This is a genomic window from Paenalicyclobacillus cellulosilyticus, from assembly GCF_014647315.1.
GTDB lineage: Bacteria > Bacillota > Bacilli > Alicyclobacillales > Alicyclobacillaceae > Alicyclobacillus_J > Alicyclobacillus_J cellulosilyticus.
This window is the reverse complement of record NZ_BMOY01000005.1, coordinates 1-57,671: the sequence shown is the minus strand read 5'-3', so window position 1 is coordinate 57,671 and position 57,671 is coordinate 1. Positions and strand designations below refer to the sequence as shown.

Sequence of the window (57,671 nt, the reverse complement as noted above, 5' to 3'; positions counted from 1 at the left end):
GATCGACCACCCACAAACGGGGGGCATCCGCCACCGCTTGCGCAGCGGCGAGCGACGCCTCCATGCCCGGGGCGGTCGATTCCTCACCGAGCACCTCGTCATCCGGAAAACACGCGTGGATGGTCGCGCGGATCCGCCGCTCGCACTCCGGATCGACGTCGGTCACGAGGTCGGAAGGCGATGACTTGGTCTTCACTTCGAGCTTTGTGTCCAAGCGGGATCGAAAGTAATCGCCGGCGGCGAGCGCCGCCCGCACGGCGACGACAGGCACCCATACGTCGCGATCGATGGATTGCAATGCCATCCTCCCTTTCCTCAGGTTTGCCCGCCCCCGTCCTCCGGCTGCACCGTCGGGGAGCACGCGCCCGGTTCGGCAGAAAAAGATGTCCCGTCCGGCTCAGGCAGGAGAAACACCGCCTCGCCCACGCGCAGGCGGCAGGCTGCCCAGTCGCCCAACGCCCGCAGCGTGTCGGGGAACAAGAGCACGATGCGGCCCCGTCCCACCGCCTTGATGGTCAATGTGCCCGTGGCCACCGCACCGGTCTTTGGCCATGCACACCCCACGGGGGGTACGGCGGTGTCGGCGAGAACCGACGGGCGAGGATGCGGGTCTGGACCTGCCCAGATCAAGAAGACATTGTTGTCAGCCGGCGCGCCGAACCGGACGGCGAACGGTTCGGGTGCGGATGCACCCTCCGTCCACTCCAACTCCACGGCGATGGCGCCCTGCAGCTGCTCGCTGTGCGCTTTGTACGCATCGGTCCATTCGGCGCGCACCACCCGCAAGCGCGCGCCGTGCCCTTCCAATTCATGCCACACCCCGGGCGGTACAGGCCGCGGCGTGCGGTGGGTCGGAATGTGGTGTTGGAACCAGCGGGCAATCCGCCGCAGCTCGTCCTCGCGGTGCCGCGGCTCTTCAATGCCGTGCCCTTCCCGCGGATAGTGGATGAACTCGACCGTCTTGCCGGCCTCGAGCAACGCGTTGTACATCTCTTTGGCGTTGGCGATGAAGGTGTTGTCGTCCGCGTCGCCATGGATGATGAGCACCGGCGTCACGATGCGGGCCACGTACCGCGCAGGCGAACGCTGCCAGTAGAGCGCCTCGTTCTCCCAATACCGCCCGAGGTACATCACCTCCCAGCCGCGGGTCGTCGAGCAGCCGAAATCGGTGAACAGATTCCAGATGCCAAACTCCGACACGGCGGCACGGAAGCGGCTGTCCTGGCTGATGATCCAGTTGGTCATGTAACCGCCGTAGCTGGCCCCGGTGATGCCGAGGCGGCCGGGATCGAAGCGGCCGGTCGCGAGCAGCGCGTCCAGTCCGGCCATGATGTCGCGGTAGTCACCTCCGCCCAGGTCGAACCGGCTGGCGGAGATAAACGCTTGGCCATAGCCCACACCGCCCCGGTAGTTGGGCGCGAACACAGCGTAGCCGAGCCCGGCCAGCCAGTGCCAGTTCAGGTACTGATGGAACGCTTTGGTCACGTGCCACGCCGGACCCCCGTGAATGTCGACGAGGAGCGGCAATGGCCCGCCTGCCTCGCCGGCATCGGGCGGCAACACGAGCACCCCTTCCAACGCAAGCCCGTCGCTCGCGCGCCAGCGGACGACTTCCACCTTGCCCCGGAGCTTGTCGCGCCACTCTTCCTGCAGGTGCGTGACCTGCTCCACCGCCTCTCCGTCCGCCCGCCAACAAAAGAGCTCGAACGGCGTGTACGCGTCCTCCGCGGCGAACACCGCGACCTTCCCCTCCCGGCTCACCGCCAACAGGCGGACAACCGCCTCGTCCGAGCCTGTGACGCGGATGGCGGCCGGTTGGGATGCCTGATATCCCTGGCGCAACCCGGTACAGAGGACGAGCGGTGCCGCGAGCCCAAGCTCCGCCTGCGCCAACACCGTGTCCGGGTCCAGCCAGGAGAACGTCGCAAAGTCGCCCGCAAACCCTGTGCCCGCCGAGGCGTTCCATGTTCGCGCTTTGCCCGTATCCGCACCGTTCGAAGGGATCTCGACCAGCCACAGGTCGCTCTGCGACAGTTCCGCCTGATGGAGGCGCGGCGCGATGTACGCGACCATGCGGCCGTCGGGCGAAAACCTGGGGTGTTGGCAGGCGCCCCGTCGTTCGACCAAGGGCCGGCACACCCATGACCGCGCTCGCTCCTCTTCCCGCTCCGGCTCCCCCGCGTCCTCCGGCGGCGCCTCCAGATACCACAAGTTCATCCGATCCCAGTCATTCGCGAAGCCGGTACGGTTGCTGGAGAACACAATGCGGCGCCCGTCCGGGGAGACGTCCAGTTCGCAGAGACCAAAGTCGCGCGCATAGACGGTCTCGATCCGCCCTTCGTCCCACCACACGCGGCAGATGCGGCGGGGCTTTTGTACCCGCTCTTCGTGCACCTCGTCGCGCTTTTGCTCCAACCGCGCCTTGTCCCACTGTTTTTCAAACTCGCTCCGCTCGGCGTCGGTGATGACGAAGATGCTCTCCCCGTCCGGCGCGAAAGCAAAATCGTACACCAATCCGAGCTTGTCGGACGCGGGACGCGCCTCCCCGCCGCCAAGCGGCAGGATGAACAGCCGCTGCGACGGCGCGTCTTCGTCTTCGTCTTCGCCGGAGCCGTCCAAGGGCCGGTCGCTCAGAAACGCAATCACCTTGCCGGTCGGCGCGAAGAGCGGATCCGTGTCGTTCCAAGGGCCAAACGTCAGTTGGACCGGTTCCGCATCCGGGACAAGGGGCAGGCGCCACAGCTTGGTCCGGTACTCCCCTTTGTCTTCATCCAGGGTCCGCAGCGCAAAGACGCACTCGCTGCCGTCCGGCGCCACGCTCACCCCGGTGGGCAGCTTGATCTTGAGCAGGTCTTGAATGGTCCAGCGCGATGGCATGGCGTCACCCCCCTGGCCCGTGTTCGACCCCATCGGTCCGTATTCGCCAACATCCCTTCCCACTGTAGCGCCGCCAGCGCCGGTGCGCAACCGATGCCGCATGGGTATGAGATGGTACGCGAAGGCTCATCATGATTTGGAAGACATCACCACACCCCGCACGTCGGGGCGGTCAAGAGGGGCGATGTGGAAGATGGAACGACCACAGCGGATTGTCCGGGATGCTTTGGGTGAGATCTCCATACCGGCGGACGCGTATTACGGGGCGCAGACCGCGCGCGCCCTGCATAACTTCCCCATCAGCCACCTGAGGTTGCCACGGTCGTTCATCCGCGCCCAAGGCATCGTCAAGTGGGCCGCGGCAGCCGCGCACAAAGAGCTCGGGGTGATGGAACCCGCCAAAGCGGACGCCATCTGCCGCGCGGCCGACGAGGTGATGGACGGGCGTCTCGACGATTGGTTTGTGGTCGACGTGTACCAAGCGGGCGCCGGGACGTCGCAGAACATGAACGCCAACGAGGTCATCGCGGCCCGGGCCGCGGAGTTGCTCGGCGGTGAGCGCGGTGACGTGCGGCTGGTCCATCCGAACGACGACGTCAACCGCTCGCAGTCGACCAACGACACGTTCCATATCGCCATGAACATCGCCGGATTGGAATTGCTTGCGCACGGGCTCGATCCCGCCTTGCGCCGCCTGGCGGCGGCGCTGCGCGGCAAAGCGGCCGAATTCTCCCATATCGTGAAGGCCGGGCGCACCCACCTGCAGGACGCCGTGCCGCTTCGGCTCGGCGACGAATTCGGAGCATGGGCGCACAATGTCGAACGCCACCGGGCCTGGATTGAACAGGCCGCCGCGAACCTGCTTTGGCTCGGCTTCGGTGGCAACGCGGTGGGGACGGGCATCAACGCACCGCCCGGGTTTGCGGAGGTGGCGGTCCGCAAGGTCGCGGAAAAGACCGGTTTTGCCTTCCGCCTGGCGGAGGACCCGTTCGCATTCAACCAAAATCCGGATGAAGTGGTTTATGTCAGCGGCGCGCTGCGCAACCTGGCCCTGGCGTTGCAGCGGATCGCGAACGATGTGCGGTTGCTCGCCTCCGGGCCGCGGACAGGGCTGGCGGAAATCGAGCTGCCGGCGGTGCAGCCTGGGTCATCCATCATGCCGGGGAAAGTGAACCCGGTGATGGCGGAGATGTTGAACATGGTCGCCTACCAAGTCCAGGGCTGCGACACCACCATCGCCTTGGCGGGCGGCGCGGGACAGCTGGAACTGAACGTGATGATGCCCGTGATGGCCGCGAACTTCCTGCACGAGATCACCATCCTCACCACCGCCGTGGACGCCTTCACCGAACGGTGCGTGCTGGGTATCCGCGCCGACGCGGCGCGCTGCCGGGCGTACGCGGAGCGCTCGTTGGCGCTTGCGACCGCGCTCAACACCACCATCGGTTACGACCAGGCCGCGCAGGTGGTCAAACGCGCGCTCGCCGACGGCACGAGCCTGCGCGACGCGTGTTTGGCGCTCGGCATCGATGCCGCCGTCGCCGACCGCGTGCTGGACGTCGACGCCCTCTCCAGGGTGGTGCCGCGAACCCTGGCGCCAAGCGTAGGCGCCGAACCGGCCGACTGAGTCGCACGTGAGTCGCACGGATGCTGCGCACGAGCGTCCCGTGCGGGCGGAGACGGCCGCTTTGCGCTGCATCGCAGCACCGTGTCCCCGTCACTTGAACTTGCGCCAGTCCAGGTTGGTGTTGGCCAACAAATCGGCGAACGAGGCTTCCTCATCGTCGTTCGGATCGAACAGCTCGGCGAAGGACGGCTCGTCGTCCGCCCCGGCCGCAGCGGGCCGGCCTTTTGCCGCTTGTTGCTCGGGCAGTCCGGCAGGCCGGTCCCGGTGCCTTGCCTGCGCGGGGCCGCGCGGCGTGGCCTCGGCTTCCATTTGCCGCCGCAGATCCTCCAGCTGCTTGGCGACCCTCTCGCCCACCAAGTCATGGAAGGTGATGCCCGCCGGGTTGTCCGCCTGCGCCCGCGACGCCACCCCGTCCGCCGCATAGGCGGGCTTGTCCAGACCGGCATCATCCCTCCGACGGGCAGGCCGCTTGCGCTTGCTCATGATCCCACCCCGCCTTGCGCCAGCCATGCGGCCAGATACGCCTTTTCTTCCGCCACGAGTTGCGGGCGGCGGTGCAGGTGAGTGCGCAGCTGCGCCTCTTCCCACGCCTCTGAACCCGGAGCTTCCGGGAGGTCTGGATAGAGGTCGGCAAGCTTGCGTTCGTAGAGCACCTCCCACTCCTCGGCCCCGTCCACCTGGCGCCGCTGCGACACCTGCATGTAGATGCCCGGATCCTCTCCGTCCGCCCGGGCATACATCACCATCTCGTAGTCGTCCCACTGGTGGACCCAATCGAGCGGATCCATCGCCATCGCCTCGCAAAGCCGCCGGTTTTATGCCCTGGCGGCAGGTTTGTTACAATAACAAACAGCACGTACATCCATCCGGCGGCGTCCGCGGGAGCGGTGCGGCCGCGCGATGCGGCCGCGGCCGCCGGCGAACGCTGTCCGCCGCACGGATGAGATGCGGATGAAAAGGAGGGCATTCGGTTTGAAGAAAGTCATGTGGGCCGTGTTCGTGATTGCGCTCATCATCGTGGCCATCGAGACGTTTCGGCCACAACCGCCGTTCCCCGCGGTGCCCGGGGCCCCGCAGGCAGCCGCAGCACTGACCGCATGGGTGGGCGGGCGGTGACGCCTTCGCCCGTGCGCGAACAGGTTACCGCCCCAACACCTGGCGGAACGCCTGGGTCAGACGCGGCACCACCTCGAACAGGTCGCCGACAATCCCATAGTCCGCAATCTGAAAGATGGGCGCCTCCGGGTCCTTGTTGATGGCGACAATCACCTTGCTGCCCGACATGCCCGCGATGTGCTGAATGGCGCCGGAGATGCCGCATGCGATGTACAGGTCGGGCGTCACCGTCTTTCCCGTCTGGCCAATCTGCAGCGCGTAGTCGCAGTACCCGGCGTCACAAGCACCGCGCGATGCGCCGACGGCGCCCCCGAGCACCTCGGCCAGCTCATAGAGCGGCTGAAACCCTTCCGCGCTCTGCACCCCGCGCCCGCCGGAGACGATGACCCTCGCTTCGGTCAGGTCGGCCCCGGCGCGCGTCTTTTGGACCACCTCCTGCACCAGGGTCACCAGGTCGTCCGGTTGCAGCGGCACCGCGAGCGGTACGATGCGGCCTGGTTTGCCGGCTCCCCCCGTGGACGCCGGCAGGTTGTTGGGCCGCACCGTCACCACCATCGGCCCGCGGATGAACACCACCTTCGTCAGCGCCTTGCCGGCGTAGATGGGCCGGGTGAACACCAGCCGGCCGTCCTCTGTGTCGATGCTCGTCACGTCCGACACCTGGCCGGCGCCGATGCGCACAGCGAACGCAGGCGCCAAGCTCTTACCGACGGCAGAATGAGCGAACAGCACCACGTCCGGAGTCTGGCGCGAAGCGGCCTCCGCCAGCACACGCAGATACGCCCGCGGAACGAACGACGCGAGCTGTGGCGCGTCGGCCACCCACACCTCGTCTGCACCGTGATCGCCAAGACCTGCCGCCAGTTCCGCCACGCCGTGGCCGATGAGCATGGCGGTGACGCGGCCGCCTTCCGCCATGCGCTGGGCCGCGCCCAGCATGTCAAAGGTCACCTGGCGCAACTTCTGCTGGCGGATGTCCGCCACCACCCACACGTTGCGCGCCATCGTCAGGTCCTCCTCTCCCGGCATTCTCTCAGGACACGACGCGTTCCACACGGCAGAGGGCGTCGACCAGCGCCGCGACCTGCTCGTCGAGCGTGCCCGACAAGATGCGGCCAGGTTGTTTGGCAGGCGGGGCGAACGTCGCGACGACCTCGGTGTACGGAGCCACATCCGTCGCCGCCAACCCCAGGTCGGACAGCCTGAGGCGGGCGATGGGCTTCTTCGCCGCCCGGCGAATGCCGAGGAGCGATGGATAGCGCGGTTCATTCAATCCTTGTTGCGCCGTGATGACGAGCGGCAGCGGCGCCGCCACCACCTCGATATCCCCTTCGGCGTCCCGATGGGCCGTGGCGCGGCCGTCCGCGACCATGAGCCGGATGACCGTCGCCACATACGGCCAACCGAGCAACTCCGCCAGGCGGATGGCCACCTGGCCGGACCCGTCGTCCACCGCGTAATTTCCCGCCAGGATGAGGTCGTACGGCTTTTGCCGCGCCACCGCCGCCAACACCGTGGCGACCGCCGCTTCGTCGGCGCGCGCGCGCGGGTCGTCGACGAGGATGGCCTCGTCCGCGCCCATCGCCAACGCCGTGCGCAGCGCCTCCTCCGCCCGCTCCGGGCCGACGGAAACCACCGTCACCTCGCCCCCGTGCGCTTCCTTGAGCCGGATGGCTTCTTCGATGGCGTACTCGTCGTATGGGTTGACGACGAACCGGACACCCTCTTCTTGGATGATGCCGTCTTCAATCACAATCCGCTCCTCTGTGTCGAACGTCTGTTTGACGCACACCAGGATGTTCACGCCACACGCCCCTTCCCGGCGCCGCGCCTGTGACATACTGGCAGCCGGTCGCACCGTAGATTATACTGATCATAACAGCGGGAAAAACATTCCCGCCATGACAGGCGCAACACTTCGCGCAGTCTGAGGCGAAAGTGCCTTGCGAAAGGATGGATTCCTCATGCACGTGATCCGATCCGATGAATGGAGCAACGCGCACCTGGCCGTCAACGACTGTCTGTCGAGGTTGTTGAACACGCTGCGTGACCTGGGTTACAACCCCAGCCTCCACATCTCCTATGACCAGGACGAACAGCATATCGTGGTCGATCCGGAACTCCGGCGCCGCCACCCGGAAGTCGAGGCAGCGTACCAGGAATACGTTTCTTACTGCCGCTTGCGCGACGCCGCGTTACGCCAGATTCAGGAGCTCCCGAAAGTGGATCTCGGGTTTCAGTAAAAAAGGCAGCCCGCGCCGGCCGGCTATCCGCCGGTTTGTCCGCGCGGGCTGTCGCCCTGCCGCTCACGAACCGCCCACTTCCTGTACCGCCACCTCGTCCATCATCACGTCCGCGAGGGAAATGGAGTCGAGCGCGCGCGTCACCGCTTGCATCACCCGCAACCACACGTTGCGCGTGTGGCACTTGCGAATACGGCCGCAGAACTCCTCTGCCGCCACCTCCTCCCGGATACAGCCGATGGGCGCAAGCGACCCTTCCAACACCCGCACCAGGTCGCCGACCGAGATGTCCGCCGCAGGGCGGCTCAGCATATAGCCGCCGTTGACCCCGCGCACGCTCTTGACGAAACCGGCGCGCCGCAGCTGCGCAACAATCTGGTCGAGAAACTGTTCCGGGATCCCTTCGGCTTCGGCGATGGCCCGCAGCGGCACCGGGTGGTCCGTCCCGGCCGCCGCCGCGATGGCCACCATCGCCCGCAGGCCGTATTCGGTCCGTTGCGACACCTTCATGGTCATCCCTCCACTCCGGCGCATGCGCCGGGGCCACGCGACCGGGACCATCCCGCTCTCCCGGCACCGGATGGCAGGCAAAACCGCCTGCGGACGGAACGGGTCAGCCGGCCGCGCATCAGACATCCAGGTAGATGTCCTCGCCGCGCACCTCGACAGCGTAGGTCGCAAGCGGGATCACGCATGGCAAAGCCACCGCTGCCCCGGTGCGGACGTCGAACTTGCCGCCGTGTTTCGGACACGCCACCACATGGCCGTCCAGACGGCCGGCCGTCAGCGACTCCCCGGCATGGGTGCACACGTCGGAGGTCGCGTACAAGCCGTCCGGAAGGCGGTAGATGGCGATCTCCTCGCCGTCCACCGTCACCCGTTTCATGCCGCCGACCGGAAGTTCGGCGAGCGCCGCCACGCGCACCCAGGCCATCAGCCGACCGACCCTTCCATCTCGAACTTGATGAGGCGGTTCATCTCCACCGCGTATTCCATCGGCAGCTCACGGGTGAACGGCTCGATGAACCCCATGACAATCATCCGCGTCGCTTCCTCTTCGGGAATGCCGCGGCTCATCAGGTAGAACAGCTGCTCCTCGCTGACCTTCGACACCGACGCCTCGTGCTCCAGCGTCACGTCGTCGTTCATGATCTCGTTGTACGGAATGGTGTCCGACGTCGAGTTCTCGTCGAGGATGAGCGTGTCGCACTTGATGTTCGCCTTGGCGCCGCGGGCGTTGGGACCAAAGCTGGCCAGACCGCGGTAGGTCGTCTTCCCGCCCTGCTTGCTGATGGACTTGGAGACGATGGTCGACGTCGTGTTCGGCGCCAGGTGGACGACCTTCGCGCCCGCATCCTGGTGCTGGCCGCGTCCGCCGACCGCAATGGACAACACCATCGCCTTGGCGCCCTCGCCCACCATGTACACGCTCGGGTACTTCATCGTCAGCTTCGACCCGATGTTCCCGTCCACCCACTCCATGGTGGCGTCCTTGTACGCCACGGCGCGCTTGGTCACCAGGTTGTAAATGTTGGGCGCCCAGTTCTGGATGGTCGTGTAGCGGCAACGCGCCCGGTCTTTGACAATGATCTCGACCACCGCGCTGTGCAACGAGTTCGTGCTGTAGATGGGCGCGGTGCAGCCCTCGACATAGTGGACGAAGCTGTCCTCGTCGCAGATGATGAGCGTCCGTTCGAACTGGCCCATGTTCTCCGAGTTGATGCGGAAGTACGCCTGCAGCGGGATCTCGCACTTGACGCCCTTCGGCACGTAGATGAAGCTGCCGCCCGACCACACCGCCGAGTTGAGGGCCGCGAACTTGTTGTCCTCCGGCGGCACCACCGTGCCGAAGTACTCCTTGAAGATCTCAGGATACTCGCGCAGGGCCGTGTCGGTGTCACAGAAGAGGACGCCCATCTCCTCCAGGTCTTTGCGCATGTTGTGGTAGACGACCTCCGACTCGTACTGCGCCGAGACGCCCGCCAGGAACTTCTGCTCCGCCTCCGGAATGCCCAGGCGGTCGAACGTCCGCTTGATCTCCTCCGGCACCTCGTCCCAGGAACGGCCCTTGCGCTCCGTCGGCTTGACATAGTACGTGATGTCGTCGAAGTTGAGCTCCGACAGGTCACCGCCCCAGGTCGGCATCGGCTTCTGGTAGAAGATCTCCAGGGCGCGCAGGCGGAAATCGGTCATCCAACCCGGCTCGTTTTTCATCATCGAGATCTGCTCGACGACTTTGCGCGAAAGACCCTTTTCCAGCTTGACGACCGAGATGTCCTTATCGCGAAACCCATACTGGTACTCACCCAGTTCAGGCAACGTCTTCGCCATCGAAAAGACCCCCTTTTGGCCTCACATGTCGGCCGCACCGTCACTCCGCCGGTTGCGGCCGCACTGCCTTCTCCAACGCCTGCCACGCCAGCGTGGCGCACTTGATGCGCGCCGGGAATTTGGAGACCCCCTGCAGCGCCTCCAAGTCCCCCAAATCGCGATCCGGCTCCTCCCCGCGCATCATGGCGCGAAACGACCGGGAAAGCGCCAACGCCTCGGCGATGGGCAATCCCTTGACGGCTTCCGTCATCATCGAGGCGGACGCCATCGAAATGGAGCAGCCGCTGCCGCGGAAACGGGCGTCCGTGACGACGCCGTCCTTGACCTGCAGCTGCAGCTTGATCTCGTCGCCGCAACTGGGATTGCGCAGGTCGACGGTGATGGCGTCCGCCGCCAGCTCACCCACGTTCCGCGGGTGTTGGTAATGGTCCATAATCACCTGCCGGTACAGGTCATCCAATTGCATGGTGGAAAAACTCCTTTGCCGTCTGCAAGGCGTTGACAAGCGCGTCGATGTCTTGCTCGGTGTTGTACAGGTAAAAGCTGGCCCGTGCCGTCGCCGGCACGCCGAGCCAGCGCATCAGCGGCTGGCAGCAGTGGTGTCCGGCGCGGATGGCGATGCCTTCCGCGTCGAGCACCGTCGCCAGGTCGTGCGGGTGGACGCCTTCCAGGTTAAACGTCACCAGACCGCCGCGCTGTTCGGCCCGCGCCGGGCCGTAGACGGTGATCCCCTCCACACGCCGGAGGCGCTCCAAGGCGTAGGCCGTCAAGGCGCGGTCGTGTTGACGGATGGCCTCCATCCCGATGCCGGTCAGGTAATCGACCGCCACCCCGAGGGCGATGGCCCCGGCGATGATGGGCGTACCGCCTTCAAACTTCCACGGTGTCTCCTTCCACGTCGATTGATGCAATTCGACGACGTCAATCATCTCGCCGCCGAAATACGTCGGTTCCATCTCGTCCAGCCACTTGCGCTTGCCGTACAGGACGCCAATCCCGGTCGGGCCGCACATCTTGTGCCCGGAAAAGGCGAGGAAGTCGCAGTCCATCGCCTGCACGTCGGTCGGCAGGTGCGGCACGCTCTGCGCGCCGTCCACCACCACCACGGCACCCGCCGCATGCGCGATCTCGGCGATCTCCCGCACCGGATGGATGGTGCCGAGCACGTTCGACACGTGCGCGATGGCCACCAGCTTTGTCGCCGGCGTCACCGTCCGCCGCACGTCGTCGAGGGAGATGGTGCCGTCCGGCTGCAGCGGGATGAACTTGAGCGCCGCACCCGTGGCGCGCGCCACCTGCTGCCAGGGCACCAGGTTGCTGTGGTGCTCCGCCGCCGTGGTCACAATCTCGTCGCCCGGGCCGAGCCGCGGCCTGGCGAAGCCGTAGGCAATCATGTTGATGGATTCGGTCGTCCCGCGCGTGAAGATCACCTGCTCCGCCGACGGCGCATGGATGAACCGCGCCACTTTCTCGCGCGCCAACTCGTACGCCTCGGTCGCCTTCGTGCCGAGGGTGTGCACGCCGCGGTGGACGTTGGCGTTGTACGTCTCATAGTAGTGGCGGATGGCCTCGATGACCGGGCGCGGCTTCTGGGACGTCGCCGCGTTGTCCAGGTAGACCAGAGGGTGGCCGTTGACCGTCTGCTGCAAGATCGGAAAGTCTCGGCGCACCGCCGCGACGTCCATGTCAGACCAACTCCTTGTCGAGCAGAGCCCGGAAGTGCTCGCGCATGGCCGGCGACGGGATGGCATTCACCGCCGGCTCCAAGTAACCCCACAGGATCATCCGCTGCGCCGCTGCTCGCGGGATGCCGCGCGACATCAGGTAATAGACCTGGTTCTCGTCAATCTTGCCCACGCTCGCCGCATGACCGCAGCGCTGCACGTTGTTTTCATCGATGAGCAGCATCGGGATGGCGTCCGCACGGGCCGTCGGATCGAGCACCAGCATGCGGTCCGCCTGTTCCGCGCCGGCTCCCCGTGCCCCTTTGACGATGTGGGTGCGCGTCCGGTACACGGCGTTCGCCCGCTCGCGCACCACGCCGCGCAGGTTCATGTCGCTCTCCGAGTACCGCCCGCTGTGCACCATGCTCGCGGTGAGATCGAGGTGCTGGCGGCCGAAGCCCAACCCCACACCGGTGAGCGTCGAGCGGGACCCGTCGCCGAGGAGCCGGCTTTCAATCAACGCCACCGTGAAGCCGTCCCCCACGTCGCCGAACACCCAATCGACGTGGGCATCCTTATCCACCTTGGCCCGCCGCGTGATGAAGTGGGTCGGTCCCTTGCGCAAGTGGCTCAACACCGCCGCCGTCACCCGAGCCCCCGGTCTGGCGATGACCTCGGTCACGCCGCTGTGCACCACGTCCCCCGGCACGTCGCCCGCGGCAACGTACAGCTCGCTGTACGCGAACTTGGCGTTGTCCTCCGCCACCACGAGCGCCCGCGGCAGCGCACCCTGACCCACGGCGGTGTGGATGTACACAAATTGGAACACCGCGTCGATCTCGACATGCCGCGGCACGTACAAGAAGACGCCGCCGTGCCACAGCGCGGCGTTGAACGCCGCCCACTTGCTCTCTTCCGCATCCACCGCCTGAAACAGCGCGGCCTGCACCAGGTTCTCATGGTCGCGCACCGCGGTGTGCAGATCGGTGAAGATGACCCCCCGGCGCGCCAAGTCCGCGGGCAGGTGCGCGCGAAGCACCACGCCGTCGCGGACCACCACCGCCGGAGCATCGCCCAGGGCGCTGAGGAGGCCGGCCACTTCGTCCAGCCCGTCCGTCCCCACCGCCGCCGGGAACGGCCCCGCGTTCCACACCCGGCGCGTGAGGTCCGTCTTCTCGAGCCGCGGGGACGGGAGGGCGACGAAGCGCGCAAACGCCGCCTGGCGCGCGCTCCGCAACCACTCCGGCTCCTGGTAGCGGTCGCAGAGGCCGTCGACCAACGACAGAGAAACGGTTGCTGCTTGTTCTGCCACGGCCCATCCCTCCCCTCAAACCTCGGCGCCGACCGTCTCGTCGACGATGCCCAGTTCCTGCTTGAGCCAGTCGTACCCTTTGCGCTCAAGCTCACGCGCCAGTTCGCGATCCCCCGATTTGACAATCCTGCCTTGCATCATCACGTGCACGTGGTCCGGCACGATGTATTCCAACAGCCGCTGATAGTGGGTGATGATGAGGAACCCGCGTTCCGGCGACCGCACCGCGTTGACCGCATCGGCCACAATCCGCAATGCGTCGATGTCCAGTCCCGAGTCGATCTCGTCGAGGATGGCGATGCGGGGATTGAGCATCGCCAACTGCAGGATCTCGTTGCGCTTCTTTTCGCCGCCGGAAAACCCTTCGTTCAAGTACCGCTCGGCGAACGACGGGTCGATGCCCAGCTGTTTCATCTTCTCCTGCAGCATGCGGTGGAACTTGATGACCGGGATCTCGTTGCCCTCGCCCAACCGGGCGTTGAGCGCGGTGCGCAGGAAATTGGCGTTCGAAACGCCCGGCACCTCCGCCGGATACTGCATCGCCAAAAACAAACCGGCGCGCGCCCGCTCATCCACCGACATGGCGAGGATGTCCTCGCCGTCCAGGGTGACGCGGCCCCCCGTCACTTCGTAGCGGGGATGACCCATCAACGCCGCCGCGAGGGTGCTCTTGCCTGTCCCGTTCGGCCCCATGATGGCATGGATCTCGCCACCCTTGACCGTGAGGTCCAGCCCGCGGACAATCTCTTTCCCGTCCACGCTGACGTGCAGGTCTTCAATCTTCAACACCGGGGATGACATATCGGCATCAACCTCTCCGTTCCCTGTCCGGATGCGCTCGTACGGTACGGTGTCCGGAAGTTCTCTGTCCGGCCGCACCCAGGGCCGTCGCCGGCCACCGGTAAAGTTGACTTTTGGAGTCATGTTTTCAGGTATAACATTACCACACTCTGTGGAAAATGCAAACGCGGCCCGCGGTGCAGCCGAAAGGCGGAATCCCGGACGCGTCCAACGCATCCCGGACAGACCGCCTGCCCTCAGGCTGACCCGCCAAGCCGCGCGCCATGACGGAAATCTCGTTCAGAACAGGTAGCGGAAGACCAGTTTGGCCTCTTCCGACATCATGTCCTTGTTCCACGGGGGATCGAAGGTCAATTCGACCTCGACGTCCTCGACCCCGAGCTGCTTCACCTTTTCGACGATCTGGTCCCGCAAAAAATCGTACGCCGGACAACCCATCGTGGTCAACGTCATCGTGACCTTGACCTTTTTGCCGTCCTCGGAGATGTCGATTCCGTACACCATCCCCAGGTTGACGATGTCAATCTGGATCTCCGGGTCCAGGACATCGGTCAATACAGCGCGGACTTGCTCTTCCGTCACCATGGCACGACGCCTCCTTTCGGCACCCTGGACATGACCTTGGACATTACGGCGTGACGGTGATGGACGTAAACATATCGTCGTGGCCGGCACCGCAGAAAATGTCGCAGCGGATGACGTAACGGCCAGGATGCTCCGGTGTCCACACCACGTGCACCGGGGCGTCGCCCGCCGTCACCGCTTGGCTGATGTTGGTCCCGACGATGGAGAACCCGTGGGTCCCCTCCTTCGACTGTACGACAAAATCGACCGGCCGGCCAGCCTGAACCGAGGTGCGGTCGAGTTGCCATTTCCAATCGGTCGCGGTCACGTGCACCACCTGCGCGTCTTTCGGCACCTGGTCCGCGGGTGTCCCGCCCCCGCCCTGGGCGCCGCATCCTGCCGACAGGACGGCCGCCCCGGCGAGCGCGAGCCACGTACCTCCCCTTGGCATCCTGGTTTCTCCTCCCTCTCCCGTCAGCCCGCGTCGACGACCTCCGTCCACGGTGTGTACGGCAGGCCGAGCGAACGGGCCACCGCTTCGTTGGTCACCCGGCCGCGCATGGTGTTGATCCCTTTGGCGAGCGCCGGATCGCGCCGCGCGGCCGCTTCCACCCCGAGGTTCGCCAAACAAAGCGCGTACGGCACCGTGACGTGGGTGAGGGCCAACGTCGCCGTCCGCGGTACAGCGCCCGGGATGTTCGCCACCGCGTAGTGCAGCACGCCGCACCGCTCATACACCGGGCGGGAGTGGGTCGTGACGTGATCGATGGTCTCGATGGACCCGCCCTGGTCGATGGCCACGTCCACCACGACGCCGCCCGGGTTCATGCCGGCCACCATGTCGGTGGTGACGATCTTCGGCGCCCGCGCCCCGGGCACGAGCACGGCGCCCACCAGCACGTCGCACCCCGCGATCTCCGCCCGGAGGTTGTACGGGTTGGACATGACGGTGCGCACGCGGCCGCCGAACATCTGATCCAATTCTCGCAGGCGGGCGAGGTTCGTGTCCAGCACCGTCACCTGCGCCCCGAGGCCGACGGCGATGCGGGCGGCGTTCATCCCCACCATGCCGCCGCCGACCACCACGACCCGGGCCGGCGGCACGCCCGGCACCCCGCCCAAGAGTTCGCCGCGGCCGCCGTGCGCCTTCTCCAAAAAGTGCGCCGCAATCTGGATGGACATCCGTCCCGCGATCTCGCTCATCGGCGACAACAGCGGCAGGCTGCCGTCGGCGAGTTGCACCGTCTCGTACGCGATGGCGGTCACCCCGGCAGCGAGGAGCGCCTTGGCGAGGGCGGGCACCGCCGCCAGGTGCAAGTACGTGAACAACACCAACCCTGGCCGAAAATACCCGTACTCTTCCGGCTCCGGCTCCTTGACCTTCATCACCATCGTCGCGCGTTGCCAGACCTCGTCCGCGCTGGCAACCACCTCGCCGCCGGCAGCCGCGTAATCCGCATCCGCAAAGCCGCTGCCTTGGCCCGCGCCCGCCTCCAACACGACCCGATGGCCGGCTTGCACCAATTGATGGACGCCTGCCGGCGTGAGGGCCACCCTGTGCTCGCTGTCTTTCCGTTCCTTGGGCACCCCGATGACCACAGGACCCATCCCCTTCCCCGCGCCTCGTTCATGCAGGAAGACGCTTCATCCTCATTGTGTGCCAAGGCGGCGGAAAGCATCAGCGAACGCGCGCACTACGCTTGCGAAGGCGGGTCTTCCCGCCCGACCACCACCTTGCGCAGGACCCGGCGCTTCGGCGGCGTGATCTGAATGACGCCGCGCCGCACGCCTTCGGCGATGTGGTCTTGAATCCGCTTCACATCGCTCGGGGCAATACGCCAGTTCCTCCCGGCGAACGTAAACGACTCGGCCGTGAGCTCGCCGCGGGCCGCCAGGTCATCGACCGCCGCGCGCACCACATCGACCGGCACGCGCAGCATCTCCGCCAATTCCGCCAAACTGAATCTCGTCGTCACACCCCTTGCCTCCTGCCCACACGCTTGTTCCGGGAGCATCCCATTGGTTTTTATGATAACACCCGCACGCCCGCGTCCGGCGTGACACCCGTCACATCCATGGCCCACCATGGCCCGTCCGTATCCGGCGCGAGGTCCCGCGCCGTACCGGTGCCTGGGGAAGTTGAAACGTGCCGGCGCCCGCGTGGTACACTGGGAACGGAGGGATGACATGTACCCGCTGGTTCGCTCTGCCTTGTTTCGCCTCGATCCGGAACTCGCCCACCGCCTCGTGCTGCATGCGCTGGCGGCGGTGCCCGGCGCCGTCCGGTTGTTGGCCCCGCCGGTGTCGCCGCCCGCTTCCCTGCAGCAGACGGTGTTCGGGCGCCGTTTCCCGCACCCCCTCGGGTTGGCCGCCGGGCTGGACAAGGACGGGATTGCGGTCAACGGCCTGTTCGACTGCGGGTTCTCCTTCGTGGAGGTCGGAACCGTCACGCCGCGGCCACAGCCGGGCAACCCGCGCCCGCGGCTGTTCCGCCTGCTTGAGGACCAGGCCATCATCAACCGCATGGGGTTCAACAACGCGGGCGTCGCCCAGGTCTGCCGCAACCTGATGCGACGGCGGCGCGCAGGTGTGGTGGGCGTCAACATCGGGAAAAACAAAGACACCCCGAACGACCAGGCGGCACAAGATTACCTCGCCTGCCTGGAGGCGGTGTTTCACTTGGCCGATTACGTGGCCATCAACGTCAGTTCCCCCAACACGCCAGGTCTGCGCGACCTGCAGGACGAGGCGGTGCTGATCCCGCTCGTCCGCGCGGTCATCGCCCGCCGCGACGAGCTGTACGAGGCGTCGAAGAGCCGGGTGATGCCCCACCGCCCGCCGGTGCTGGTCAAGCTGGCGCCGGATTTGGATGAGGTATCTGTATCGTCCCTGGCGCGGCAACTGATGGCCGCGGGCGTGGACGGGTTCATCGCGACCAACACGACGGTTGCGCGGCCACCGCTGAAATCGGTGCACCGGGATGAACCGGGCGGCCTGAGCGGCCGTCCGCTCAAGGACCGGTCGACGCAAGTCATCCGTTGGTTGTATGCGGCGACCGGCGGCCGGGTGCCTATCATCGGCTGCGGCGGAGTGTTCACCGCAGACGACGCATATGAAAAGATCCGCGCCGGCGCAAGCCTGGTGCAGGTGTACACCTCGTTCATCTACGAGGGACCGCAACTGGTGCGGCAGCTGGTGCACGGGCTGGCACAGCGCCTGGCTGCGGACGGCTTGCCAAGCCTCGCCGACGCCGTCGGCAGGGACACGGCCAAGAGCCGGACCGCCGCGCCGGGTGAAGGCCCTGGAGGCACCTCGGCGCGCGAACTGGAAAAGCTCGGTCCCCTTCGCTAAGATAAAGGGGTAACAATCTTTTGACACCCTGACCAGGAGGGATCCACGTGGCTCATCAACTGCCGGCACTTCCGTATGCGTATAACGCGCTCGAACCGTACATCGACGAGCAGACGATGCAGATTCACCATCAGCGCCACCACGGCACCTACGTCAACAACCTCAACGCCGCGCTGGAAGGTCACCCGGACCTGCAGGCCAAGAGCATCGAGGACCTGCTGCGCGGCATCGATTCCGTGCCGGAGTCCATCCGGACCGCGGTACGCAACAACGGCGGCGGACACGCCAACCACAGCCTGTTCTGGGAGATCCTCAGCCCCAACGGCGGCGGACAGCCGACAGGCGCGTTGGCGGACGCCATCCAAAGCACGTTCGGCAGCTTCGAGCAATTCAAAGACGAGTTCTCCAAGGCGGCGGCAGGCCGTTTCGGCAGCGGTTGGGCTTGGCTGGTCCTGAACAACGGCAAGCTGGAGATCTACAGCACGCCGAACCAGGACAGCCCGTACATGGAAGGCAAGATCCCCATCCTCGGCCTCGACGTGTGGGAGCATGCGTACTACCTCAAGTACCAGAACCGGCGGCCCGAGTACATCGCCGCGTTCTGGAACATCGTCAACTGGCCGGAGGTCGCCCGCCGTTACGAAGCCGCGAAGGGAGCATGAAGCCGCGCAGCGGGCAGGAGGGAGCGCGCAGCCCCCGTCCTGCCCGCTGCTCGTTCACGACAAATAGCGGTACTCGTCCACACTGCGCTCAAACGCCGGGATGAACGTATCGAGGAAATAACGCACACACGGCATTTCCGCTGCCTTTTGCTCCAACCCGGCGGCGATTTGACCGAGCGCGATGGCGAAATCCTGGTTCCCGCGCCGCACCTCCATCTTGCACTTGCACAAGGCGTCCAGCTTGTCCGCCGCGTGAACATACGCAAAGACATCGGGATCGCTGCGGTCAAACAGGACTTGGTAGGCTGGTTGCAGCGGTTCGGGCAGCGTCTTGAGCAGCTGGCGCTCCGCCACCTTCTCCAAATGGTTGAACGCCGCCTCGACCTCCGGGCTGTACTTTTTCACCGGCGAGATCACATCGGTCAGCAGGCACTCCGATGCGTCGTGCAGGAGCGCCGCAGCCACCACCCGCGCTTCGTCCGGTTGCTTGCCGAACAACTCGCGGTCAATCACGCACAGCGCATGCGCAATCACGGCCACGCTGTAACTGTGCTGCGCCACATCCTCCGCCTGCAGCGCCATCATGCCGCTCCAGCGCGGTGTCGACCGCAGCCTGTGCAACAACGCGAAGAACACACTCTGCAATGCACCCACGCTCCTCGACGTCCTCGGCGAAAGTGTAGCATACCGCCGCGGCATGCGCTGCGGTCGCCGCACGCCCATTGCACACCCGCAGCCGTTTCGCTAGAATGGTTTCCGTCTATACTTTATCAACTAAACGAATCGCTTGCGCGCGTCGGCCCAACGCTACCCTGCACGGCGCCGTGCACCACCGTCACCACGGCAGCCGTGCTGCCCCGGGAGGAGGAAACCACCCGTGCCATGGTTGACCCGCTTTGCCCTCCGCAATCCCGTCGCCGTCTCCATCCTGGCGGCCATCACCTGCATCGCCGGCATCCTCTCCGCCTTCCAGCTCAAAGAGGAGCTGATGCCGGACATCTCCGTACCTGTCCTGTCCATCACGACCACCTATCCTGGCGCTTCCCCCCGTCAGGTGGCCGCTGACGTCACCTCGCCCCTGGAGCAGGCCTTGCGCGGTGTTCCGGGCGTCGACAGCATCTCGTCCACCTCCTTGGCCAACGTCTCCCAGATAGAGCTTGCGCTCAATATGGACGCCGACCTCACGGCGGTGGAGGCGAAGGTCAGGGAACGGCTGGACCAAGTGCGGCTGCCGGACAACGCCGGTCACCCGAATGTCCAGTCCTTCTCGTTCAACAGCCAGCCGGTCCTCGAATACGCGGTCGTCGCCGGCAAGATGGGCGACGGGGCGCCCAAGCGGTTCGTGAACGATACCCTGCTCCCGGCTTTGCAAGGGGTCTCTGGTGTCGCGAACGCCTCAGCGATGGGTGCCGATCCCGACGTCATCCGCATCGCGTTCCGGCCGGCAGACCTTGCGAAGTACCACCTGTCCGAGGAGCAGGTGCTGCAGGCCGTCACCGCGGCAGAGACCGACCTGCCTGCCGGCAGCGCCACCATCGACGGGAAGGTGCAGCCCGTGCAGGTGGCGACCCAACTGCACAGCCTCGCGGATGTGCGGAACCTGCCGATCCCGCTGCCCGCCAACCCGGCCGCCGCGTTGTCGGCCGCTTTGTCGTCCGAAGCCGACGCCGTGCGCCGGACGGGCCAGGCGGTCGCCATCCTCGCCGCCGAGAACAAGCTCGTGCGCCAGCTCCTCGCGGTGCAAGGACAACGCCTCGGCGCCGAGATCGCGCTCGCAGAGGCGGAGGGTTCACCCGCCGGACCCCAGGATCCGCAGGCCATCGCCAAGCTGCGGCAGCAGGTGGCGGCGCTGCGCCAGGCGGAAGCACAGATCGGTGCGCAACTCGACCGTCTGTCCGCAGAGACGGCGGACTTAGGCGGTGCGGCGGGTGGCCGAGCGGGGTCCCACGGCACGCGCGCAACCGCATCCGGAACCCCGGATGGCGCACCGTCCGCGCCGCGCTTCATCCGGCTCGCCGATGTGGCGGACGTGACCATCGGGCCGCCGCCGCAAGCGTCCATCAACCGCACCGACGGACGTCCCAGCATCCTCGTCACCGTCACCAAAGCGGAGGACGCCAATACGGTCGACGTCGCGCGCGCTGTCCAGGCAAAGGTCGCGCAACTCGTGCGCGGCGTTCACGGCGTGCAGGTCTTGCCGCTGTTCGACGCGTCCCAGATGATCCAGGCTTCGGTGCACGGATTGCTGCGGGAGGCGGCGCTCGGAGCGGTGTTCGCCGTGATGGTCATCCTGCTGTTTTTGCGCCACGGCTTGACCACCCTCATCGCGGTGGTCTCCATCCCGCTGTCCATCCTGACGTCGCTCATCCTGATCCACCGCCTCGGCATCACCCTGAATATCATGACGCTGGGGGGCCTCGCCGTCGCCACCGGCCGGGTGGTGGACGACAGCATCGTCGTGATCGAAAACATCTACCGGACATGGCGGCGAGGAGAAGGCGGGGGGCAGGAGCTGGTGTTGCGCGCCACGCACGAGGTGGGCACGGCCATCATCAGCTCCACGCTGACGACCGTGGCGGTGTTCCTGCCTCTTGGGCTGGTGAGCGGCATGGTGGGAAAGATCTTTTTCCCGTTCGCCATCACGGTGGTCTGCGCCCTGCTCTCCTCGCTCCTGGTGGCCTTGACGGTGGTGCCGATGCTGGCGGTGTGGCTCATGGTCGGCCGCGGGCCGCGCGGATCGCAGGTTGAGCCGCAAACCACCCTGCGGCCGTGGGCCATCCGCTATCAGCGGGCGCTCGCCTGGTGCCTCGACCACAAAGCGGCGGTCCTCGCCATCGCCGCCGTGGCGCTCGTGGCTTCCATTGCGGTGTTGCCGCTGGTGGGCAGCACGTTCCTGCCCAATTCCGCGGAGCGGTTCGCCGTCATCTCCGTCCGCTTGCCTGCCGGGACACCGCTCGCCGAAACGGAGCGGCTGGCGCGGCAGGTGGAACAGGCGGCGGTCGCCGCGCACGGCGTCACGCTGGTCAACACCGCCGTCGGCCAAGGCGTGAACCGCTTCAACATGCTCGCTGCCACCAACCAGGCCACCGTGAGCGTCCGCCTCGACGACCGGACCGATCCGTCCGTGTACGCAGCCCGGTTGCGCCAGCGGTTGCAGCCGCTCACAAAGGGGGGCGCGGACATCCAGGTGCGGACGATGGCGACCGGAGGTGCGGACACCAACCTGGATTGGGTCGTCACCGGCGACAACCCGGACGCGGTGCGGCAGGCGGCAGATCGCGTCGTCACCCGCTTGCGCACCGTCCCGGGTTTGGCCAACGTGGCGAGCAACCTGTCGCAGACCCAGCCGCAGATCGAGGTGGTGCCCGATTTGTCCGCGGCGGCACGCCACCAACTGACCGCGCAGCAGATCTATCTCGCGGTGCGGGACGCTGTGGCAGCGCAGGACGTCGCTTCGCTCACCATCCGCGGTTCTGCGTACGACGTCGTCGTCCTGCCGCCGCCAGACGGCCCTTCGCGCCTCGCCAGTCTGCGCGACCTGACCCTCCAGGCTCCCGATGGCACCACGGTGCGCTTGGCCGACGTGGCCAGGGTAAGCTCGCTGCCCACTCCGACTTCGGTCCTGCACCTGGACGGAGAACCGTACGCCGAAGTCACGGCCGACTACACGGTGGCCGATACCGCGCGCGTCGCCCGCGTCGCCATAGCAGCCATCCACCGTCTCGCGCTGCCGCCGGGCGTCCACGTCGGACCGTCGGCCGCCAACCAGCAACAGCGCGACAGCTTCCGTCAGCTCGTCGAGGCCATCCTCGTCGCCGCGGCCATGGTGTACTTCGTGATGCTGCTCTCGTTCGGCGAATGGTCGGCGCCGTTCGCCATTCTGTTCGCGATGCCGGTGGCGCTCATCGGCGCGTTCTTCGGCACCGTGTTGGCCCGCCAACCCGTCAGCGTCTCGTCGCTCATCGGCATCCTGATGCTGATGGGCATCGTCGTCACGAACGCCATCGTCCTCGTCAGCCGCGTCGAACAGTTGCGCCAGCGCGGCCTCGGCGTGCGCCAGGCGCTGCTCGAAGCGAGCACGGTCCGCCTGCGTCCCATCCTGATGACCGCCATCGCCACCATCTGCGCCCTCCTGCCGCTCGCGTTCGGGGCGTCGGAAGGCGTGCTCATCTCGCAAGGTCTGGCGGTGGTCGTCATCGGCGGATTGGTCAGCTCGACCGTGCTGACCCTTTGCATCGTCCCGGTGATGTACGAGCTCTTGCACCGGCGTGCGCGGCGCGAGGAGGCGCGCGCAGGCGCACTCGCCGTCAACTGAACAGCAGCCGGCATGCATCCTGCGTCTATGGCCAAACTAAGGTCCGTCTCCGGTGGAACACGAAAGGAGGCGGAACCGCATGGCCCGGCTCACCTTGATCAAAGGCGCGGACGTCTACGCGCCCATGCCCCTTGGCCGCAAGGACGTGCTCATCGGCGGCGGCCAGGTGTTGGCGGTGGGCGACGACCTGTCGCTCCATGGCAGCATACCGCTCGTTGAGGAGATTGACGCGCGCGGGATGTACTTGTTCCCCGGCCTCATCGATCAGCACGTCCACATCGCCGGCGGCGGCGGCGAAGGCGGCTTTCACTTCCGGACGCCTGAGATCTCGCTCAGCCACATCACCACCGCCGGCGTGACCACCGTCGTCGGGGTGCTGGGGACGGACGGCGTGACGAGATCGACCGCGGAGCTTTTGGCCAAAGCCCGCGGGCTGGAAGCGGAAGGCATCACCACGTACATCTATTGCGGCGCCTACCAGGTTCCGACGCGGACGCTGACCGGCAGCCCCCGTTCGGACCTGGTCCACATCGACAAAGTGATAGGAGTCGGGGAAATCGCCATCTCCGACACGCGCTCCAGCCACCCGAGCGAGCGGGAGTTGGCGGAGCTGGCCAGCGAGGCGCACGTCGGCGGCCTCCTGGCCGGCAAGGCGGGCGTGCTCCACCTGCATGTGGGCGATGACGACACCCGGTTGTCCATCCTGTTTCATCTCGTCCGGCAGACGGAGCTGCCCATCGAGATGTTCACCCCGACCCACCTCAACCGCAACCCGGACCTGCTTGCGGACGCCATCCGCTACGGCAAAGCGGGCGGCTTGGTCGACGTCACGTCCGGGATCCGTCCCGACCCGCACGATCACGTCTCCGTCAAGCCGTCCCGCGCCATCCGCCGCCTCCTCGACGCCGGCGTCCCGCCGGAACACATCACCATGAGCTCGGACAGCAACGGCAGTTCCCCCATCTTCGACGACCAGGGCCGGCTCATCGCCATGGGCATCGGTTCCATCTCCACCTTGTGGGAGGAGACGCGCGACGCCATCGTGCAGGAGGAGGTGCCCGTCGCGACCGCGGTGGGCATGGTGACCAGCCACGTGGCGCGCGTCCTCAAGCTCCGGCAGAAAGGGATGGTGCGCGAGGGCGGGGACGCCGACCTGCTGTTGACGGACGCACAATTCCAAATCCGTCACGTGTTTGCGCACGGCAGGTGGATGGTGCGCGACGGGGAGCCGCTGGTGTTCGGGACGTATGAGAACGCCGCGCTCGTCCCGTCCGCGCCGGCAAGCCGCGACAGCGGCCGCGTGGACAGCGGACGCGGACGGGCGATGTTCGACCCTGGCGCCACCGCAAGCGTACCATCCGCACCCAACGCGCGGTCAGCAGCGCCGGATCAAGACGGTGGTCCAAGCCAGCGCCGTTACGGCTGCTGAGGCGCGTGCCGCCACCCGCGCACCACCGGGTGGGCAGGCTCCTCGCCGCGCAGCACCGCCACCACGTCCGCCGCCGCCATCTCCGCCATGCGCGTCCGCGTGCGAATCGATGCCGATCCGATGTGCGGCAACAGCACCGCGTTGTCGAGTTGCAACAGCGGGTGGTCCATCGGCAGCGGCTCTTGATGGTACACGTCGAGCCCGGCGGCGAAGATGCGGCGGGATGCCAGGGCTTCGACCAGGGCCGTTTCGTCCACCACCGGACCGCGCGCGACGTTCACGAGCACCGCGCTTTGCTTCATGAGCGCCAATTCGCGGCGCCCGATGAGTCCGCGCGTCTCGGGCGTGAGCGGTGTGAGCACGACGACGAAATCCGCTTCCGCGAGCAACGCGTCGAGCGGACGGTACACACACCCGTAGCGGGTCTCCGCCTCCGGGTGCCGGGATCGGCTGGTGTACAAAATGCGCATGTCGAAACCGGAGGCCCGTTTGGCCACGGCTTCACCAATCCGCCCCATCCCGACAATTCCCAGTGTCGCGCCGTACACGTCTTGGCCGGTGAGCAGCATCGGGCTCCACGTCCGCCAGCGCCCGGCGCGCAGATACCGCTCGGCCTCGGTCAGACGGCGAGCGGCGGCGAGCAGGAGCGCGAACGCCAAATCGGCCGTCGTCTCCGTCAGCACCCCGGGGGTGTTGGTCACCGTGATGCCGCGCGCCGCAGCCGCCGCCACGTCGATGTTGTCGTATCCGACCGCGACGTTGGCGATGACCTTCAGATTCGGACCTGCGGCATCCATCACCTCGGCGTCCATGCGGTCGGTGAGCAGGCTGACGATGGCGTCCGTGCCCGCCACATCCGCCAGCAATCGCGCGCGCGGCACCGGTTCGTCCTCTTCCGGATAGACGGTCACGTCCGCCGCTGTACGCAGGATGGAAAGCGCCGCCTCGGGCAGCTTGCGCGTCACGTACACGCGATACCCCACTTGTCTCGCCTCCTCTCGGCATGCCTATCATACCGCATATTGGGCATCTTGGACTGCGGCGTGGTGCCGCGCGGCGCGCGCTGGTACACTGAAAGGGAAGAGGAGGCGGAAGGCGTTGGACGTGTACTTTCTCGGCACGGGCGCAGGCGTGCCGTCGCCGCGGCGCAACGTGAGCGCCCTGGCCCTGCGGCTGGATGGCCCGCGCGGGGGCATTTGGCTCTTCGACTGCGGGGAAGGCACGCAGCACCAGGTGTTGGCGTCCCCGCTGAAACTCAGCCGTTTGGAGAAGGTGTTCATCACGCACCTGCACGGCGATCACATCTTCGGGTTGCCCGGCCTGTTAGCGACCCGCAGCTCCCAGACCGACGCGCCGCTCACGCTCTACGGCCCGCCCGGTTTGTGCGCATTCGTGCGCGATGCGCTCGCGGCGAGCGGCACATGGCTGGCTTATCCGATGGAGGTCATGGAGATCAAAGAGGGGATGGTCTGCCAAGACGCGTCATACCGGGTCGAGGCCGCCCGCCTCGACCATGGGGTTCCGTGTTTTGGCTATCGGATCACGGAGCAGGAACGGCCAGGGCGGCTGCGCGTGGAGGACCTGGCCCGCCTCGGCGTGCCGCCCGGTCCCGTCTACGGCCGCCTCAAGCGCGGTGAGCGCATCGAACTCCCGGACGGCCGCACGCTCGACGGACGCGACCTGGTCGACCCGCCCCGGCCCGGGCGGGCGGTTGCCGTATTGGGCGACACCCGTCCGTGCACCGCGAGCATGGACCTCGCACGCGGCGCCGATCTCTTGGTGCATGAGGCGACCTTCGCCGATGCGCACGCCGACTTGGCGCACCGGTACGGCCACTCGACCGCGCGCCAAGCCGCGTTGATCGCACGCGCCGCCGGTGCCATGAACCTCGTCCTGACGCACATCAGCCCCCGCTACGATGCAGAGGATGAACCGCGCCTGCTCGCGGAAGCGGCCGCGGTGTTCTGCCCGGTGAGCCTGGCGTTGGATCATTCTGTGCACGACGTACCTGAGCAGGGCGTGCCGGCGGCCGGCGCTTGCGACGACAGCGGCTGCCGCCCCCGCGCGGACAGAGGGGAGCCATGCGCCGGCACGTTCTCTTCCGGCACGTGCTCCTCCGGCAAATAGACGTACGTCCCCCGGCCGTCGGTACGCATGCAGACCCAATCGCCGTGCGCAGTGCGGTAGAGTCCGAAGACGGCGTCGCCGTTGACGAGGGCGACGTCGTTGCGCAAGCCCCGCTCGGCGCCCACCTCGCCCCAATCACCCCGTATGTACCGGGCGAACGCCGCGACGAGATCGGCAGGAAGGATGCCCGGATGGGTCAAAACCCCTGTGGACCACCGCACTTGACCGACGCGAAACAGCATTCCGCAGCCTCCCTGTACGCCAACCCAGCAAAACTCCCTCGGTCCGTCCCAACACGTGGAGCTTATCATGCACCGCGTGCCTTCGTCACTGCAGAAATGTTGGGAACCCAACCGGATTTGATCCGCCTATACCGCCGGCCCGCAGTCCACGCCGCTGTCGCGGAACTGCACGGTGTTGAACACCCCGCCCCACGACCGGACCGTCGCCACGTCTGCCGCGGCGGGACAAGCGGCGTAAAACGCACAGTACCCTCGGATGTTGCCTCCTTTGACCGCCGGCGCCTGGCCGCGGATGGGGGAGACAGCGACAAACACCGGCAGATCGAGCTTTTCCAGTCCGAATCGGACGTACTGGGACTGGTTGCAGTACAGTGCCGGCGTGAGGTCAGGGTGCACCGACCGGACACCCTCTGCCCAACCGGTCACCCACGTCTGCCAGTCCTGAAACGATGACGCGGGTACGTTGTACCCTTCTGGATCGAGAATGACGTAGTTGGGGAGAACTTGCCCGGGAAATCCGTTGAATTGCTTGGCCACGTACTGCCCGGCCACGTAACCTCCTTCACGGTAGGCGTCCCCGGCCGTCGGCCAGCTCACCGTCCAGAACGACAACCACCACGCGCCGCCGGTTTGGCTCAGGACACTGGCGATGGTCTTATCCGGAGACCCAGGCAGCACATGCGTGTACGGCCGTTCCCGGATCCCGAGCCCCCCGGTGGCAGCGACCCCGGGCCAACCAAGCTGCAGGGCGCGGCGGACGGCCTCCGCGTCGCAAAACGACGCATAGATGCCGACCTGGGGTCCGTCGCTGCGCACCGTGGGAACAAGAGACGCGTCCACACGGTAGACCAGATTCGGCACGCTGCCCGCGACGCACCGCTGCTGCGGCACCTCCTGCCGGGGCAAGCCGGTCCACTGGTGCGGAAACACCCCGTGCACCGCGTAATACGCCAACATCACGCACAGCTTCAGGCTGTCGAGCGCGGTATACCCGGCAGCATTCACGAAAAACCCGGCCTTCGCGGCATCCACCCCTTGCCCGGCCGGAAACGTCTCAAACGGGGTATGCCCCCCGGGCTGTCCGGCAGGATTGGGCCATCCGCACGGATTGTAGTAGAGGGCGAACAGCGCCGCCCCGCCGACCGCAATCACCAAGTCCGTCCCGGTACCCACAAGAGACCATGCCCTTTGAAAGTTTCCAATCACGTTCTTCCTGGGGATCCCGGCCACATCCGCCGCTGCCAACGCCTTTTCGTAATCCCCCGGCACCGCCGCGTACAGGTACACATGCTCTGGAGCCATCGGCATCGGCGCCACCTCCCTTTCCGAGTGTATGAAGCGACCGGCGGACGCAACCCGGTTGGCGGCCCGCCGGGACAGGCGCGCCATGCCTTTGGCCGGCACGTCCGCCGCGGCGAGCGCATCCGATGTCGGGTACGGTCTCTCGGATACGACTTCGAGATGCAAGATGCACAAAGAGAACGCATGCAGGGATAAAGGAAAGGGAGCGTGAGGGCGATGCATACCTACACAGCGCTGGGCGATTCCATCACCGCGGGCGCGGGAGCAAGCGCTCCCGGGCGGGCGTATCCGGACCTGGTGACCTGCGGGCTGCCACCCGCGCACACCTGGCGCGGCTTCGTGCTGGCGGAGCCTGGGTGGACAAGCGGCGACCTGCTCGCCACCGTGATCCGCTTTGGGCCCGGACCGCTCGCGGCGAGCACGGCCATCACGGTGTGGGTCGGCGGGGATGACTTGGTGCAGGCTGGCCTGCGCGCCGCGGCGTCCCCCCATCCTGTCCGGGCGCTGCCTGCATGGACGGCACGTACCATCGCGCAGTACGCTGCCCGTTTGACGGCGCTTGCCGCCTTCATCCGTCAGCACTCCGCCGCCCGCGTCGTGCTCTGTACCCAGTACAACCCGTTTCCGCGTTCGCCGGCGGCGAGTGCGGCCGTCGCCGCACTCAACCGCGCCACCCGCGAGGTGGCAGCCAGGACGGGTTGCGTGGTGGCTCCGGTTGACGCTTGGTTTGCCGGACAAGAAGCCGAGCTCATCGCCGGGTACCGGCGCGGGCGATTGGAAGACGTGTGGTGCACCGGATACGCTCCGGTGCACCCGAACGACCGCGGACACCGGCGGATTGCCGCCGGGCTCATCCCCTTGTTGTGTGGGTGACGAGGGTCATGCGACCGCCCAGACCAGCAGCTTGGTGAGCAAGCAGGCGATGGTGCCGCTGATGGGGATGGTGATGAGCCATGCCAGGACGATGTTGCCGGCGACACCCCACTTGACCTGGTGGAACCGCTTGGCGGCGCCCGTCCCCATAATGGCGGACGAGATGACGTGCGTCGAACTGACCGGCGCCTTGAGCAGGGTCGCCGTGAGGATGACGCTGGCCGAGGTCAGGTCGGACGCGAAGCCATTGATAGGCTCAAGTTTGATGATCTTGGAACCCACCGTCTTGATGATCCGCCAACCACCCGAAGCTGTGCCAACGCCCATCGCGATGGCGCATACCACCTTCACCCACAGCGGGATGTCCATCGTCGTCTGATATCCGCCCGCGATGAGTGCGAACGTGATGATGCCCATCGTCTTCTGGGCGTCGTTCGTGCCGTGGGTGAACGACTGGAACGCAGCGGCAAAAATCTGCAGGAACCGGAAGCCGCGGTTCACCTTGTGCGGCGACAGATTGCCGAACAGAAGCCTGAGCACCCACATGAACAAGTACCCGACGATGAATGCGCTGAACGGGGAAATGATGAGCGCCTGCACGATGCTGGAAAACCCCGCCGCATTCACGGCGCCAAACCCAGCTGCACCGATGACCGCGCCCGTGAGCGAACCGATGAGCGCGTGGGACGAAGAACTCGGCAAGCCAAAGTACCATGTGATGAGATTCCACGAGATGGCTGCGATGAGCGCACCCAACACCGCGAGGGTGCCGTGCGGAACGTGCAGCGGATCGGCAATCTTGCCTCCGATGGTCTTGGCGACCCCTGTGAAGGTGAGCGCGCCGACGAGGTTGAGTGCACCTGCCATCAGCACCGCGGTGCGAGGCGAGAGCGCACGTGTGGACACGGTGGTGGCAATGGCATTCGCCGTATCGTGAAACCCGTTGGTGAAGTCGAAGACCAATGCCAGAATGACAATCAGGATGATGACGGTGAGCATCGGGCACCTTCCTCACGCATTTTTCACGATCACCGAATCCAGCACATCGCCCACGTCCTCACACTTGTCGGTCACCGACTCGAGGATTTCATACACCTCTTTGAGCTTGATCAAAGCGACCGGATCGGACGCGTGCTGGAACAGCTCACGCAGGGAAGCGCGCAGGGTCTCGTCCGCCTCCTTCTCCAGGCGGTTGATGCGCAGGGTGTGCTCGCGGATGTCCGTCAACCTGCGCGCATTCAGTTTTTCAATGGCCGCCGCGATCTCGCCGACGCTGGCGAGGATGTGCGCCGCGAACGCCCGCATGGCCGGCGTCGCCTCCCGCACATTGTACAGATCGAAACGGACCGAGCAGGCCTCCAGGCCGTCGACGATGTCGTCCAGCTTGACGGCGAGCGCGAGGAAGTCCTCCCGCTCCAACGGCGTGATGTACGTGGCGTTGAGCAGGTTCATCAGGTCGGTCGTCAGTTCATCGCCGCGGTGTTCCAAGTCTTTGATCTTCGCCGCGAGCCGCTCAGGGTACGACAGATCGGCGAGCCCTTCGTGAAACACCTCGGCAGCCACCTTCACGTTGGCCGCAATCTGCCGCAGGTAGTCGAACAATTGCTGGCTGCGTTTCGCCACACCAATCCCCTTCCTCGTGTCCGGTTGCGATACAGGCTCAGCATAAGCCAACTCTGTAAACGTTACACCCAAAGCACGTAAAGATTATGTAAATATAGACTTACTATTTCGTCTTTTATCCCCACCGCTGAACCATCGGCGGACATGCGAAAGCCCTGGCCGTCATCCCCGGTACGGCCAGGGCCAAGGTCACCACGGTTGCGGCAACTTGGCAGCCGGATAGAGGCGGTGCGCCACATCCCGCACACCGTCCACGATGTATTGCGAGACGCTGCTGAGGTCCGCGCTCTTGATGTAGTACACGCGCCCGTGGGCAATGGCACGCACACCGCTCAGCGCATCATCGTTCAAGAGCTTGGCCACAAACCCTTTTTCGTCGCTGGAGACGATGATCACGTCCGGGTTGAGCTTGACGATCTCTTCCTCGGTCACCTTTTGCCAACCTTTGATCCCGGCGGCCGCGTTAACAGCTCCGGCGTGGGTGATGATGTCGTCCACCGTGGTGCCCGCGCCGGCGACATATCCCCATGAACTGTAGTCGAGCACCCGCGGCTTCGGCTTACCCTTGCTCACTTGTTGCACGGCGCGCGCAATCTGCGCCAACAGGTTGTTCATCCGCGCGACGACCGCGCTCGCCTTGTCTTCATGGCCGGTGAGCTTGCCGACGACTTGGATGTTCCGTTCGATGTCGGCGATGGAATTGAAGTTGGCGAACTCGTACGCAGGCACCCCCGTCTGTTCAATTTGATCCACCACGCCCGGCTTGGTGTACGAAGCCAAGAGAACCAAGTCGGGATGGACCGCCAAGATCCGCTCTGCGTCCGCCTCCGCAATCGCCGGCAACCCTTTGGCCCACGACACGACGTTCGAATAGGCGGGATCGCTCGCGGCGGTCGTCACCAAGGCGATGTCTTGTTTGGGCACCAAGGCGGATAAGATCTCGTCCGTCCCCTCGGTCACCGAGGCGATGTGGTGTGGCATCTTGCGCACGGTCACCGTGTGCCCGGCGTCATCCTTCAACGTCACGGGAAACAAAGCCGCCCGCTGTTGAGTCTTTTGGGTCACGCGCCCCGCGGGCTGCTGATTGTGCGCGCTCACCACAGGCGCGAGACTCATCACCCCGGCCAACACCACCGCGGCAACCATCCATTTGCGACGTGGCATCCTTGGGAACCCCCTTGGTATGGTGTGCGGCTCCCCTTCAAAAAGAATCCCTTGCCCGGCACCGGGCAAGGGTTTCCGCGGATCACGCCTGAACAAGGGCGCCATGCCTGCACCGTGCGTTCATCCTTGCACAAACGGCGCACGCCCCATGGGTGTCCCGGCGGAAACCTCTCCTCGAAGGTTCGCCGTGCAAGCTTTTCAGGCAGGTCTCCTGGCTCTCAGCGGGCATCGTTGCCGCACGCCTTCCCATGCACCGGCCAAGGCACACAGTGGCGGCGGCGCCCATCGCGCTGATCACAGTGGCGGGACCGCACCGGATTTGCACCGGTTTCCCTATTCTCTCCGGCCGCGGCTGCGGACACGGAGCACCTGAAAAGCATCGATTCCTGATGCTCGACGGTACCATGATATAAGGGGGGACGAGACATGTCAAACGGAAGCAAACACGTAATTTTCGCAACATATATCATCGGCCGTCCGCTCTGGTATGATGCTGATGGGCAAGCAAATCCGGGGAGGCAAGATGCATGGTCGCGAAGGAATGCCCGTCTTGCAAGAAGGTCTCTTACGGCTCGTACAGCATCCGCAAGTGGATCTGCCCGTATTGCCAAACCGACCTCAGTACGGTGTCGTATTGCCTCGGTGTAAGCGCTATCCATGCAGACGGTAAAGAAGATCCGCAGCACTCACCCTCGCAGGCATCGTGAACCAAACCCAAAACCTTCCGGCAGGACAGGCTGCGCCATCGCCGTCCTGCCGGGATATACGCCTCGTCTGCGCAGGGAGCACCCGCGCGGGAAACCACACGCCGGGAAGGCACGCATGTATCTTTTGCACATGCACAGGCGCCGAAATGCGCCAAGGACGTTAAGCACCGACGCCGATGAGCGCCCCGTGCCGAAACAGGAGCAACGCACCCCCGACGATGGACGCACGGTCGTAGGCGGGCAACGGGATCGACACGTGTGCCGTCACGTCCCGGCACACCGTACCCGCGACGACGAACACGTGGCCCTCGTCATCCACCCCCACCGCCGCGGGTGGCACAGGATCAGGCAACTTGGCCGCCGGTTGCGCTTTGCCTGCTCCGGCCGGGAAACGCAACACCTCTGTGACGCGCCCCTGGGCGTCGAGGACGCCGCAATACACCGCGTCGCCCACCACCCCGAGCAGCACCGCGCCGCGGACAAGGAGGGTGCTCTGGCCGTGTTGGTACGCATAGACGGCCGGACCCGATCCCGTCGTGACCGCGAAGTACATCACCCCGGTCGTCTGGGCAACCCCCACGGCGTCCACGCGGGGAAACCCGAGCGGCACCTCGGACAACGCCCCGTTGGTGTCAAAGTGGTACACCACCGTCGACACCGCGTTGCCGATGACGACGTAGATGTCGTTGGTGAACGGGCTGAACGCGATGTGGAGGAAATCGGAAGACTTGCCCAGATACGAGAACGTCTGCACCTCGCGGAAATCTTGCAGGGAAGTGTCGATGGTGTTTAACTCCAGGTCACGCGTCTGTGCGTGGTCCTTGACGGTACCGACAAACAGGTTCGTCCCGCTGATCCATTCGACATAGTCGGCCGGAGCCTGCAGTGCACGCGTGAACGTGACGCGGCCGGTCGCGACATCCACCACGCGCAACACCGCATCCTGGCCGACGTACGCCAACTGCGTGCCGTCTGCGGTCACCGCAACCAGGTTCGGATTCCCTCCGGCCGGCAACACCCCGTGGACCGGGCGCACGCTGAAGGCGGGCCGCGCCGGAGCCGCGGCCGACACCGCGGCGCCTCCGAGCAGATGGTCGTAATAGCGAAACGTGATCCATTCCGTACCGGTCACCACCGCGCACGCGGCGAGAAATATCCCGAGCCCTCGCCTCATTCCTCTCGCCTCCGTCCTTTGCCCGCCGCGGCGTCATGCACCAGGCCGTGTCGTTTCCGGCATGACGATGAACGCGGTCGCGACCTTGCGCTCGCCGAGGATGTCGGTCGGCTGGTTCACCAACCGGCCGCGGTACACCATCGTGGTGGACGATCCGCCGTCGAGGTTGGCTGCAACCACCGCTCCGTAGCGGAGCATCAGGTCCATGATGTCGTGCAGGGACGCCCCCACGTTGTCCGGCCCGTGGATGAAGCGCCCGTCGGTGACGATGAAAATGATGGTCCCGTCGGCGCGCTGGCCGATGGCGGTCCGCGGCGCGTATCCCCAGCCGCCGTTCCCGCGGATGAGGCCGACGCCGTTTTGCACCAACACCGGACCGAACGAAATGGCCTGCGTCACACCCAACCGCTCCAACTGCGGCAAGGTATACGCCCCGGCGATGAGCGCCCCCCGCCGTGTGAGCGCGATGACCGGTTGACGCGCGTTCGGCACCGCCTGGATCACCTTGCCGTTCATGATGGTGATCCCGAGCGGGATCCCGCCCGTTCCCTGCCAGCCGACGTCGCGGAATGCGCCGCCGTTGACCCCGGCGACCGCATGGTACTCCGCCACCATCTCACTGACCGTCTGGCCCACGCGGCCGAGATACTTCGTCACCGCCACCCGGACCCGCTTCGGATCGCGCACGAGCATCACATCGGCGGTGAACGTCGCTTCCTTCACCGTCTCCAGCCGGATGGTCGGATCGGACACGCTGCGAAAGTCCCGGGCTGCCTGTTCCGCCGACGAGATCCCGGCGTTGAAGTTCATCAGGTTCGGGTCGTGGCGGCGGATCTCCGCCCACGACAGTGTATAGAGCGACAGCGGGCGCAACAGATACCCGTGCCGCGATGTCGTCAGAGAATCGATGACAAACTCGCGCAGATTCGGAAAAGGCCCTTGAAAGAGAAAGAGGGCACTGGATACCCACACGTAGACAAGAAAGAGCGCTGCCCACGCCAACCCTGTGAGCGCACGAACCACCTTGGGAGCTGGACGCATGATGTCACTCCTACGATGTCACCTTGCCAGCGCGGACTCCCCCGCATCCGCGCACCGGCGGCACGCCCGCAGGGCGCCGATGGCATCATACCATCAAACCTGCGCGATGGAAATCATGATATACCACATAGGGTATATGCACCACCTTGACTTCCCGCCCGAATTGGCGTATAGAGGTCCCTGTGGACCGCGGCAGGTTGGAACCACCTGCCGCGGGCACAGGGAGGGCAGCCAAGTGAACCCACGCAAACCGCAAGACCACGCATCCACAGGCACCTTGCCTGACCCTGGGCAACCATCGTCCGTGGCCCGACACACGCCCGACATCCGCATCCGCCGCTTGACGCGGTGGGGCTTGGTGTCGGGCCTTTCCTTCGCCGGAGGTTGGTTGGCGGACCACGCCGGCGTGCCGGCCGGGTGGATGGTGGGTCCGATGTGGATATCCATCGCCTTCGCGGTGTCGAGCTCGTGGCGGTTGCGGATGCCGCGCCCGGTGTTCGCCGCGGCCCAGTCCGTGGTGGGCGTCGTGATTTCCGGGATGTTTCGTCCGTCCGACCTGCCCTTGCTGCTGCACCACTGGTACGCCGCGCTGATGGTCAGCTTGGGTACCCTCACGGTGAGCCTGCTCATCGGCGTTTGGTTCAGCCGCGCCGCCGGGATCGATCGCGCCACCGCCGTCCTTGGCGCGTTGCCGGGCGGCGCGTCCGGCATGGTGGCGATGGGCGCCGACCTGGGTGCGGACGCGAAACTGGTGGCCGTGATGCAGTACGTGCGGCTGATCTTGGTGGTCCTCTCGGCCTCCCTCACCACCCGTCTGCTCGCGCCTGTCTCGCACGCACACGTCCTGTGGCCTGCCGCCGCCTCCCGCATCCCGTGGTACGATGCGCTGCTTTCCCTCACCGCAGGCGCCATCGGCTCGTACGCCGGCATCCGGCTGCGCATCCCGGCCGGAGCGCTCCTTGGCAGCATCGTCGGCAGCACCGTTGCCCATGCCCTCGGCTTGCCCGTGACGACGCCAAGCTTCATGGCGGCCGCGGCGTACATCGTGATTGGCATGTATGTGGGGCTCTTGTTCGACAGGGCATCGCTGCGGCACGCCGGCATGCTGCTGCCGCGCATGGCCGCGTCCACCCTGGCGCTGATTGCGGTGTGCGGCTGGCTGGGGTGGGCTTTGGACCGCCTCACCGGTGACGGGCTGCTTACCTGTCTGCTGGCGACCAGCCCGGGCGGCCTCGATTCGGTCTCGCTCACGGCGCTCAGCGGCGGCGCCAACATCGCCCTCGTCGTCTCGCTGCAGACCGTGCGCCTGTTCAGCATCATCCTGCTCGGTCCGTGGCTGGCGCGCCGGGTGATCCGCGCTTCTTGACCGGGTCCCCGCCGCGCCGCGCGCACGCCGTCGCGCGCGCACACACCTGTTCACACGGACGCGCGCACAGCAGCGCAGCCGCTCATGTCCGCGTGCGCTTACACCGCCGCGCCCGCGAACTGGCTCTGGTACAGCTCGGCGTAGAACCCGCCGCGTTGCAGCAGTTCCTGGTGTGTCCCCTGTTCCACCACCATGCCGTGGTTCATGACGAGGATGAGGTCGGCATCCTGGATGGTCGACAACCGGTGCGCGATGATGAAGCTGGTGCGCCCTTGCATCAGCCGCTTCATCGCCCGTTGGATGTGCACCTCCGTCCGCGAGTCGACGTTGCTCGTCGCTTCGTCGAGGATGAGGATGGCCGGATCCGCGAGGAACGCCCGCGCGATGGTCAAGAGCTGCTTCTGCCCCTGCGAGATGTTCGACGCTTCTTCATTGAGCACCGTGTCGTACCCGTCCGGCAGCGTCCGGATGAAGTGGTCCGCGTGCGCCGCCACCGCCGCGGCGATGATCTCCTCCTCGCGCGCGCCGGGACGGCCGTAGGCGATGTTCTCGCGGATGGTGGCGTGGAACAGCCACGTGTCCTGCAGCACCATGCCGAACAGGCTGCGCAACTCCCCCCGCGGCACCTGGCGGATGTCGATCCCGTCGATGGTGATGCGGCCGCTGTCCACCTCGTAGAAGCGCATCAACAGGTTGATGAGCGTCGTCTTGCCGGCGCCCGTCGGACCGACGATGGCGATGGTCTGCCCAGGTTCGGCCACGAGATTCAGGTCGCGGATGAGCGGCACGTCCGGGTGATAACTGAAATGGACATGTTCGAACCGCACCTCTCCCCGCACCGGACGCAGGGCGGGACCCGCCGCCGGATCGGGCGTCTCCTCCGGTTCGTCGAGCAGCTCAAACACCCGCTCCGCCGAAGCGATGGTCGACTGAATGATGTTGGCGATGCTCGAGATCTGGGTGATGGGCTGCGTGAACTGGCGGGCGTACTGGATGAACGCCTGGACGTCGCCGATTTGGATGGCGCGCTTGGTCACGAGGATGCCGCCGATCACGCTGACCAACACGTATCCGAGGTTGCCGATGGAGTTCATCAACGGCATGATGATGCCGGAGACGAACTGCGCCTTCCACCCGGCTTCGTACAGTTCGTCGTTGATCTCCTTGAAACGGGCGATGGACGCCTCTTCGTGGCCGAACGCCTTCACGATGGGATGGCCGGTGTACATCTCTTCGACGTGCGCGTTCAACGCCCCGAGCGTCCGTTGCTGCGCGACGAAGTACCGCTGCGATCTCGCCGCGATGGACCGCACCACGAGCAGGCTCAGCGGCAGCGTGAGCACCGTCGCCAAGGTCATCCACACACTGATGGAGAGCATCATCACGACGACGCCGACGAACGTGATGGCCGATCCGATGAACTGGGTGATGCTTTGCTGCAGGGTGTTGGCGATGTTGTCGAAATCGTTGACGAACCGGCTCAAGATGTCGCCGTGGGGACGTGCATCGTAAAAGCGCAGCGGCAGACGGCCGAGTTTCTCGTACACCTCTTTGCGCAGCGCGTACACCGTCTCCTGCGCCACGCCCGCCATGACGTACTGCTGCACGTAACCGAAGGCGGAGCTCAGGAGATAGAGCCCCAACAACCAAGCGAGAATCCGGAGCAGTCCCGCGAAATCGACGCCGCCCGGCAAACCGTGGAGACGCGCCATCATGCCTTGAAAGATGAGCGTGGTCGCGTTGCCAATCAGGCGCGGGCTGACGATGCCAAACACCGTGCTCACCACCGACGTGACGAACACAAACAGCAAGCGGCCGGTGTGCGGCCGGAAGTACTTCATGAGCCGCCACAGCGTGCCCCGAAAGTCACGCGGCTTCTCCACCGGGCGGGCGAGCGGCGGGCCGCCGCCCCATCCCGGACCGCGTGCGCCCGGCCCCATCCGGCCCGCGTTCCGTCCTCCCGGATTCACGCGATTCCCTCCCCTGCCAACTGCGACGCGACGATTTCCCGGTACACCGGACAGGTGGCCAACAGCTCGGCGTGACGGCCGATACCCGCCATCCGCCCTTCATCCAGGACGATGATTTGGTCGGCGTCCATCACCGTGGCCACGCGCTGGGCGACGATGATCACGGTCGCGCCGCGCAGCGCCTGCCGGATGGCCTGCCGCAACCGGGCGTCCGTCTTGTAATCGAGGGCAGAAAAGCTGTCGTCGAACACGTAGATGTCCGCGTTTCGCACCAACGCGCGTGCAATCGCGATCCGCTGTTTCTGGCCTCCGGAGAGGTTCGTCCCGGCCTGCGCCACCTCGGCATGGATGCCGCCCTCCATCGCCTCCACGAAGTCGATGGCCTGCGCCATGGCCAGTGCCGCGCGCACCTCGTCGTCCGTCGCGTCCTCTTTGCCGTAGCGGACGTTGTCGGCCACACTGCCGGAGAAGAGCACGGTCCGCTGCGGGACGTACGCAATCCGGCGCCGCAGGTCCGCCTGCTTCATGTCGCGCACATCCACGCCGTCGATGCGGATGCTGCCTCGCTCTGCGTCGTAGAAGCGGAGCAACAGGTGGACGAGGGTCGTCTTGCCAGCCCCTGTGCTGCCGATGATGGCCGTCACCTCACCCGGCGACGCGGTGAAGGTGATGCCGGCCAAGGCTGGCGCTTCCGCGCCTGGGTAGCGAAACGTCACTCCCTCGAAGGTCACCACACCGTGCCGGGCCGGCACCTCCGCCGCGTGCGGCGCCGCCAGCCGTGCCGGCACTTCTGCCGCATACGGCGCCGCCAGCCGAACCGCGTCTGGAGCGGACGGGCGCGTCGCCACGGCGGGCACCGGTTCTGCCGCCTGCGGCGGGTCCGCCACGGCCGGGCGCAGCGCCAAGACCTCTTGGATGCGCGCCGCCGAAGCGGACGCCCGCGGGATCATGAACGACATCATCGAGACCATCATAATGGCGAAGAAGATCTGCATCACGTATTGCAGAAACGCCATCAGGTTGCCGACCTGCATCGCACCGTGATCGATGCGCACCGCGCCAAACCAGAGAATGGCAATGGTCGCGAAGTTGATGATGAGCATCATCACCGGCCACAGCGCGGCCATGATCTTGTTCACCGTGACGGCGGTCTCCGTCAAATCGCGGCTCGCCGCATCAAAGCGGCGGCGTTCGTGCTCAATGCGGTTGAAGGCGCGGATGACACGGATCCCGGTCAAATTCTCCCGCAACACCCGGTTGAGTTGGTCAATCTTTGCCTGCATCTGCCGGAACCACGCCATGCCGCGGCGGAAGATCACCGCCACGGTGAACGCCAACACCGGGACGACGATGACGATGATCACCGACAGTTTGGCGTTGGTGACGACCGCCATGATGATGCCGCCGATGCAACTGAGCGGCGCCATGACCATCATGCGCAGCATCATGTTCACCATCTGCTGCACCTGGGTGACGTCGTTGGTGGTGCGGGTGATGAGCGACGCGGTCCCGACGTGATCGAACTCCTGCAAGGAAAACCGCGTGACGTGCGCGAACACCTCGGCGCGCAAACGGTGTCCGAAGCCCGCGGAAATGCGCGAGGCCAACAGGCTCCCGAGCACGGAACACGCGGCCCCGCCCACGGTGACGAGCAACATCCATGTTCCCATGCGGAAGATGTACGGCACGTTCCCCTTGACAATGCCGAAATCGACGATGTCCGACATCAGCGTGGGCAAGTACAGGTTGGCGAGCGATTGGAGGAAGATCATCGTCAACTCGACCGGGATGAGAAAGCGATAAGGATGGAGAAAACGCAACAGTTTGACCATGGTCCGCTCACCTCGATCCTTGACTGAGGCCAATGATGCGATGGGTCCGAACCGCGGTGCTGCAACCCCTTTCATGATTTAGTACATAAAAAACTCGGTAGACGTAAGGTTTATATTATCAGAAGACCGACACCCATTCAATCATAAAACACCACAGCCCGGCGTACCCATCGGTACCCGGGCTGGAGGGGCGTGATGCATGATTCAAGCCAGATGACAGGAAACGCGATGGCCAGGAGAAATCTCCCGGATCTCCGGCTTCTTTTGCCGGCACACCTCCTGCGCCACCGGACAGCGCGGATGGAACGGGCAACCCGGCGGCGGCGCGAACGGAGACGGGATCTCTCCGCTGATGGGTGTCAAATCCTGCACCTCGTCCGGCGAGGTGGGCACCTTTAAGACGGAGCGCATCAGCGCCTGCGTGTACGGGTGCGACGGTTTGGCGAACAACTCCTCCACCGGCGCCTGTTCCACCACCTCGCCCAGGTAGAGGACCAACACCTCGTCGCTCAAATACTCCACCACCGCCAGGTTGTGCGAAATGAACATATACGCCAGCTGCATTTCATCCCGGAGTTCGCGCAACAGCTGGATGACCTGCGCCTGAATCGACACGTCGAGCGCGGACACGGGCTCGTCCAACACCACAAACTTCGGCCGCAGTGCCAACGCCCGCGCGATGCCGACCCGCTGCAACTGTCCGCCGGAGAGCTCGTGCGGGTACGCCACCCCGGCGGAACGCGGCAATCCCACGCGCTCGAGCACCTCTTCCACGCGCATGCGCCGTTCGGCCGCCGACTTGCCGATGCCGTGGATTTTCAGGCCGTCCTCAATGGCATCGAACACCGTCATCCGCGGGTTGAGCGACGCCATCGGGTCCTGAAACACCATCTGCATATGGCGCCGCATCTGACGCAGCGTCTTGCGCGGTACCTTGGACAGATCGGTTCCTTCAAACGTCACCGACCCTCCGTCCGCCTCCAACAGCTTGAGCACCACGCGTCCCAGCGTCGATTTGCCCGATCCGCTTTCGCCCACGACGCCGAGCGTCTTGCCGGGATGGAGCTCAAACGAGACACGCTCCACCGCCCGCAACACCTTCCCCTGGACATGGAACCGCTTGGACACCTCGGTCGCTTTCACCAATGGTTCAATGGACAAGTTCGAGCACCTCCTCCGCCCGGTGACATGCCACACCGTGCCCGTTTCCGAACGAACGCAGTTGCGGCCGCTCGTTCCGGCAGCGGTCAATCGCAAACGGACAGCGATCCGCAAACGCGCAGAAATTCGGCGGCGAAGTAAGCACCGGGGCCATGCCGGGGATGGCGCGCACTTCCCGATGGCGGTGTCCCACTTCGATGATGGACTCCTTGAGCGCCAAGGTGTACGGATGCATCGGACGACGGATGAACTCCGCCCGCGAAGCCACCTCGACCACCGAACCCGCATACATCACAATCAGCCGATCGCAGAAATTCGCCGCAACGCCGAAGTCGTGGGTGATGAGGGCGACGGCCATTCCTTTGGTTTGCCGCAGGTCGCGCAGCAGGCTGAGAATCTGCATCTGCACCGTCACGTCGAGCGCGGTCGTCGGTTCATCCGCGATGAGCAACTGCGGGTTGCAGGCGATGGCGATGGCAATCATGATCCGTTGCCGCATCCCGCCGGAAAACTCGTGCGGGTAGTTGCGGAAACGCACCTCCGGCTCCGGAATCCCCATCTCCTCCAGCAGCTCGATGGTGCGCCGGTACGCCTCTTTCGGCGACGCGACATGGTGCGTCAACATGACCTCCATGATCTGGTCGCCCACCCGCATGACCGGATTGAGGCTGGTCATCGGGTTCTGGAAGATCATGCCGATGTCCCGGCCGCGAATCTCCTCGAGTTCCCGGCGCCGCAGCTTGAGCAAATCACGTCCCTGAAAAACGGCCGAACCTGAGGTGATGCGCCCGTTTTCCGCAATCAGCCCCAAGACCGACAGGAGGGTGACCGACTTGCCGGAGCCGCTTTCGCCGACGATACCCAGGGCCTCGCCCGGTGCGATGGAAAAACTGACGCCATTGACTGCGTAAATCCGATCCCGGTTCCGCTGAAATTCGACGGCGAGGTTCTCGACCGTCAGCAGTGCGTCCGCCACTTAGTTTCCCCCCTTCGGGTTGAGCGCTTCTTGCAGACCGTCCGCCACAAACTGGAACGACAACAGGGTCAACGCAAAAATGCCGGCCGGGAAGTAAAGCAGCCATGGATAGCCGAGAATATTCGCATTCGCATTCGCGACCAAGTTGCCGAAGCTCGGCATCGGCGGTGCCGGGCCCAGCCCGACGACACTCAGCGCCGCTTGCGCCGTCAGGTCATACGGGATGCCGAACGCCAGCGCCACGACCATATTGGTCATCACGTTCGGGAACACGTATTTGCGCGCAATGTGCACCGGGGAAGCACCGAGCGCCCGGGCAGCTTCCACCATGTCGCTGTTGCGCAGCGACAACACCAAGCTCCGAATCAAGCGTGCATAGCCTGCCCAACCGGTGATGCCGATGGCAAACAAGATCGGCAACAGCCCGCGCCCGAATTTCACAACCAAAATCAAGTTGAGAAAGTAGGACGGAAACGCGTACATAAAGTCGACGAGACGCATGATCAGCATGTCGGTGATGCCGCCGGCCAGCCCGGCCCACAGGCCGAGGATCACGCCGATGACGAAGCTGACGAGCGTCGCCCCGAACGCGATCTCGATGGCGAACCGCGTGCTCCACAAGATTTGGCTGAACATATCGTGGCCCAGGTTGTCCGTGCCCATGATGTGTTGCCAGGACGGACCCTGATACACGTTCAGGAAATCTGTATCCGCGTATCCGTATGGCGCAATCCACGGACCGATGATGCCGGTCAACAAAAAGAGAATGACCCAGATCAACCCAGCCACAGCAAAGTAGTTTCGGCTGTATCGCCGCCAGGCCTGCAACCAACGCGACTGTGGCCGAGGCCGAACAGCGGGAGATTGTTCCAACACAACCGCCATCAGTGTCTACCCTCCGCTTCCGACCTGGCACTACTCCAGTTTGACGCGCGGGTCGAGCCACGCATAGCACAGGTCGACGATGAGATTCGTGACCATGACCAACATGCAGAGCAAGTACACCGAGGTGATGGCCAACGGATAATCTAAGTTGCCAAACGCGCTCGCCAACATTTTCCCGAGCCCAGGGATGCCGAAAATGTCCTCCACCCAGACCGTGCCGACCACGGTGAAGGCGAACGTCGGGCCCACGACGGTGATGAGCGCCGTGAGCGAATTCCGGATGGCATGCCGAAAGATCATCCGCCAATACGGAACACCTTTCGCCTGCGCGGTACGAATGTAGTCCTGGCGCAGCACCTCGATGAGGCTTCCGCGCACAAACCGCGCGAAGGTACCGATGTTCGGTGCAGCCAACGATAATACGGGCAGGACGACGTTGCCAAACGTGCCCCAGCCGTTAATCGGAAGTGTACCAGGCCAGACCACGCCAAACAGCAAAATAAACAACACCGCCAACACGAAAGCCGGGATGGCTTGACCGGTCATCGACAACGTGGAGAGCGTGTAATCCAGCCAACTGTTGCGTTTAAGGGCGGCGATGATGCCAAGCGGTAAACCGATGATCAGAGCGACCACCACGGACCCAAAGGCAAGTTCTAAACTGATAGGCAGCGCGACCTTCAACTGACTGATGATCGATACATTCGGATTTTCGTACGAGTTGCCAAAGTTAAAGGTCAATGAATACCAAATGTACTTCAAAACCTGTTCCCACAACGGTTTATCGAGACCATACCGTTCCTCAAACATCTTGAGGGTGACTTGATACGCATGCGGATCCTGTACCGCCAGCTGTCCCAACGCCGAAGCTATTTGTGAAGAACTGAAAAACGAACCAGGGGCGTAATACATCATCACGTACGCGACGGCAATGACGCCGGACATGGTCAAAATAATGGCTACAATGCGTTTGATTAAAAAGCGCACAATCGCCATCCAAAAACGCTCCTTTTAGAGCAGCCGGGCCGCACCGCGCGGCCCGGCATGCTGAGGCTCGGATACTTGGCCTTGAAACCTGCTTCTTATTTCACGGTCAGGTACTGCAGCTGATAGAAGTTGTTCCATGACCACGGGTTCACTTGCACATTCCCGACATTCGGCTTCACGAGATAGATGGCTTCGTTCAGGTACAGCGGTTCGACATACCCTTGCGACATCAACGCGTTGACCACTTGCGAAGCGTACTTGGCAGCATCCGCCTCACTCAAGGAGTTATCAAGAGCATGTTTCCACAAGACCCATTGCAGCGTCTGCTTCGACTCATGCTGATAGAGCCAAACTTGTTCGTTCCAACCTACGTTTACATTGGCGTTACCTGTCGGATACGAACTGAGAGTCTTGAATGCTTCCACCCACGCGTTGTGCTTATCGGCGTCCGTCTTCGCATTCTTCCAATTGTTGACCAGGGTATTCCACTGCTCGGTCAAGGACAGGCCATGACCCTTCTCGATTGTACGATACGGTTCAGGCAGCTTGTTGATGAAGTTGTCGAGGAACTTGATGTCCTTCTTCGCGTCGGCGTCAAGCAGCTTCCAGTCGTTCCACGACACACCGATCTTCGGATCGTCCGGATTGCCGTAGCGCTGAACCTCGGCCGGATTGTACTTGTTGAAATACCACTGCGAGATATACTGGCGCTGTTGTGCGGTAAACCCGTAGCTACCCGGGAAGTACAGGCACTGACCGGCCTGCATATCCTGATAGTTCACGCTCGCCCAGTTGGCCACGCCGGTCGCGATGTTATACCCTGGCTTGATACCTTGGTTCAATCCACCCCAAATGATGTTGTTGTGTTGGGTGGTTGGAAGAGGAACGATCTGGAAGTTGATATTCAACGCTTGACGGATCTCTTGTTGCAGCGCTTGAGCCACACTGAGCTGCTGCTGGTTCCCCGCTTCACAATACAAATACAAAGTGCCAATGCCCTTGCCGTTCGGATAACCGGCTTCCTTCAACAACTGGCGCGCCTTCGCCACGTTGTAAGGTATCGGTTTCTCCAGCTTGGCCGCCGACCACCAGGACGGACCGAAGACATTGACCGCCTGCGCCATCCCGTTCAACACCTTGTCGACAATCGGCTGGCGGTTGATGACCATCGCGATGGCCTGACGGACCTTCACGTTGTCCAGCGCCGACGGCTGTACCGACTTGTCGTACTGCAGATAAGTGATGTTGATCTCCGGCGCGGTATGCAACTGCGACTTCAAATTCGGATGCGTCAACACATAGTGGTAGTCCGCCGGGTTGGAGATGAGCGCAACATCAATTTTGCCGGCAATGTAATCCTCCACCGGCACAGAAGGCGCCGGGACGATATCGATCTCCTGGACATTCCCCACATTGACCGTGCCCTTGCGGCCGACGTACTTCGGGTTGCGAACGAGCACCACCTTGCCGTTCGGCGTAAACGACTTGACGATGTACGGGCCGTTGCCGACGAAGTTCTGTGGCATCCACCAGTCATTCGGATGGGCTTCCACCGATTTCTGGTAAAGCGGCATCGATCCGGCAATGGCGAGGAACGGCCGCGGGTCTGCCGGCTGATTCAGAGTGAGTTGGATGGTGTAATCGTCGAGGACCTTGATCCCGACATCGCTCGCTTTGGCCGCACCGCCATGATACTGCCATCCGTTCTTGACCAACGACACAACGCTCGCCCACACCGCGCTGTTCGCATTTTTCGGATCAAGGACGCGCATCCACGCATAGTAGAAGTCGTGCGCCGTCACCGGGGCACCGTTCGACCAGCGCGCGTCCTTGCGCAACTTGAATGTCCAGACCAAGCCGCCTTGCGACGAGGTCGCGCTCTCCGCAATCTTCGGCACCACATGGTTGTTCTGGTCATATCCGTACAGGCCTTCAAGCACGGTGCCTTGGTCAATCAAGATTTGACCTGCCCAAGCGGAAGGATCCAGGCTCGTCATACCCGGATTGGGGATGGTCACCACGCTTTGCGCCGCGGCAGCGGACGCCTGAGAGGCCAACCCCATCACCGCCGTGCCGACCGCAGTTCCGCCGAGCGCCAGCACCGCAAGCGGTTTCTTCAAAGCGCGCCAAGTACGTTTGGACATCGAATCCCTCACCCTTCTTTTCATGTCCTGCGACGGAATCGTCACACGTGCATCATATACCGATTCTTGTAAAAACCATGACCCCAAACACGCAACGAACCTACCCCATGAAGTTCGCCATCCCATTCGACCCCGAACCACAAGAGAAGTACCCCGAGCGTTTCGAAATCGGTTCCGAAGCGCACAGCACCGACTTATCTCACCTTACAGTGAGATAAACCCGTCTTCAACCTATGCATTCGTTTAGCCAATCACCTAAAATACGTCCACGAATCACGTTCAACGTGCCGGCGCCTGAACCTGAACACCGCCCCCTTCCATCAGGACCTCTTTCAAGCTTCCTGGACGGCGAGACCGCTTTCACGCAGGACTGTCCCCACCATCCGCAGTGCTTCCTGTTTGATTCGTATACTATTACGACGATCGTCCGAATTCTGTCAAGCGGTGCAAAGTTCCACCCAGCCAGCTCGATAAAAGATACGTTAAAAAAGGATAAAAAAAGACAATCTAAGTTCATCACGCGACAGCGCACCTTGCGCACCAACCGGGAAAACCTATGAAATACAATCTCCAAACCCGATAGGATTCAATCTTCGGCCTACTAGATAGTCTGTTTCAAACCAATGAAATCCTGTTTCATTTGTCGTACACGAAGCATTGCACCACGCGTGAAATACTAGTATACTAGATTGCGATCGTATTCTGTCCGTTGTGGAGGCATGCACCATGAACCAAGATGGCAACATCCCGTCGCTGGCGGCCGCGTATGCTGCGTATTTCCCGATTGGCGCCGCCGTTTCACCCGAGGTCATACGTTCCCACCGCGATGTGCTGACGCGCCACTTCTCCAGCGTCACGGCAGAAAACCACATGAAGTTCGCGCTCGTGCACCCGGAGCCGGACCGCTACGATTTCGCCGCGGCGGACGACATCGTGGCGTTCGCACAAGCCAACCACATGAAGGTGCGGGGACACACCTTGGTCTGGCACAACCAGACACCGTCCTGGGTGTTCGAAGGTTCGGACGGGTCCCCCGTGAAACCGGCGGATTTACGCGCCCGGATGCGCGAACACATTCACACGGTCATGTCCCGGTACCGCGGGCGCGTCTACTGCTGGGACGTGGTGAATGAAGCGGTGGCCGACAGCGGCGAGGCATGGTTGCGTGATTCGAAGTGGCACGCCATCCTCGGGCCCGACTATCTGCGGGACGCGTATATCTTCGCGCACGAGGCGGATCCGGACGCCTTGTTGTTCTACAACGATTATAACGAATGCGAGGAAGAAAAGCGCGAGAAGATCTACCGGCTGGTCCGCGATCTGCGGGCGCAGGATGTCCCTGTGCACGGCATCGGGATGCAGGGACACTGGGGTCTCGTGCGTCCCGCTGCCGACGACATCCGCCGCACCATCGAACGCTTCGCCAGCCTGGGCGTGCAGATCCAAATCACGGAACTCGACATCACGCTCTACGACTGGCAGGACCGGCGCACCGACCTGCGCACCCCGCCGCCGGAATGGCTGGAGCGCCAGGCGGAACGGTATGGCGAGATCTTCGCCATCTTCCGCGAATACAAAGACGTCATCACCGGCGTGACGCTGTGGGGCGTGGCGGACGACTGGACGTGGCGGGACGACTTCCCGGTCCGTGGCCGCAAGGATTGGCCGCTGTTGTTCGACACGGCGCACCAGCCGAAAGCTGCATTTTGGCGCGCGCTTCCCTAAAATGGAACGCATGACTCCAATCGCCTCGCGCGGTGGATGGAACGGCACGTGTAAGTAGAGCGACGGGGAGCGCGATGGTCATGAGTTTAGCAGAAAAAGCGTACGACTTCATCCGGGAGTTGATCATTTCCCTGCAATTGCTGCCAGGGCAGATGATCTACGAACCGGAACTGGCGGAGCGCCTGCAGATGAGCCGGACTCCGGTGCGGGAGGCCATCAAGCTGTTGCACCGGGAAGGGCTGGTGGAAGTCCTGCCGCAGCGCGGCCTGCGCGTGGCGAAAATCTCGGAGACCAAGGTGGAAGAGACCCGGTTTGTCCGCGAGAGCCTGGAGGTGAGCGCCTTCCGCCTCGTCGCCCGCCGATGGGACCGAAACCATCCGGTCTGCCAGATGGTCGAGAGCGAGATTGCGGAGATTTTGCGCCGTCAGGCGGCTGCGGTGGAAGCCGGGGACGAGGCGTTGTTCCTGCGACTGGATGAGGACTTTCACAACCAGTTTCTTCAGTTCGCCGAAAACCAGACCCTCATTCAGATCATCGCCGAGATGCGCAGCCACCTGAACCGCGTGCGCTACCTCACCCTGAAGGCGCTCGGGAAAAGCCAACCGGTGCTCGACGACCACCACCGCATTTTTGCTGCCGTCATCTCGGGGGACGAAGCGCGTACCGAGCAGGTCTTGCGTGAGCATCTCGGCAAATTGGGCGCAGAGCTCCCGCTTTTGAAACGGCAGTTTCCGGATTATTTCCTGCCTTAGATCCCTTGCGGACGGGCGGGGGACATCGACCACTGGAGGGTTGTCCGATGCGCATCACCGATATACGCGCCACCACCGTCGCCGTGCCTTTGTACGGTCAACTCCGTCACAGCAACGGCGCGCACTGGGGCCGGTTCATCCGCACGATTGTCGAGGTCGAGACGGACGAAGGACTCGTCGGCCTCGGCGAGTTGGGGGGCGGCGGGGAGAGCGCGGAAGCGGCCGTCACCGCGCTCAAGTCGTATCTCCTCGGCCACGATCCGTTCCAACTCGAGGCGATGCGCTTCAAGATCTGCAATCCGACCGCGAGCCTGTACAACAACCGGACGCAGATCCATGCCGCCCTCGAATTCGCGTGCCTGGACATCATCGGCCAGTACTTGAACGTGCCGGTCTACCAACTGCTCGGCGGGAAGTTGCGCGACCGCGTGCCCTTTGCCAGCTACCTGTTTTTCCGATTGCCCGACAACGCGGGGGCGGATGAGATCCGCACCGTGGATCAGCTCATCGCCTATACCCGTGCACTGAAAGCGGAGTGCGGTTTCACCACCCACAAGCTCAAAGGCGGAGTCTTTCCGCCGAAATACGAGCTGGAATGCTACCAGGCGCTGGCAGCCGAGTTTCCGACAGACCGGCTGCGCTACGACCCGAACGGCGTCCTCTCCGTCGAGGAAGCGCTTCACTTCGGCCGCGCCATCCTCGGCCTCAACAACGACTACTTCGAGGATCCTGTGTGGGGGATGAACGGCCTGCGCCGCCTGCGCAGCCTCTTGCCCATCCCCATCGCCACCAATACCGTGGTCGTCAACTTTGAACAGTTGGCCGCCAATGTCCTCAACCCGGCCGTGGACGTCATCCTGCTCGACACCACGTTCTGGGGCGGCATCCGGCCGTGCGTCAAAGCGGCCGGCGTCTGCGAAACGTTCCAGCTCGGCGTGGCGGTGCACTCGTCCGGCGAACTCGGCATTCAACTGGCGACCATGCTCCATCTCGGCGCCGTACTGCCGAACCTCACGTTCGCGGCGGACGCCCACTACCACCACCTGCGGGACGACATCATCGCCGGCGGCAAGATGAAGTACGAAGGTGGCGCCATCCGCGTGCCGGAGGGCCCCGGTTTGGGCGTGAAGCTCGACCGGGACAAGGTGGCCGTCTACCACGAAGCATATTTGCGGGACGGCGGCTATCCGTACGACCGCGATCCCGCCCGACCGCACTGGTTCGCCCTGGTACCGAACCAAGACTGGGCCGACCCTGACGTGGCCGCCTCGGGTGCGGCGGCCGAAGCTGCGTCAAGCCGCGCCGCAGCATCCGCACCATCCGGCCCGTCCGCGCCTGTGCAGGCGGAACGCCCGAACCCCGAAGCGGAAGGAGACGAAGTCCATGCGCCTTCAAGGTAAAATCGCCCTCGTCACCGGCGGCGGCCGCGGCATCGGCGCCGCCATCGCCCGCGGGTTTGCGGCGGAGGGGGCCCGCGTCGCCGTCCTGGCGCGGACGGAGGCGGAACTCTTGGCCCGCGCGCGCCGCATCCAGGAGGAGACCGGCGCCGAAGTCCTGCCCATCGTCGGCGACGTCAGCCGTGAGGACGACGCCATCGCGGCCATCGCAAAGGTGGTACAGCATTTCGGCGGGATCGACATCCTGGTCAACTGCGCGGGTGTCTCGATCGCGGCCGACAGCCACCAATTGACGGACGACGATTGGGACCGCTGCCTCCGGATCAACCTGTACGGCACGTTCTACTTCTGCAAGCACGCCGGCGCCCGGATGATTCAGCAAGGCCGCGGCGGCAGCATCATCAACATCACCTCCATTACCGCCCACGCCGCCATCCCGCGCCGGGCGGCGTACGCGGCCAGCAAGGGCGGCGTGATGCAGTTGACGCAAAACCTGGCGGTGGAATGGGCCCGGCACGGCATCCGCGTCAACAACATCACGCCTGGGTTCATTTGGACCGAAATCTTCGATCAGTACGTCAAGCGCGGCGTCCACCAGCCGGAGAAGCTGGAGGCGCGCATCCCGCTTGGCCGGCTCGGCAAGCCGGAAGACTTGGTCGGCCCCGCCTTGTTTCTCGCCAGCGAGGACAGCCGGTATGTGACCGGGACGACGCTGGTCGTGGACGGCGGCTGGCTCGCCAACGGGTACATTTAACTGCAGGAGGTCGGCCATGCCATGTCCGAGACACCCGGTCTGCATCCGTCACGTACCCCGGCCGACGACGCTGCGCGTCAAGCGGCCGCCGATCCATGCTGGTTGCGGTTCATCCCGCCAAGCCGCGGCGATCTCACGCGCCTGTTCGCGCGGCTGACTGCTGTCCACGTCGCCGGCCCGCTGCACCCGCTGCTCGCGACCGCCCGTGCGGAACTGCGGCAGGGGCTATCTTCCCTCACGGGGAGGACGGTCACAGAAGCCGCGGACTGGCGGGCAGCCGGTGTCATTGTCGCCACGCGCGCGGCCGCCTTGCGCGCCCCGTGGGCGACGCTGCTCCCGGCGGCACGCCTGGCTGAACTTGGGCGGGAAGGATTTCTCCTCCATGTGATGGAGACGCCGGATGACCGATCTCCCCAAGGCGCAGCACCCGCCATCTTCGTCGTCGGCGGCGATGAGGCCGGCGTGCTGTACGGGGTCTTTCACCTGTTGCGCGGGCTGACGCTGGGGACGCCGCTTTCTGGTTTGGCCGCGTGCGAACATCCGGTCAACCCCCTGCGCATGCTCAACCACTGGGACAACGCCGACGGATCGGTGGAGCGCGGCTACGCGGGCCGTTCCATCTTCTTCCGCGAGGGGCGCGTCCTCGCCGACAACCCGCGTATCCGCGCGTACGCGCGGCTGCTCGCCTCCGTCGGCATCAACGCGGTGGCGCTGAACAACGTCAACGTCCACGCCACGGAAACGCGGTTCATCACGGAAGAATACCTGCCCGACCTGGCTCGGATCGCGGACGTGTTCCGCGCGTACGGCATCCGCGTGTTCCTGTCCGTGAACTTCGCCAGTCCCATCGAGGTGGGCGGCCTGCCGACCGCCGACCCGCTCCATCCGGACGTCGCCCGGTGGTGGCGGGAGACCGCTCGCACCATCTACCAGTACATCCCCGACTTCGGCGGCTTTCTCGTCAAGGCCGACTCCGAGTTCCGGCCCGGGCCGTTCACCTACGGGCGCGATCACGCCCAGGGCGCCAACATGCTGGCGGATGCGCTCGCGCCGTTCGGCGGCATCGTCATCTGGCGCTGCTTCGTCTACAACTGCCTGCAGGACTGGCGGGATCGCAAGACGGACCGCGCCCGGGCGGCGTACGACCACTTTGTGCCGCTCGACGGCATGTTCCGCGACAACGTCATCCTCCAGATTAAGAACGGGCCGATGGACTTTCAAGTCCGGGAACCGGTGTCGCCCCTGTTCGGCGGTCTCACCCGCACCAACCAAATGCTGGAACTGCAGATCACGCAGGAGTACACGGGCCAGCAGCGCCACCTGTGTTACCTCGTCCCGCAGTGGCAGGAGGTCGTGGCGTTTGACACGTACGCACGAGGTCCCGGATCGACGGTGGCCCGCATCGCCTCCGGCGAGCTCTTCCGGCGGCCGCAGGGCGGCGTCGCCGGGGTGAGCAACGTCGGCGACGACGTGTTCTGGACGGGGCATGTCCTGGCCCAGGCCAACCTGTACGGCTTCGGGCGGTTGGCCTGGAATCCGGAGCTATCGGCTGCAGCCATCGCCGAGGAATGGGTGCGGCTGACCTTCGGGGACGATCCGCTCGTCGTGACGACCATCACCGAGATGCTGATGGCTTCATGGTCCATCTACGAGAGTTACACGGCGCCCTTGGGCGTGGGGTGGATGGTCAACCCGGGCCACCACTACGGGCCCAACCCGGACGGCTATGAGTACTCCAAGTGGGGGACGTACCACTACGCCGACCACCAGGGCGTCGGCGTCGATCGCACACGCAGGACGGGCACCGGCTACACCGGCCAGTACCATCCGCCCCACTGCGATGTGTACGAGTCGCTGGCGACGTGTCCGGACGAGCTGCTGTTGTTCTTCCATCACGTGCCGTACACCCATCGCCTCCACTCCGGCAAGACGGTCATCCAACACATCTACGACAGCCATTTCGAAGGCGCCGAGCGTGCCGAGTGGCTCAAACAGCGGTGGGAATCCCTCGCCCGGCGGATCGACGACGTGCGGTACCATGTCGTCCTGGAGCGGCTCACGGAACAAGCGGAACACGCCAAAGAGTGGCGAGACGTCATCAACACGTATTTCTACCGGAAATCCGGCATCCCGGACGAACACGGGCGGCTCATTCACCCGTAAGCCCGCAGGGTTGCGCCCCATCCAGCCCGTCTCGCTCCCCTGACCGGCGAGACCCCGGCCGTGCAGGCCCGGCTGGCCACCGCAGCGCACACAGAACGGGCCTCCCCCTCGCGGCAAGCGAGCGGGGAGGCCCGTTGGCGTGGGCGGCGTGGATCACGCCTGCACGAAGTCCCAAAAGTTATCCCGGAACAAACGCCGCACGTCCCGCTCGATGTCGGCGTCCTCCACGGCCCAGCCGCGCCGGACGAGCGCGCCGTACTTGTCGGTGAGGACCCGCGCCACCACGTCGCGCGCCCGCTGCCACTTGTAGATGAGGTGCTCGAGCACGCGGGCGTCCGAGTGCTGCGGGATAAAGGTGGGTCCCAACAACTCCAGGCGCAGCCGTGTGATCTCTTCCACCAAGGTGTCGGTGTTCACAAACCACCAGCAGCCGAACGGCATCAGGTTGTGGAACTTGCGCGCCGTCACGACCAGCTCATGCTGGTTTTCCCTGGCGAGCATGGTGATGAGGAACTTGTTGTCCGGGTTGTCCGCGCACAGCCGCTCCACCGGGCGCAACGAGGCCTGCGTCACGCTGTCGCCCGCCAGGCGCAAGTCCGGATTCACGCGCCGCCTGGCGCCAATCATGAGCGAGAGCGGCAGCTTGTGCCGCCGGCATACCGGGAGCAGCACCTTGTCCAGCAGTTGCCCGCGCACCCCATCGTCCGGGTAGACCAGGTCGTCTGCTGCCGAGAACGCGACGTACACCGGCTGCGTCCGCTCCACCCACGATTCGAGCCACCGTTCAAGCTCCGCGAACGTCCGCCCGGACAAATCCGGCGCCACGTCGAAGCCCTGCGCCTGCAGGTCCTGGCACGCATCCGCGAACTGATTCACCAACGTATCCAGGCGCAGCGAGGCGCGGAATTTCGGATCGATCTCGACGCCCTGCGCCCAGTAGGCCCGCTCGGCGCGATCGAACGGGTCGTTCGTCATCACCACCAGGTCCACGCCCGCCAGTTGGAATACCTTGTCGATGTAAGCGGCCGTCGGGGTGTCGGACAGCACCGCGCGCAGGTCATGGAGGGTGAAACGGCCGGGCTGCATCCCGAACGCCTGCGCGATCTCAATCACCCCGGAAGCCGCCTCGCTGAGCGGGGTGGATTGCTCAAACAGCGCGCGCCAGACGACCTCCGCCTGCTCCCGCTTGGACATCCCCCAAAACACGTCGTACGGCAAGCGGTGCACGCGAAAACTCTCGGAGATGAGGTAGTGGAAGCACATCAATTCGTCCGCCCCGCACAAAAGCAGTTCCTTGAGCGCCGGGGCATAGAGATGGGTATGCATGTCCACGACCGGTGTCGCATCGACAATGCGCCGCACCCGCTGCGCCAAAGCTTCTTGCGCCAATGCTTCTTGTGTCCCCGCCTGGGTCACCGTGCCTTCCCTCCCCGGGTCTCGATGCGGACGGCCTCGGCCTGCGCCCGCAGGCACACCTCCGCCGCCTTGAATGCGTGTTCCTGGGTCATCGCCGTCTCCGTACGCTCCAGGACGTCCCGGATGAGACGCCCGAAGTACGGATAGCCGACCTTGCCGCGCACGTCGATGAGAAACTCTCCCTCGCCGTTGACCAGGTAGACCTTGTCGCCCTCCGGATCCCGCGCGACATCGATGTATTTACGCAGTTCGATGTATCCTTTCGTGCCGAGGATGAAGGTGCGGCCGTCGCCCCACGTCCCGAGGCCGTCCGGCGTGAACCAGTCGACGCGGAAGTAGCCGGAGACCCCGTTGTCGCAGAGGATGCTGGCGTCGCCGAAGTCCTGGAAGTCCGGGTACTCCGGGTGGGCGTAGTTGCCGACGCGGCTGGCGAGCACCTTGGCGTCCTTGGCCCCGGCGTAGTAGAGGATCTGCTCCACCTGGTGGCTGCCGATGTCGCAGAGGATGCCGCCGAACTTGGCGGGATCGAAAAACCAGGCCGGGCGGCTCTGCGGGCTCATGCGGTGCGGACCCATCCCCATCACCTGCACCACCTCGCCGATGGCCCCGTCCGCAATGAGGTCACCGGCGTGGACCGCGCTTTCCACATGCAGCCGCTCGCTGTAGTAGACGGCGTACTTGCGGCCGGTCTCCGCCACCACCCGTTTCGCTTCCTCCAATTGCGCCAAGGTGGTCAGCGGCGGCTTGTCGGTGAAGTAGTCCTTGCCGTGGCGCATCACCCGGACGCCGAGCGGTTCCCGGTCCACCGGGACGCACGCCGAAGCCACCAGATGCACCTCTTTGTCCTGCAGCACCTCCTGTTCCGAGCGGGCCGCGCGCACGCCGGGATACCGTTCCAGGAAGCGCTCCACCTTGGCGGGGTCTGGATCGTACACCCATTTGAGCTGCCCGCCCGCCTCGAGCAGGCCGTTGCACATCCCGTAAATGTGGCCGTGGTCGAGGCCGATGGCGGCGAACACAAACTCGCCCGGCTCGCACACCGGGGCCGGTTTGCCCTGCGGTGCGTAGTTCATGCCGTCTTGTCTCGACACCCTCGCGTCCCTCCGCTTCGTCGGATTGGCTCCGATCCCGCCTTGGCCACGGGACCGGATGCGAATGGCTGCGCAGTCCCGCCAGCCGGCGCGCGCCACGTCCGCAGACGATGGCTCGTCCACAGGAAGCGTCTCTGCCGCAGACCATGCCACGTCCGCAGACGGCTTCACGTCGTGATGACGTTGTCCGCGAACCCGGTGACGGTGCGCTTCTTTTCAAAGAATTTCGGCGCTCGTTGCAATAACCCTTCTTTGGTATAGAACGGATCGCCCGGCAAAAGCGGCAACGACACCGTCTCGCGCAGCGTGGCGGACTTGTAGATGGAAACAATCAGCTCCAACGTCCGCCGCCCGGCGTGACCGTCGATGAGCACCGGACGACCCGTCTCCAGGGCGGTGAGCACGTCGTCAATCTGACCGGTGTGTCCTTCGTAGCGCACGTCCGGCAGTTGGTCGTAGAACGCTTGCATGGCTTGCTCCGCCGCCTCGTCGCGGATGGGGAAGCCGTTCTCGCGCGGCCTGGAGGCGTACAGCTTCCACGGCATGGACACTCTGGCCCGCTCGCCCTGGAAGATGACCTGCTGATCCTCGCCGTGGTGCACCACCGAGCTGGTGATCTGGGCGAGGCACCGGTCCGGGTACCGCAGGACCGCAATGGAGAGGTCTTCGACCTCCGCGTTGTCGTGGGCGACGTTGGCCATCACCGCCGTCACCTCGCTCGGCGACCCCAACATCCACAGCAGCATGTCGATGTGGTGGACGGCGTGGTTCAAGGTGCAGCCGCCACCCTCGCTTTCCCACGTCCCGCGCCACCACAGGTCGTAGTACATGTAGCCGCGCCACCAGTGGGAATCAACCTGAGCGTGCACGATGCGCCCGGCGAGGCCGGCCTCCAACACCTGTTTCAGCTTCATCACCGGTGTGCGAAACCGGTTTTGAGCCACGACGGAGAGCACCTTGCCGCTCTCCGCAGCGGCGCGGATCATCTCGTCGCACTCCGCGAGGGAAGCGGCCATCGGCTTCTCGACGAGGACGTGCTTCCCGGCGCGCAGACAGTCGATGGCAATCTGCGCATGGGTCGAGGGCGGCGTGCAGACGGACACGAGATGGATGCCGGGATCGTCGAGGATGGCGCGATAGTCCGCGAGCGCCCGGGCCGCAAGGCCAAACTTGGCGATAACGGCTTCTGCCTTCTCTGGATAGATGTCGACGACCGCCCGGATCTGGCAGCGCTGAGGAAACGCCAGATACCCTTGTACATGGCTCGGGCAGATGGCACCTGCGCCGATGATGGCGACGTTCAACACGAAAGGTCCCTCCTGTCGCGGTCCATGGCAATACGGCGGGCAACGGGTAACCCGTTGCCCGCCGGCCGATGGTTCTCTTTCCTCCTGTATGTGCTACCATGATTCGCAGAGGGGCCTGGATGCGGCGTAACCACCCGGAGCCTGCCGCATCGTGCACATCCGTGGTGCGAGCGTATCTTCTGTGTGCTGGCCCCTCATTTCTTGTGCTGCGCCTTCCAGGCCTGCTCGTACTCCTTCGCAATCTGGTCGCCGCCCTGGGCCTCCCACTGCGCAATCTTTTGCCGCCACTGGCCGATGGTGATCTTACCCATGATGTATTGCGTGTCGGCGTCTGTGATGATTTGGTTGAGTTGCGCACCCTTTGTCTGGTAAGTCGGCGAGACGAGTGTCAGCGTCGGATCCTGGACGGCATACTTATTGTTCAACGCAACAACCTGATTCGTCTGTTGTTCAATCGGCGTCAACTTTGCCGGCGTGGCGAAGTGCGTCGGATCCACCACGCAGAGCGGCCACCGGTACGGGAAGCCGACCTCATCGTCGTAATCCGCATTCGGATTGCGGATCACCACGCCATTTTTGATGGTGTAATGCTTTCCTTGGATGCCGTATGCCAACAGATTGGCCATGGGCTTGTCGCATAACTTCTCAAAGAAGCTGAGGATCTGCTTCAGCTGTTGAACCGTCTTTACCGAAGACTTCGGGAAGAGCAAGATGCCGTTGTAGCCAGGGCCTGAGGCAATACGATAACCTTTTGGTCCTTGCAGAACCCCGACCACGCCCTCTTGCCATTTCGGATTCGTCTGCTGCAGCCGCTGCAAATAGGTCAACGCGGTGTTCGAGGTGTTTGTAATGGCGCCCGCCTTGCCGCTCGTGAAGTTCCCTTCCCAGTCAGGGCGCTGGATCACGGCAAAATCTTGGTTGATCAATCCTTCCGTATACAGCTTACGGACAAAATTCAATGCCTGGACATACTGCGGCGTCAAAACATCTTTGACAAAGTTGCCGTTTTTAATCTCCCAGTTGTTCGGGCCGCCAAACTCCACGCACCAATACGGCACAGGGTCCGAACTGCCGATGTTCGTGCTGACCGACAGTCCGAACGTATCCTTTTTCCCGTCTCCGTCCGGGTGTTAAAGTCTCAAGTAGTGGTGTAAAATCCGTCGTCCACATTTGACGACGAAGCCACCGTGCGTGTCTACT

General features: G+C 64.6%; 51 protein-coding genes and 1 riboswitch (1 of these 52 running past the window's edge). Of the genes, 15 read left to right on the top strand and 36 right to left on the bottom strand.

The window, feature by feature from the left end:
* Positions 1-304 carry the 5' portion of an inositol monophosphatase family protein gene (locus tag IEX97_RS02750; protein ID WP_188881000.1) on the bottom strand. The gene continues 623 nt to the left of window position 1, outside the view, so 304 of the gene's 927 nt are visible here — the first part of the coding sequence; it begins with the start codon at positions 302-304; its stop codon lies off the left edge, out of view.
* 11 nt (positions 305-315) lie between these two features.
* Positions 316-2,877 (bottom strand): S9 family peptidase, encoded by a 2,562-nt coding sequence (locus IEX97_RS02745; RefSeq protein WP_188880999.1) that lies wholly within the window; start codon positions 2,875-2,877, stop codon positions 316-318.
* Between the two features lie 193 nt (positions 2,878-3,070).
* Between IEX97_RS02745 and IEX97_RS02740 the strand changes: the two genes are divergently transcribed.
* Positions 3,071-4,504: a class II fumarate hydratase gene (locus IEX97_RS02740; protein ID WP_188880998.1), complete on the top strand. Its 1,434-nt coding sequence runs from the start codon at positions 3,071-3,073 to the stop codon at positions 4,502-4,504.
* A 90-nt stretch (positions 4,505-4,594) separates the two neighbouring features.
* Here the strand turns inward: IEX97_RS02740 and IEX97_RS02735 are convergent, their stop codons facing one another.
* Positions 4,595-4,987, bottom strand: coding sequence for a DUF3886 domain-containing protein (locus tag IEX97_RS02735; RefSeq protein WP_188880996.1), 393 nt, complete (start codon positions 4,985-4,987; stop codon positions 4,595-4,597).
* Positions 4,984-5,292: a hypothetical protein gene (locus tag IEX97_RS02730; RefSeq protein ID WP_188880995.1), complete on the bottom strand. Its 309-nt coding sequence runs from the start codon at positions 5,290-5,292 to the stop codon at positions 4,984-4,986. The genes IEX97_RS02735 and IEX97_RS02730 overlap by 4 nt, the downstream gene beginning before the upstream one ends.
* 184 nt (positions 5,293-5,476) lie before the next feature.
* On the opposite strand from IEX97_RS02730, the gene IEX97_RS02725 reads away from it, so the two are divergent.
* Positions 5,477-5,620: a hypothetical protein gene (locus IEX97_RS02725; protein ID WP_188880994.1), complete on the top strand. Its 144-nt coding sequence runs from the start codon at positions 5,477-5,479 to the stop codon at positions 5,618-5,620.
* A gap of 24 nt (positions 5,621-5,644) precedes the next feature.
* Here the strand turns inward: IEX97_RS02725 and IEX97_RS02720 are convergent, their stop codons facing one another.
* Together IEX97_RS02720 and IEX97_RS02715 are read right to left on the bottom strand one after the other, a co-directional pair.
* Positions 5,645-6,625: an electron transfer flavoprotein subunit alpha/FixB family protein gene (locus tag IEX97_RS02720; RefSeq protein WP_188880993.1), complete on the bottom strand. Its 981-nt coding sequence runs from the start codon at positions 6,623-6,625 to the stop codon at positions 5,645-5,647.
* Positions 6,626-6,653: 28 nt separating this feature from the next.
* Positions 6,654-7,424 (bottom strand): electron transfer flavoprotein subunit beta/FixA family protein, encoded by a 771-nt coding sequence (locus IEX97_RS02715; RefSeq protein WP_188880992.1) that lies wholly within the window; start codon positions 7,422-7,424, stop codon positions 6,654-6,656.
* A gap of 160 nt (positions 7,425-7,584) precedes the next feature.
* Here IEX97_RS02715 and IEX97_RS02710 point away from each other — a divergent pair, with 160 nt between their 5' ends.
* A complete protein-coding gene (locus tag IEX97_RS02710; protein WP_188880991.1) occupies positions 7,585-7,863 on the top strand; it encodes a hypothetical protein in 279 nt (92 codons plus the stop codon).
* Between the two features lie 63 nt (positions 7,864-7,926).
* Here the strand turns inward: IEX97_RS02710 and IEX97_RS02705 are convergent, their stop codons facing one another.
* The 11 genes from IEX97_RS02705 to IEX97_RS02655 form a co-directional block, all read right to left on the bottom strand.
* Positions 7,927-8,373: an RrF2 family transcriptional regulator gene (locus IEX97_RS02705; RefSeq protein WP_188880990.1), complete on the bottom strand. Its 447-nt coding sequence runs from the start codon at positions 8,371-8,373 to the stop codon at positions 7,927-7,929.
* Positions 8,374-8,491: 118 nt separating this feature from the next.
* Complete coding sequence (locus IEX97_RS02700; protein WP_188880989.1) at positions 8,492-8,797, bottom strand: non-heme iron oxygenase ferredoxin subunit; 306 nt, start codon at positions 8,795-8,797, stop codon at positions 8,492-8,494.
* A complete protein-coding gene (gene sufB / locus IEX97_RS02695) occupies positions 8,797-10,194 on the bottom strand; it encodes a Fe-S cluster assembly protein SufB (protein ID WP_188880988.1) in 1,398 nt (465 codons plus the stop codon). Before sufB ends, IEX97_RS02700 begins: the two co-directional genes overlap by 1 nt.
* A 40-nt stretch (positions 10,195-10,234) precedes the next feature.
* Positions 10,235-10,660, bottom strand: a complete 426-nt coding sequence (sufU, locus tag IEX97_RS02690; RefSeq protein WP_188880987.1) for a Fe-S cluster assembly sulfur transfer protein SufU — start codon at positions 10,658-10,660, stop codon at positions 10,235-10,237.
* Complete coding sequence (locus IEX97_RS02685; RefSeq protein WP_188880986.1) at positions 10,647-11,879, bottom strand: cysteine desulfurase; 1,233 nt, start codon at positions 11,877-11,879, stop codon at positions 10,647-10,649. Before IEX97_RS02685 ends, sufU begins: the two co-directional genes overlap by 14 nt.
* 1 nt (position 11,880) lies before the next feature.
* Positions 11,881-13,170 (bottom strand): SufB/SufD family protein, encoded by a 1,290-nt coding sequence (locus IEX97_RS02680; RefSeq protein WP_188880984.1) that lies wholly within the window; start codon positions 13,168-13,170, stop codon positions 11,881-11,883.
* Between the two features lie 15 nt (positions 13,171-13,185).
* Positions 13,186-13,971, bottom strand: coding sequence for a Fe-S cluster assembly ATPase SufC (gene sufC, locus IEX97_RS02675; protein WP_188880983.1), 786 nt, complete (start codon positions 13,969-13,971; stop codon positions 13,186-13,188).
* A 279-nt stretch (positions 13,972-14,250) separates the two neighbouring features.
* A complete protein-coding gene (locus IEX97_RS02670) occupies positions 14,251-14,556 on the bottom strand; it encodes a metal-sulfur cluster assembly factor (protein ID WP_188880982.1) in 306 nt (101 codons plus the stop codon).
* 43 nt (positions 14,557-14,599) lie between these two features.
* Positions 14,600-14,986 (bottom strand): cupredoxin domain-containing protein, encoded by a 387-nt coding sequence (locus IEX97_RS02665; protein WP_188880981.1) that lies wholly within the window; start codon positions 14,984-14,986, stop codon positions 14,600-14,602.
* A gap of 23 nt (positions 14,987-15,009) precedes the next feature.
* Entirely contained in the window at positions 15,010-16,134 is a 1,125-nt protein-coding gene (ald, locus tag IEX97_RS02660; protein ID WP_188880980.1) for an alanine dehydrogenase, read from the bottom strand.
* 95 nt (positions 16,135-16,229) lie between these two features.
* Complete coding sequence (locus IEX97_RS02655; RefSeq protein ID WP_188880979.1) at positions 16,230-16,511, bottom strand: MerR family transcriptional regulator; 282 nt, start codon at positions 16,509-16,511, stop codon at positions 16,230-16,232.
* Positions 16,512-16,722: 211 nt separating this feature from the next.
* On the opposite strand from IEX97_RS02655, the gene pyrD reads away from it, so the two are divergent.
* Together pyrD and IEX97_RS02645 are read left to right on the top strand one after the other, a co-directional pair.
* On the top strand, positions 16,723-17,886 hold the full coding sequence (gene pyrD / locus IEX97_RS02650; RefSeq protein WP_188880978.1) for a dihydroorotate dehydrogenase (quinone): 1,164 nt from the start codon (positions 16,723-16,725) through the stop codon (positions 17,884-17,886).
* 47 nt (positions 17,887-17,933) lie between these two features.
* Positions 17,934-18,548 (top strand): superoxide dismutase, encoded by a 615-nt coding sequence (locus tag IEX97_RS02645; protein WP_188880977.1) that lies wholly within the window; start codon positions 17,934-17,936, stop codon positions 18,546-18,548.
* 54 nt (positions 18,549-18,602) lie between these two features.
* Here the strand turns inward: IEX97_RS02645 and yfbR are convergent, their stop codons facing one another.
* A complete protein-coding gene (gene yfbR, locus IEX97_RS02640) occupies positions 18,603-19,202 on the bottom strand; it encodes a 5'-deoxynucleotidase (protein ID WP_188880976.1) in 600 nt (199 codons plus the stop codon).
* Between the two features lie 223 nt (positions 19,203-19,425).
* Between yfbR and IEX97_RS02635 the strand changes: the two genes are divergently transcribed.
* Positions 19,426-22,863, top strand: a complete 3,438-nt coding sequence (locus IEX97_RS02635) for an efflux RND transporter permease subunit (RefSeq protein WP_188880975.1) — start codon at positions 19,426-19,428, stop codon at positions 22,861-22,863.
* Between the two features lie 79 nt (positions 22,864-22,942).
* Complete coding sequence (iadA, locus tag IEX97_RS02630; RefSeq protein WP_188880974.1) at positions 22,943-24,292, top strand: beta-aspartyl-peptidase; 1,350 nt, start codon at positions 22,943-22,945, stop codon at positions 24,290-24,292.
* Here iadA and IEX97_RS02625 read toward each other — a convergent pair.
* On the bottom strand, positions 24,280-25,275 hold the full coding sequence (locus IEX97_RS02625; protein ID WP_188880973.1) for a 2-hydroxyacid dehydrogenase: 996 nt from the start codon (positions 25,273-25,275) through the stop codon (positions 24,280-24,282). The two genes, iadA and IEX97_RS02625, sit on opposite strands and share 13 nt — an antisense overlap.
* 115 nt (positions 25,276-25,390) lie before the next feature.
* Here IEX97_RS02625 and rnz point away from each other — a divergent pair, with 115 nt between their 5' ends.
* Positions 25,391-26,419, top strand: a complete 1,029-nt coding sequence (gene rnz, locus IEX97_RS02620; RefSeq protein WP_188880972.1) for a ribonuclease Z — start codon at positions 25,391-25,393, stop codon at positions 26,417-26,419.
* Between the two features lie 368 nt (positions 26,420-26,787).
* On the opposite strand, the gene IEX97_RS02615 is transcribed toward rnz, so the two are convergent.
* On the bottom strand, positions 26,788-27,969 hold the full coding sequence (locus IEX97_RS02615) for a hypothetical protein (RefSeq protein ID WP_188880971.1): 1,182 nt from the start codon (positions 27,967-27,969) through the stop codon (positions 26,788-26,790).
* Positions 27,970-28,179: 210 nt separating this feature from the next.
* On the opposite strand from IEX97_RS02615, the gene IEX97_RS02610 reads away from it, so the two are divergent.
* Positions 28,180-28,836, top strand: a complete 657-nt coding sequence (locus IEX97_RS02610; RefSeq protein WP_188880970.1) for an SGNH/GDSL hydrolase family protein — start codon at positions 28,180-28,182, stop codon at positions 28,834-28,836.
* 6 nt (positions 28,837-28,842) lie between these two features.
* On the opposite strand, the gene IEX97_RS02605 is transcribed toward IEX97_RS02610, so the two are convergent.
* The 5 genes from IEX97_RS02605 to IEX97_RS02585 all read right to left on the bottom strand — a co-directional run bounded on the left by IEX97_RS02605 (position 28,843) and on the right by IEX97_RS02585 (position 34,545).
* Positions 28,843-29,835, bottom strand: a complete 993-nt coding sequence (locus tag IEX97_RS02605; protein ID WP_188880969.1) for an inorganic phosphate transporter — start codon at positions 29,833-29,835, stop codon at positions 28,843-28,845.
* 12 nt (positions 29,836-29,847) lie between these two features.
* Positions 29,848-30,459 carry a DUF47 domain-containing protein gene (locus IEX97_RS02600; RefSeq protein WP_188880968.1) on the bottom strand — a complete coding sequence of 204 codons (612 nt, stop codon included), beginning with the start codon at positions 30,457-30,459 and terminating at the stop codon, positions 29,848-29,850.
* A 189-nt stretch (positions 30,460-30,648) separates the two neighbouring features.
* Complete coding sequence (locus IEX97_RS02595; protein ID WP_188880966.1) at positions 30,649-31,623, bottom strand: ABC transporter substrate-binding protein; 975 nt, start codon at positions 31,621-31,623, stop codon at positions 30,649-30,651.
* A 184-nt stretch (positions 31,624-31,807) separates the two neighbouring features.
* Positions 31,808-32,011: riboswitch (cobalamin riboswitch) on the bottom strand.
* Positions 32,012-32,490: 479 nt separating this feature from the next.
* Positions 32,491-33,504 (bottom strand): hypothetical protein, encoded by a 1,014-nt coding sequence (locus tag IEX97_RS02590; protein ID WP_188880965.1) that lies wholly within the window; start codon positions 33,502-33,504, stop codon positions 32,491-32,493.
* A 33-nt stretch (positions 33,505-33,537) separates the two neighbouring features.
* Entirely contained in the window at positions 33,538-34,545 is a 1,008-nt protein-coding gene (locus IEX97_RS02585; RefSeq protein ID WP_229776289.1) for a phosphodiester glycosidase family protein, read from the bottom strand.
* Between the two features lie 235 nt (positions 34,546-34,780).
* Between IEX97_RS02585 and IEX97_RS02580 the strand changes: the two genes are divergently transcribed.
* Positions 34,781-35,911: an AbrB family transcriptional regulator gene (locus IEX97_RS02580; protein ID WP_188880963.1), complete on the top strand. Its 1,131-nt coding sequence runs from the start codon at positions 34,781-34,783 to the stop codon at positions 35,909-35,911.
* 98 nt (positions 35,912-36,009) lie between these two features.
* On the opposite strand, the gene IEX97_RS02575 is transcribed toward IEX97_RS02580, so the two are convergent.
* From IEX97_RS02575 to IEX97_RS02545, 7 genes are all read right to left on the bottom strand, one after another.
* Positions 36,010-37,851, bottom strand: coding sequence for an ABC transporter ATP-binding protein (locus tag IEX97_RS02575; RefSeq protein ID WP_188881038.1), 1,842 nt, complete (start codon positions 37,849-37,851; stop codon positions 36,010-36,012).
* A 26-nt stretch (positions 37,852-37,877) separates the two neighbouring features.
* Positions 37,878-39,713 (bottom strand): ABC transporter ATP-binding protein, encoded by a 1,836-nt coding sequence (locus IEX97_RS02570; protein WP_188880962.1) that lies wholly within the window; start codon positions 39,711-39,713, stop codon positions 37,878-37,880.
* A gap of 204 nt (positions 39,714-39,917) precedes the next feature.
* Positions 39,918-40,874: an ABC transporter ATP-binding protein gene (locus IEX97_RS02565; RefSeq protein WP_188880960.1), complete on the bottom strand. Its 957-nt coding sequence runs from the start codon at positions 40,872-40,874 to the stop codon at positions 39,918-39,920.
* A complete protein-coding gene (locus IEX97_RS02560; protein ID WP_188880958.1) occupies positions 40,864-41,850 on the bottom strand; it encodes an ABC transporter ATP-binding protein in 987 nt (328 codons plus the stop codon). The genes IEX97_RS02565 and IEX97_RS02560 overlap by 11 nt, the downstream gene beginning before the upstream one ends.
* Positions 41,851-42,735 carry an ABC transporter permease gene (locus tag IEX97_RS02555; RefSeq protein ID WP_188880957.1) on the bottom strand — a complete coding sequence of 295 codons (885 nt, stop codon included), beginning with the start codon at positions 42,733-42,735 and terminating at the stop codon, positions 41,851-41,853.
* A gap of 30 nt (positions 42,736-42,765) precedes the next feature.
* Positions 42,766-43,731 (bottom strand): ABC transporter permease, encoded by a 966-nt coding sequence (locus IEX97_RS02550; RefSeq protein ID WP_188880955.1) that lies wholly within the window; start codon positions 43,729-43,731, stop codon positions 42,766-42,768.
* An 86-nt stretch (positions 43,732-43,817) separates the two neighbouring features.
* Complete coding sequence (locus IEX97_RS02545; protein ID WP_188880954.1) at positions 43,818-45,866, bottom strand: peptide ABC transporter substrate-binding protein; 2,049 nt, start codon at positions 45,864-45,866, stop codon at positions 43,818-43,820.
* 726 nt (positions 45,867-46,592) lie between these two features.
* On the opposite strand from IEX97_RS02545, the gene IEX97_RS02540 reads away from it, so the two are divergent.
* From IEX97_RS02540 to IEX97_RS02520, 5 genes are all read left to right on the top strand, one after another.
* Positions 46,593-47,591 carry an endo-1,4-beta-xylanase gene (locus tag IEX97_RS02540; RefSeq protein WP_188880953.1) on the top strand — a complete coding sequence of 333 codons (999 nt, stop codon included), beginning with the start codon at positions 46,593-46,595 and terminating at the stop codon, positions 47,589-47,591.
* 80 nt (positions 47,592-47,671) lie between these two features.
* Entirely contained in the window at positions 47,672-48,343 is a 672-nt protein-coding gene (locus IEX97_RS02535; protein WP_229776287.1) for a GntR family transcriptional regulator, read from the top strand.
* 47 nt (positions 48,344-48,390) lie between these two features.
* Positions 48,391-49,743, top strand: coding sequence for an enolase C-terminal domain-like protein (locus tag IEX97_RS02530; RefSeq protein WP_188880951.1), 1,353 nt, complete (start codon positions 48,391-48,393; stop codon positions 49,741-49,743).
* Entirely contained in the window at positions 49,727-50,494 is a 768-nt protein-coding gene (locus tag IEX97_RS02525; protein WP_188880950.1) for an SDR family NAD(P)-dependent oxidoreductase, read from the top strand. The genes IEX97_RS02530 and IEX97_RS02525 overlap by 17 nt, the downstream gene beginning before the upstream one ends.
* Before the next feature lie 21 nt (positions 50,495-50,515).
* A complete protein-coding gene (locus IEX97_RS02520; protein ID WP_188880949.1) occupies positions 50,516-52,657 on the top strand; it encodes an alpha-glucuronidase family glycosyl hydrolase in 2,142 nt (713 codons plus the stop codon).
* 153 nt (positions 52,658-52,810) lie between these two features.
* On the opposite strand, the gene IEX97_RS02515 is transcribed toward IEX97_RS02520, so the two are convergent.
* From IEX97_RS02515 to IEX97_RS02500, 4 genes are all read right to left on the bottom strand, one after another.
* On the bottom strand, positions 52,811-54,073 hold the full coding sequence (locus IEX97_RS02515; RefSeq protein WP_229776286.1) for a glucuronate isomerase: 1,263 nt from the start codon (positions 54,071-54,073) through the stop codon (positions 52,811-52,813).
* Entirely contained in the window at positions 54,070-55,164 is a 1,095-nt protein-coding gene (locus tag IEX97_RS02510) for a Gfo/Idh/MocA family protein (protein ID WP_188880948.1), read from the bottom strand. The genes IEX97_RS02515 and IEX97_RS02510 overlap by 4 nt, the downstream gene beginning before the upstream one ends.
* Positions 55,165-55,331: 167 nt before the next feature.
* Positions 55,332-56,471: a Gfo/Idh/MocA family protein gene (locus IEX97_RS02505; protein ID WP_188880947.1), complete on the bottom strand. Its 1,140-nt coding sequence runs from the start codon at positions 56,469-56,471 to the stop codon at positions 55,332-55,334.
* A 194-nt stretch (positions 56,472-56,665) separates the two neighbouring features.
* Complete coding sequence (locus tag IEX97_RS02500; protein ID WP_188880946.1) at positions 56,666-57,514, bottom strand: type 2 periplasmic-binding domain-containing protein; 849 nt, start codon at positions 57,512-57,514, stop codon at positions 56,666-56,668.
* Between the last annotated feature and the right edge of the window lie 157 nt (positions 57,515-57,671).

Coding starts and splice junctions, on each gene's coding strand:
- IEX97_RS02700 (WP_188880989.1), bottom strand. CDS start 8,797: ATGGCCTGGGTGCGCGTGGCGGCGCTCGCCGAACTTCCGGTCGGCGGC.
- IEX97_RS02745 (WP_188880999.1), bottom strand. CDS start 2,877: ATGCCATCGCGCTGGACCATTCAAGACCTGCTCAAGATCAAGCTGCCC.
- IEX97_RS02585 (WP_229776289.1), bottom strand. CDS start 34,545: ATGCGTCCAGCTCCCAAGGTGGTTCGTGCGCTCACAGGGTTGGCGTGG.
- IEX97_RS02665 (WP_188880981.1), bottom strand. CDS start 14,986: ATGCCAAGGGGAGGTACGTGGCTCGCGCTCGCCGGGGCGGCCGTCCTG.
- IEX97_RS02570 (WP_188880962.1), bottom strand. CDS start 39,713: ATGGTCAAACTGTTGCGTTTTCTCCATCCTTATCGCTTTCTCATCCCG.
- IEX97_RS02735 (WP_188880996.1), bottom strand. CDS start 4,987: ATGAGCAAGCGCAAGCGGCCTGCCCGTCGGAGGGATGATGCCGGTCTG.
- IEX97_RS02540 (WP_188880953.1), top strand. CDS start 46,593: ATGAACCAAGATGGCAACATCCCGTCGCTGGCGGCCGCGTATGCTGCG.
- sufU (WP_188880987.1), bottom strand. CDS start 10,660: ATGCAATTGGATGACCTGTACCGGCAGGTGATTATGGACCATTACCAA.
- IEX97_RS02555 (WP_188880957.1), bottom strand. CDS start 42,735: ATGGCGGTTGTGTTGGAACAATCTCCCGCTGTTCGGCCTCGGCCACAG.
- IEX97_RS02705 (WP_188880990.1), bottom strand. CDS start 8,373: ATGAAGGTGTCGCAACGGACCGAATACGGCCTGCGGGCGATGGTGGCC.
- sufB (WP_188880988.1), bottom strand. CDS start 10,194: ATGGCGAAGACGTTGCCTGAACTGGGTGAGTACCAGTATGGGTTTCGC.
- IEX97_RS02595 (WP_188880966.1), bottom strand. CDS start 31,623: ATGCCACGTCGCAAATGGATGGTTGCCGCGGTGGTGTTGGCCGGGGTG.
- IEX97_RS02520 (WP_188880949.1), top strand. CDS start 50,516: ATGTCCGAGACACCCGGTCTGCATCCGTCACGTACCCCGGCCGACGAC.
- IEX97_RS02575 (WP_188881038.1), bottom strand. CDS start 37,851: ATGGGGCCGGGCGCACGCGGTCCGGGATGGGGCGGCGGCCCGCCGCTC.
- IEX97_RS02605 (WP_188880969.1), bottom strand. CDS start 29,835: ATGCTCACCGTCATCATCCTGATTGTCATTCTGGCATTGGTCTTCGAC.
- IEX97_RS02685 (WP_188880986.1), bottom strand. CDS start 11,879: ATGGACGTCGCGGCGGTGCGCCGAGACTTTCCGATCTTGCAGCAGACG.
- IEX97_RS02525 (WP_188880950.1), top strand. CDS start 49,727: ATGCGCCTTCAAGGTAAAATCGCCCTCGTCACCGGCGGCGGCCGCGGC.
- IEX97_RS02530 (WP_188880951.1), top strand. CDS start 48,391: ATGCGCATCACCGATATACGCGCCACCACCGTCGCCGTGCCTTTGTAC.
- IEX97_RS02545 (WP_188880954.1), bottom strand. CDS start 45,866: ATGTCCAAACGTACTTGGCGCGCTTTGAAGAAACCGCTTGCGGTGCTG.
- IEX97_RS02720 (WP_188880993.1), bottom strand. CDS start 6,625: ATGGCGCGCAACGTGTGGGTGGTGGCGGACATCCGCCAGCAGAAGTTG.
- IEX97_RS02670 (WP_188880982.1), bottom strand. CDS start 14,556: ATGGTGACGGAAGAGCAAGTCCGCGCTGTATTGACCGATGTCCTGGAC.
- IEX97_RS02615 (WP_188880971.1), bottom strand. CDS start 27,969: ATGCCGATGGCTCCAGAGCATGTGTACCTGTACGCGGCGGTGCCGGGG.
- IEX97_RS02610 (WP_188880970.1), top strand. CDS start 28,180: ATGCATACCTACACAGCGCTGGGCGATTCCATCACCGCGGGCGCGGGA.
- IEX97_RS02590 (WP_188880965.1), bottom strand. CDS start 33,504: ATGAGGCGAGGGCTCGGGATATTTCTCGCCGCGTGCGCGGTGGTGACC.
- IEX97_RS02740 (WP_188880998.1), top strand. CDS start 3,071: ATGGAACGACCACAGCGGATTGTCCGGGATGCTTTGGGTGAGATCTCC.
- sufC (WP_188880983.1), bottom strand. CDS start 13,971: ATGTCATCCCCGGTGTTGAAGATTGAAGACCTGCACGTCAGCGTGGAC.
- iadA (WP_188880974.1), top strand. CDS start 22,943: ATGGCCCGGCTCACCTTGATCAAAGGCGCGGACGTCTACGCGCCCATG.
- IEX97_RS02710 (WP_188880991.1), top strand. CDS start 7,585: ATGCACGTGATCCGATCCGATGAATGGAGCAACGCGCACCTGGCCGTC.
- IEX97_RS02730 (WP_188880995.1), bottom strand. CDS start 5,292: ATGGATCCGCTCGATTGGGTCCACCAGTGGGACGACTACGAGATGGTG.
- IEX97_RS02535 (WP_229776287.1), top strand. CDS start 47,672: ATGAGTTTAGCAGAAAAAGCGTACGACTTCATCCGGGAGTTGATCATT.
- pyrD (WP_188880978.1), top strand. CDS start 16,723: ATGTACCCGCTGGTTCGCTCTGCCTTGTTTCGCCTCGATCCGGAACTC.
- IEX97_RS02550 (WP_188880955.1), bottom strand. CDS start 43,731: ATGGCGATTGTGCGCTTTTTAATCAAACGCATTGTAGCCATTATTTTG.